The following is a 52,868-nucleotide window of genomic DNA, read 5'->3' as shown; positions in this document are numbered from 1 at the left end:
TTGAATTAATTGGAATATTTAAGATTAGTAATTAAGTTCAATTTTATCTGTTTTGTACCTTATTTGTACCTCAACAATGCTAATATATTGATTTTCAGTGGTAATTACTTTTTGTATCGGAAAGTAACTTCATATTATTAAACCAACCAAAAACATATTATAAAACTACCTTAAGCCCCTATTTACAGGGGTTTGTTGTTTGGTGCAATATATAGATTATTTGCGATAATATGTATTTATTTTGCGCATATTTGTACCTTATTTGTACCTTAGTACTCGAGGTACAAGATTTAGAGGCAGTTAGCCTTTTATTTTTTGCGCTTAAATGCACTTAATTACACTTATTGAATCTTATAAACGCTTATGGCTACTAAAATTGAGGTAACAAGAATATGCGAATATTGTGGGGAGGAGTTTAAAGCTAAGACCACAGTAACCCGGTATTGTTCTCATAGATGTAACCAAAGAGCATATAAGAAAAAAGAAAGGGAGAAGAAGATCCTTTTATCCAATATGGAAACGGAGAGAGTTAAATCCGGATCTAATGCATCAATAAAGGATAAGGATATTTTAAACGTGAAGGAAGTGGCCAGTTTGTTACAATGCTCTGTTAGATCAGTTTACTCTCAAATTGCTAAGGGGAATATTAAGGCTATTAATTTAGGTGAACGATTAACCAGGATAAGAAGATCAGATATTGAGGATTTGTTTGAATGAAAAATATTTTGCTTTATAAACCTTGTGCACTTGTGGCACTTTTGGCACTTTCCTACAATAACAAAGGGTTGCGGTATGTTTTGAGTGGCATTTTGTTTGGCACTTTTGGCACTTTGCCTCTTGTTTCTGCCCTTTTTATGCGTTTGAGTAACAGTTTGAAGATCACTAACCACTTTTGAGTACTACAATAAATCAATTAACCTATGGCAATTAAAGTAAGTTTGTATGATAGGCCAATTAGTAAGGGAAGGCGAAGTCTTTATCTTGACATTTACCCTCCTATTATAAATCAGAAAACCGGAAAGCCAACCCGTAGGGAGTTTTTAAAGCTTTACATCTATGAGAAGCCGAAAACCCCAATAGACAAAACCCACAATAAAGAAACATTGTATTTAGCGGAGAGCATCCGACAAAAATGGGAGAATAGGTTGAATAAGCCTGAGATTTATAGCGAATATGAGAAGGAGCAGTTAAAAAAGAAGGAGTTAGGCAGTCGGTGTTTTGTGGAGTACTTCGAAGCCTTGAAAGATAAGCGTAAAAACGCTACCAAAGATAATTGGGGAGCCGCCTTTAATTACTTGAAGGACTTCACAGGGGGAAGCGTTAAATTTGCCGACCTAAACGAGAAGTATCTAGAGGAATTTAAAGAATACCTTTTAACAGTAAGAAGTAAAAGGAGTGAAAAAACCACTCTTTCCAATAACTCTGCTGCTTCTTATTTCAATAAGATAAAAGCAGCTTTAAGAGAGGCTTATAAAGAAGGTCTATTGCAAACAGACCTCAACTCAAAAATCAAGCCCATTAAGCAAGCGGAAACACGAAGGGAGCACTTAACCCTTGAAGAGCTAAATAAATTATATAAAACTCCTTGCAATAACCCCCTATTAAAGCGTGTAGCTTTGTTCTCAGCTCTTACAGGGTTGAGGTTCTCTGATATACAGAAAATGACTTGGAGCGAATTGGAGTATATTAAAGGGAACGGGTATTTTTTGAATTTCAATCAAAAGAAAACAAAAGGGGTTGAGGTTCATCCTATATCGGATCAAGCCTACCAACTAACTGAGGGAACAGATCATCCCGGAGATATGCCGCAGGAATCAAAAGTATTTGAAGGATTAGAATACTCAGCCTATCAAAATAAACATCTTCACCAATGGATCGGAGCAGCCGGAATTACTAAAGAAATAACCTTCCATTGTTTCCGGCATACATTTGCAACCCTCCAACTTTCTAACGGATCGGATATTTATACAGTTTCAAAGATGTTAGGCCATAAAGACCTTAAAACAACTCAGGTTTACGCAAAAATCGTAGACGAGGCCAAACGTGAAGCAGCAAATAGAATTAAACTCGACTTTTAAACTCCTTAAAAAATGAATTTACCTCAACTCAAAGAATGTGTGATTATTCATTATGGTTGTAGTGCGTTTGGAAGCCCCGAACATAATATTTTTTGGATTGGAGCAATTTACCATGATCCCGGGAAGCGTTATTTTTTTCACCACTTCCAAAAATTTAAGGAAGCTGAGATTATTGAGTTATTTCATAACCTTATTCAAAGCAACAAGGAGAAAACCTTTATTCATTGGTCTATGAATAGCCCTAAATTTGGTTTTCCGGCAATTGCTGACAGATACCAGGAGCTAACAGGCCAAAGTATCAACGTTTACCCTGAAAAGGAAATAGACCTCTCTGAATACTTAAAAGAGAAATATGGTGTAGACTATATTGAGAGAGAAAATGGAAGGCTTAATAACCTGGCCAAACATAATGGGTTTACAGGGTTTCAAAGTGATATTGAAGTAATTAATCAGCATGATTCTGCGAATCGATTGGAGCTTATATTTTCAATCGTACAGGCAGAAACACAAGGGAAGTTAAAAGTGTTAACCGCAGAACCTCAATCTAAAAAAACGAAGTATGAATCTAAGTTTTATGGGCTTGCTTATATTTTTGATTGTATAGTAACAGGTAAAGAGATTATTTGGAACGGTAAAAAAGAATTAGAATACATTGGAAGCAAAACCTATCAAACAACCGGAAACACCTTTTATAAGGCTGTGTCAAGGAAGCTCAATAATATTGATTTAAATTCCTTTGATTCAATAAATAAAGTATGCGGAACTAACAGACTAAAACCCGTTGACTGGAGAGAGTTGGTGTTAGATATTGCTATAAATAAGGATGAGGTAGAGAGCTATTTAAAAAGCAAAGGCCTATTAGAGTAAAATAAAAGGGCATATAAAGGGTGCGCCCCGTTAGTGCCCCCTATATGCCCTAAGTTACTTGCATGCATAATAATAAATCTAAATATTATGCATAACGTAGTATTAAGCCCGATCGATCCGGAGCAGCTAATAAATAGCATAGCGGAAAGGGTATCGAAAAACATCTTGAAAGACCTGGAAGGGATAACCTCAACTTCTGAGCCTTCCGATCAGATTTTAACGGCTGAGGAGGCGGCCAAATTCCTAAACCTTCAACTACCTACAATTTATAGTAAAGTAAGCCGGGGAGAGCTTCCCGTAATGAAGAACGGAAAGCGTTTGTACTTCTCTAAAGCGGATCTCATTGCACATCTAAAAGGAAGCCGAAGTAAATCCTTCTCAGAGATTGAAAAGGATGCTGAGAGCTATTTCATTAACAAAAAAAAGGGTTGAACAATGGAGAGAAGCCAAATGAACAACCCGGAGCGTCAAGAGCAGGGTAAATATACAAAATTAGAGGTAATAAGTGCGTTAATCGGGGGGCATCATGTATTCGAGATTTACTACCAAAATCGAAGGTTAATAGGAACATTCCCGGATGGTATTTGGGGAAATAAGAAAGCCATGATAAGAGAGGCTAAAAAGTTAATTGACCAAGCCCACCAAGTTGAACCCTTTAAAACCCTCTAAAATGAGTAGCATCAAGAAATTAAACCCAACATACGAGCCTTTAACCCAACCTGAAACATTTAAAAACCACTTAAAAGACCTGAGAAAGGAGAACTCCTTCCCGGTGGAAGCCTTCCCCGATCATGTGCAGCGGATCATTAACGAGACAAACCAAAGCCTTAACTTTCCTATTGACTTTATAGGAGCCTCCCTCCTTTTTGCTACCTCTGTAAGTATCGGGAATAGCTACAAAGCTATTTTCAAAGAAGGGTGGGAAGAAAAGGCGGTTTTATATATGGCGATTGTTGGAGCTCCAGGAACGAATAAGAGCCACCCTTTCACCTTTGCCCTCAAACCTATTGAGGAGAAGGACAGGCAAAGCCATAAGGACTACGAGAGGCAAAAAGCGGAATTTGATGCTCTCCAAAACCTCAGCAAAAAAGAACTCAAAGAGCAAGAGTTAGAAGAACCTATTAAGCCAATTTGGGAGCAGCATTTAGTTACGGACTTCACCCCGGAGGCTTTAACCGATATACACCGATTCAATAATAAGGGGTTAGGGGTTTACGCTGATGAGTTGGCAAGTTGGTTTAATAACTTCAATCGTTACAACAAAGGGAGCGAGGAGCAGTTTTGGCTAACCTCCTGGAGTTGCAAACCTATCCGAATTAACCGCAAAACAGTTGATCCGGTTTACATAGCCTCCCCCTTTATATCCGTAGCCGGAACGATCCAACCGGGAGTATTAAACGACCTTGCCGAGAACAGAACCCGAAACGGCTTTTTAGATCGAATCTTATTTGCTATCCCTGACCAAATTAAAAAAGAGAGTTGGAGCGATAAGGATTTAAAAGCTGAGGTTCCGGAGGTATGGAGTAGGATATTAAACACCTTGTTACAATCTCATGTAAGTATTGACGAGAGCGGAGCACCTGCCCCCAGCGTGCTGAGGTTCTCAAAAGAGGCAAAGCAAAGGGTGATGGATTGGCAAGAGCGAAACACTGATTTAATCAACGAGGAAGAGAGCGAAGCACTCCAGGGGATATACTCGAAATTGGAGGTTTACGCTATCCGTTTGAGCTTGTGCCTCGAGTTATTGCATTATTCCTGTAAGCAAGGGAGTAACCAAACAATAAGCCTTGAAACAGTAGAGAAGGCCTTGAAGTTAGTGGAGTACTTCCGTAATACTGCAATAAAGGCTTATAAGGTGATCTCCAATGAAGATCCAGTAAGTAATTTAGACCGGACTAAAGCAGCACTTTACGAGGCTCTCCCCTCTATTTTTGATACCGCTCAGGGGGTTGAGGTTGCAGATTGCTATAAGATCCCGGAGAGATCGTTTAAAAGGCTATTGAAAAATAAGGAGCTCTTTGTACGGGTGAGCCACGGCAAATACGAAAAGTTGCTATAAATCACCTTTATCCCTAACAAACCAACCAACTTTTTAAGGCAAAATGCCAAAAGTGCCAAACAAAATGCCACTTAAAACACCCTCTCAACCCTTGTAAATAGTGGATAGTGTCAAAAGTGCCACAAGTGCACAGGGTTTACGGAAAAAATAAAAACACCATGATTTCAGATTATCGTTATCAATTAGAACAAGGTAGTAAAAAGTATAATTGCCCGGCCTGTAATAAAAGGAGGTTAGTAAGATATATAGACCTTGAAACAAAGGAGTACTTACCGGAGATTTATGGCCGTTGTGATCGTGAGGCAAGTTGCGGTTATCACTCCAACCCTTACCAGGATGGATACGCAAAAGCGATATGGAAGCAAGAGCAGGGGGATAATGTAAACTTCACTCCTTCCCCTCCCGTAATGGTTAAAAAGCCAATAGAGAGGCCTGTAATAGCTTATATACCTGTTGAGGTATTGGAGAGCACCTTAAAAGAAATAGGGAGCTCCATTTTTATTCAAAACCTGTTGCAAAACGTTTCCTTTCCTTTTGAGGTTGAGGATATAGAAAAGGTAATTTCACTGTATTATTTGGGAGGAGTAGCAGAAACGGGAGCGGCTACCTTCCCCTTTATAGATGAGAAGAACAAGATTAGAGCCATACAGGAAAAAATATTTGATAAGCAGAACCACACCAACAAGAGAATAAAATACCATACTGCCTGGATTCATTCCCGGTTAACTTTCCACACCTATAAAAACAAACCTCTCCCGGAATGGTTAAAAGCTTATAATAAGAACGAAACAAAGGTTTCCTGCCTATTTGGAGAGCATTTATTAAGTAGATATCCTCATAATCCCGTTGCATTGGTAGAAGCTCCCAAAACGGCTATTTATGGAGCTTTATATTTTGGTTTCCCTGAGAGTGATCAGGATCTCATATGGTTAGCTGTTTTTAATCTCAGTAGTCTGAATTTAAGGAAATGCAAGGTATTAGAAAATAGAGAGGTTTATTTATTTCCGGATCTCTCCGAAGAAGGGAAAGCCTTTAGGATGTGGAGTGATAAGGCTGAGGTATTAGAGAAGCAAATTCCCGGATCCCGTTTTTATACTTCCGACTTGTTAGAACGTTTGGCCAGTGAACAAGACCGGGAAGAGGGTAACGACTTAGCCGACTATCTAATAAAACAGGATTGGCGATTATTCAGAAAGCAAGAAGAAGCTAAGCTCCCAGAACCTCAACCCTTAATTTCAGATGAGATAGACGAAGCTTTATTGGATATGATAGATGAAGAACCTTTGGAGAGGTATAATCACATCTTAAATGAAGATTGGAGTAATACGATCAATGAATTAGAGAGCTTCTATTCTAAAATTGACCTACCTCAGCATCCAATAAAACTAAATGCTTATAGCACTATTCAAGATTGTGAGAACTTTATTAATACTCATTTGAAAATAGTTAAATCTCACAATGGAGAAAGGCTGTTTTCTCCTTACCTAAATAGACTACAAGAATTAAGGGGAAGGCTTTAACACCATCCCCTTTTTTGATTTTGTTTAGAGCTTTACAAGATCAGTATCTTTCCCCTCATAAATAGTATAGTAGGTATATTCATCTTCTCCTTCATACCATCTATAACGAGATTGATTAAAGCGAAACATTTTTAAAGCCTCATGAATTTGTTCCTGAATCTCCTTTTTATTCCTGTTGGCAGCAAAAACACCCCCTGTAAAGTTTATGTATTTACTTTTAGATCCATTTGAGAACACTTCTATATCATTTTCCCACATCTTATTTGAAGCAATCTCAGTGTATTCCTTTCTTAATCTTGGGAACTCACGAGATTGAATTTTAACTACTTTTGATTTAAGAGTTTTGGCAAGTTCTTGTATTTCCGGGTTTTCAGAATCCTCCCCCTCATTTATCATATCACCCCAGGCGCCAAACATTGCAATTTCAATTTGAAGAGCTTCTATTGTTCCTTTATAAGGGGAAAAATCAAAGCCATCACTAAGAGATTCAATTTCTTTTTCAAGTTGATCTTTTTGGTTATTCAACTCAGATATACTATTTAAACTATCTGCCTCTTTTATCAACTCACTAGCTTCTGAATAATGAAGACTTTCTTCATCTATGTTGTTGAGTTTTGAAATAGCTTCTTTATAATTCCCTTCCGCAATCATGTTTTTAGAATCGTCTAAGTAATCCTTTGCCATTTCCTCTTCATCGTGAAAGGCTATTGAAATAGAGAATATCACTAAATAGGATAGGAAAGAGAATAATACCACCTTTAATCTAGTGGGTTTCTTAACAAAAGGGATTACCCAAGAAGGTTTTATTAGTCCAACGAATAAACCCAAAATGGGCAATAAAATAAGGAAACCGAGAAATGTAGCCATAATGATTAGTATTTAATAAAAAGGCTTGGGGGAAGGTTTATCAAATAAAGTCAAGGTGAATTTAGATTAAAAAATCATTGAAGCAAAATAATTCCTACAATAAAATAAAGGGGTATGGGGTTAAATCATGAGAATCAGAAGTGTAGAACATCGCACCTACCTCAGAATTTTACTACACGCTACTTTTAAGGGGGAGCTTAAAACAAAAAAGGGCTGATAAGTGATAACACCTCAGCCCTGCTTAATATGATCTCAATTGTTGATTTATGGGGTTGATATTGGATTAGAAACCATTTGTTCTATGATACATTTCTTCCTGTTTATTTGGTTTTGTAAAGATTGGTTGATGTAATCGGTTAAGCTGATTTCGGGATTAAACTGGGGTTGGTTACTCTTTTGATTCATTTGAATTAATTGGAATATTTAAGATTAGTAATTAAGTTCAATTTTATCTGTTTTGTACCTTATTTGTACCTCAACAATGCTAATATATTGATTTTCAGTGGTAATTACTTTTTGTATCGGAAAGTAATTCGTGATTTAACGACATATATTGGAATCACCTTAAGAATCACGTCATATTTTAAAATTTTGCCGCTTAACAATTCGCTGTTCAAGCAAGGCTTCCAGCCCCATTTGTACACAAATAGAGGCCATGGCTCCTGTTTTAGCATTTGATAATGGCATCGTATTGTTTTTAATACTATCTCTGAAATCTATCAAGGCTTGCTTGCTGGGATCCTGATGATCAAAACTAACCGGAATACCCTTGCCTTGTTCCCAATTAATAGTGGCGCCCGAGACACCATCGACATCTCCATACTCCTTTTCAATACTTATTTCCGGGTAAAACCATGCGTTGGTATAATCTAAAATAAAGGCTCCCTTATCTCCCATGATCTTAATACCGTAATCGCCCATGGCGTTACTGGTCAGGCAGGTGAATGTTGCCCTGACTCCATCGGGATAATCATAAATCATATGGACATTATCAAAGGTTTCCCTTCCATCTTTCCAGTAATCGATACCTCCTGTCCCCATTACCTTTTCCGGCATGCCACCCAGGACCCAATTCGCAAAATCAAGCTGATGTGAACACAGTTCAGCTAAAAGTCCTCCGGAATATTCCCTATACATTCGCCAATTGATCATACGTTCCCATTTAAGGTCGGGCACCGGTCGCCTCCAATTACCGTTTCGATTCCACTGGCACTCAATGGCAGTGATCTTGCCAATGGCTCCTTCGTGAATCTTAGTTACAATATGATTATAGAGCCTTGAACTATGGTACTGGTGGCCTACCTGGAATACTTTATCAGAAGATGTTGCTACATCTACAAGCTGCCCGATACCCTCGTATCCTTTTGCCATTGTCTTTTCTCCATATACGTGTTTCCCCGCTTTAAGAGCGTCAGAAATTATTTGTGAATGGGTGCTAAAAGGAGTGGCTACCAAAACCGCATCGATATCCTTATCATCCAACAATTTTCGATAATCCGTATATCCTTTTGCTTTGCCGTCAACCTTTGCCAGGGCCGCTTTAAGCCTGAAGGGTATAATATCACAGCATGCCACCACCCTCACATTCGGTATTTCATTCAAAAACGGAATGAGACCTCCCCCACGATCACCGGTACCTATCACCCCGACATTCACTGTTTCCAGGGTGTTATGAATACCAAATCCCAGAATGGCCGGAGCACTGCACAAAGCTGTGGTACTCACCAGTCCTTTCACAATAAACTCGCGTCTTTCCATAGTTCTTTTAAAGTATTGGTTCCCATCCGGGCTGGTATTCCCTCTTCCAGCTTTGCATAGCTTTTTCACTATTTAATACGCTCCCGGTTTGGGTATCTATTTCTAAGGTGTGTCCGGCATCCTGAGCCATATTACCCAAATGACAGATCATCGTGGAAATACTGGCATCCCTGATATCTGAATTTAAGGAAGCATCCCTCCTTATCCCATTGAAAAAATTTGCAATATGATCAACATCAAGACCTCCAATGCCTTGTGTATTGACAGTTTCACTATCATTTTCTTCCATTTCTGCTTTGAGCATATTGCCGTCAAGATCATACAATTTGTAGAAATTCCTGCTTAATTCAATAACCCCCTTACTGCCATAAATCGTGACTCCCCGACCGGGTCTTTCCGGTTTCATTAAACCACGACTATGAGAGGTCCATGTAATATATCTCCCATCTGAGAAGCCATAGGTGACCTGTTGATTATCCGGGAATTCCCAGTCATCATCATAGGTGAATTTTCCTCCGTATGAAGTTACAGTTTCAGGGAGATCGACCCCCAGGGCCCAGCGGCAAATATCAATTTCATGGGTCCCGTTATTGTGTATTTCGCCTGTTCCCCAGCTTCTGAACCAGTGCCAGTTGTAAGGATGAATATTGTCGCGGTACTTTTCTCTCGGTGCCGGACCCTGCCACAAGTCCCAATCCAGTGATACAGGTACATCAATAAACTTACCTTTGCCTATTGACCCGCGGTTGTTGGAATAATAGCCCTCTCCTTTAAACACCCTTCCAATAACCCCGTTTCTAATATCTTTAATGGCCATCATAGAGGTTTTTGCAGACCGCTGCTGGTTGCCCATTTGCACTTTTTTGCCATACCGGTTACAAGCATTTACCAAAAGGTCATTCTCATGGGGATTATGGCTGCAGGGCTTTTCTACATAAACGTGCTTCCCTGCCTGCATAGCCATAATGGCCATAGGCGCATGCCAGTGCTCGGGGGTTGCAATAAAAACCGCATCCACATCTTTGTCTTCTAACACTTTTCTAAAGTCCTTCTCTACCTTAGGCACATAACCAATTTTTTCCAGACACCAGGAATTGTGTTTTTCCAGGATGTCATCATCAACATCACAGCTGTATAAGACCCTGGCTTTAGGATCCTGGTGAATGGCCAGCACATGGGCCTTGGCACGACTTCTTACGCCTATGACCGCACAATTTATAAAGTCATTTGCTCCCAGAATTGACAAGGTAGAACAGGAAGGAAATACCAGGCCTCCCAATGAGACTGCGGCAGCACTTGTTGTAGTTTTTTTTATAAAATTGCGTCTGTTAATCATCGTTGAGCTCTTTATCAAGGGATTTGATTTTGATATTTTTGAAACTTACCCGGTTACCATGATCCTGTAATAATACAGGGCCCGCAGGGATCTCACCGAAGCCTGGCCATATATTGTATTTGCTTTCCGAAACCAATTTTCTGAAGGTAGCACTGCCTCTTTCATATTCCAACACCTTCATCCCATTAAGCCAATGTTCTACATGGTTATCTTTTGAAACAATGTGGGCTGTATTCCATTGACCAACAGGATTGACCAATTTGGCCGTATCAGCCGGGATAAGGTCATAGAGGGAAGCAAGGGTTCTGCTTCCTTCATGATTCCCCAATGTTGCATCCGGATGAAGGGCATCATCAAGTATCTGATATTCGAGTCCTATAGACGATCCCGGGCCTTTGTTCAGATCTGTATTTACATAGTATTTAATTCCGCTATTGGCTCCTTCGGTTATTTTAAAATCTACCATTAGCTCAAAATTTCCGTATACACCGGTAGTCACAATATCTCCACCTGCTGCAGATTCAGCTCCATCTGAAGCCAAAACTACCAAGGCACCGTCTTCTATAATCCATCCTTTTTCCGGAAATTTTTCAGAGCGCGCTCCGCGCCATCCTTCCGTAGTTTTTCCATCCCACAACAATTGCCAGCCATTCTTTGATTCATCATGCATTATATGATTCGCTGTGATCAAGGGAGGCAGAGGCATATCTTTCGAATATTTCTCCAAACTGTCTGTCAGTATCTTAATGTTACGCCATACGATCTCAGTTCCTTCCTCCTGCTCCTTCCCTATGCTGTGTACCTGGAGGCCTATAAAACCCTTTCTGGTCTTATCGTCGATCAAATGGGCGACAGGAATCCCGTTCACCCAGGTTTTCAAAGTATCGCCATAGGCTTCAATCCGGTAATGGTTCCAATCATTTTGTATAAAAGCCTTTTGCGCCCTCAGGTCTTCTTTAAGAGTATAAAGCCAACCTCTTCTTCCCTCATCATAAATGCCTCCACTCCAGGCTCGTTCTGAAGGATCGATTTCTATCTGGTATCCGTGAACCCTTCCATTTTTGTAATGTGGAATACTGTTGCTTCTTATCTGTATCCCCGAGTTCATAGACGAATCTACTTTGTATTCTAATTCCAGGATAAAATCATCATACATCTTATTGGTGGTTAGAAAAGAATTAGGGGTGTCATGAACTGTAGTCCCGACTATGGCGCCTTCCCTAACCGAGTAGGAGGCGTTCCCCCCCTTCTGGTTCCAGCCCTCCAAAGTACCCTCAAACAGGTTTACCCATGGCGTCTGATCTTCTGGCGATTTAGCACAAGAAAAGCAGAAAAAAAGCGCATAAATTGTATATTTAATTTTATTCATTAGATAGGTCTTTTTTAATATTTAAGGAAATACACTATTTGCCGAACCCTGCTTATCTCTAAAAAGCACATCCATACCATACCAGAAAATGTAAAGAAAGCACAGTAGAGGCAGTAAAAATGAAAAATTGATTTCCGGAACGCCCAGAATTCTTGTATCATCTACCGCAGTTCCTCCTATATCAATAAATACAGCCTGTAGTTTGGGCAGTAAAGCTCCACCAACAATAGACATGATCAGCCCTGCAGAGCCCACTTTAGATTGCTCTTCTGTAAGATCTCCCAGAGCAATTCCATAAATCGTAGGAAACATGGGTGACATCCAGAATGAAACAGCTACAAGGCAATACAACCCTAACGACCCGTGAATTAAAATTGCACCCAATAAGCTGATCATACCAAAAACTGCGAAAATTTGCAGCAATTTTCCAGAATGGATATACCTTAAAAGGTAGGTGCCAACTGCCCGGCCAAGAGTAAATAAGACAAATGCTCCCATTTGGTAATACCCTGCTGTTACACTATCCATCCCAATGGCCTCAGCATATTGGTAAATGTAGGTCCAACACATGATCAGGCATCCCACATGACAAATTTGCGAGATAACTCCAAGAACATATTTACGGTTGTTTTTTAATACAAGCAAGGTGTTTTTAATTCCAGGCATGCCATCACGATCCCTGGCCTGAGGCATTTTACTTAAGAGAAATACCATAAAAATGCCGATTAATACTAATCCCAGGATCACATATGGATCTCGTATGACCAATAGATCTGATGTTCGAATCATCATTTTTGCAGATTCATCCATGGCGCTGAAATCTGTAATATCATCAGACTGTAATTTTTTTAAAACAAATTGCTGAGCAACAAATAACCCCACAATTAAACCCAGCGGATTAAAAGCCTGGGCAAGATTTAAACGTTGTGTGGCAGTTTCTTTAGCCCCCATAGCCAAGGCATAGGGATTCGCAGCAGTTTCCAGAAAAGCGAGCCCAAAAGTGAGAATGTAAAGCCCCAGGCAAAAGAACCAAAACTGTTGAGTAACGGCTGCCGGATAAAACAAAATGGCACCTGTGGCATACAAGCCTAAACCGATAAGGATTCCTACCTTATAAGAATATCTCCTCATAAAAATTGCTGCGGGAAGCGCCATGCAGAAATACCCTCCATAGAAAGCCATTTGCACCCAGGCTGCTTCAGAATTTGATAATTCCAATACTTTTTTAAAAGCCTGCACCATTGGGTCAGTCACGGCATTTGCAAAGCCCCATAAGGCGAATAAACTGGTAAGAAGAATAAAAGGAATCAGTACTTCTTTGGATACCACTGGAATGGCTTTAGGTTTGGTTGGGTTCATATTAAAATATTTAAATAAAAATCAATGTCATTTTTCTATGTAATGATTACAATCTCATCGGTTCTTCTTCCGGGAGAACTGATTTTAACAGTCTATCTCCAAAGCAGGAATAAATTTGGTTCTTTACTTATTCAACCGGGAGCCTTTCCTTCGCCGTTTTTTAGGTTTAAAAACCGTATAACAGGGTTATGTCTTTCCGCTGGCAGCTTTAAAAATAACGGCGGAATTTCTTGCCTCCAGGTAATAATGACACCCGCATTCAACAAAGGCCGATTGTCCTTTGCTTAACACCAACAGTGCACCATTTTTCTCTCTCATAGCTACGTCACCTTCCATGACAAGTAAGATTTCACTGGAGGTGGAGGTCGTGCAATAAATTTCGGAGGATAGAATTTGAATCTGACTCAATTGAAAGTCAGGGACATCACAAGCATATATGCGCTCCATCCCATCTTCCTTTAACGTTCCCCTTATAATTTGAGGTTCTATTTCCTGAAATTTGGTATGTTTTAACAACTGCCGGACATCAATATGCTTCGAGGTTAACCCACCTCTGAGAACATTATCTGAATTTGCCATCAATTCAACATTCTGCCCTTCAAGATAAGCGTGAGGGACTCCTGTCGGTTGGTAAATGCCTTCTCCTGGCTTGAGCTCGACCAAATTGAAAAAGTAAATCGAATAAATCCCTTTATCAAAATCTCCGTTTTCTTCAAACTGTATAAAAGCCTTTGCCGCCCAATAGTCAGCAGAAGTCTTTGACAATATGCCCTCCCGGTAAAGGGGTAAAATGCGTTCAATAATAGGTTTAAGGATTCGTTTTCGCTCCTTAAAATCCTGGTTCATCACCTTGTTATACAACCCTTTGATTCCATCGGACTGAAGAGCTGGTATCAGCTCATGAAATTCAGGCACTTCCCTTAGCCGTCCCAAAAGCTTTTCTTCAGATAAAAACCCGTGAAGCAACCAGAACTCACTAAGGGCTACCATTATCTCGGGTTTGTGATTCTGATCTTTAAAATTTCTTTCCGGATGATCAATGGGGATACCCTGGAGGTTTTCAAGAAGATACTCCTTCTTTGCACTTTCTTTAGAAGGATGAACCTGTATCGATAACATATTCTTCACATCCAGCACCTTAAAGAGAAAGCTCAATCCACTTGCCTTAACGCCACCTGATTTGAAGGTATTCAGAAAATTTCTGAGCGAAGTTTTACCCTTGGGTAATACAATATCTGCCTGCCCCCTTTCATGGGTACCCAACCAGTATTCAGCGTAAGGTTTTCCATTTTTTTCCAACCCTAATAATTCGGGAATAAATTGCGTTCCACCCCAGGAATAAGACTGGGTTTTCCCTTCAAGCGGATAGGTTTTCACGTTCGAAATCATATCTAAATCAGGCGGTCATTTATATTACTTATCCTGTTCAACCAAATCAGGATCGGCGGAGTTAAAGCCGGCTTTAAATGCTTTGGTAAGGGCTTTTAGATGCTCAACCTTAAGAATCATATTAGGTGCTTCATTGATTTCTTCTTCAGGGTCCCGGCTCACATTAAACAATTGCACTCCTTCCGTGCTATGTTCCGGTAATATACCGGGGTAATCTGCCGGAGAATATTGTTCTTTCTGGGCAATGATCGTAGAACCATCAGGGCCCCTCGGATCTTTCCAATCATCGGCCGATTCAGGAATAAAACCGGTAGGGTTCTCAAGAATTAACTTAAAATCACCTTCTCTTACAGAAATGATTTTGTCATTATGCATACTGAAAACAGGGCCGTGAAGGGTATCAGCGCCTTGTAAGACAGATGTTATATCCTGACCATCCACCATTAAATCAGGAGCTTTTGTCTGGGTTAATGCACATATGGTTGGTAAAATATCCGGGGCCCAAAGAGGAATTGAAACTTTTGCATTTTTCGGTAGAACCTTAGGATATCTTATTAGGAACGGGACACGTATGCCCCCTTCCCAATTGGTTGCTTTCATTCCTTTGAGTCCGCCAGTACTTCCTCCGTACCAAGGACCATTATCTGACATGAAAATAACCACGGTGTTGTCAAGAATATTGAGGTTTTTAAGTGTTTTCATTATCTCCCCTGTTGACCAATCCAACTCGTTTATCACATCCTCATAAAGGTTGTTTTTTCCTCCGGGGGTGTAAAATGAATCTGAAACAGCAAGGGGTTTATGAGGCATGGCATGAGACAGGTACAAAAAGAAGTTAGTGTCTTTATTTCGCTTAATAAATTCAATTGACCTTTCTGTATAATCCCTGGTAATTGTTCTTTGATCTACCGGATAGTGCAATGTGTCTTCATTACTCATGATTTGAACCGGTCTCATATCATTGGAATAAAGAATACCATAATACTCGTCAAAACCCTGCCTGTTTGGAAAAAATTGAGGCTTATGGCCAAGGTGCCATTTTCCAATAGCCTTTGTTTTATAACCTGATTGACCTAAGATCTCAGCTATGGTTTTAGCCTCAGGATTTAACCCAATGGTATCTACCCCAGCATGAGCATCGGGAGTTGGATTTTTAATCAATCCATGCCTTAGCGGAAACATTCCGGTAAGGATAGAAGCTCTGGAAGGTGCACAATAAGGGGTAGTAACATAAAATGCCGTGCTTATTACTCCTTCTGCACCAATATTATCAATATTTGTAGTGGTGTAAGGAGACTGTTCATAAACAGAAATATCTCCGTAACCCAAATCATCAGCAAGAATGATCAACACATTGGGCCTGGAAAGTTGGCCCGTACTTGTTTCAGAGTCGTTGCAGCCATATTGAAGAAGCACAACCAATACGACCAAGAATGCTTTTATAATATGCATAACGGGTCTTTTAGTATTATTTCTTTTTGTTAACCGGCATTTCCGCCGAAAGCGGGATTTCCTTGCGAAGCATTTGTCCTGCGAGGCCAGTTAGGAACAGGTAATGATCTGATGCAACATCATCATTACCGACAAATTTGACACCTTCACCCGCGGGAGGAGTATTTTCAATGGGAATAATAGCTGTACCTTCATCCACCTCATCGAACATAGCAACATAAAGCATTTCACCACCGGCAAGAATGGCATTGTAGATCAGGTCCCAATAAAACTTTCCACCTTCTCTTGGTATAGCACCATAACGTGAATGACGGGTGAGCCCCTTATTTCTGTTTGCCAGATTCTTCCAGCTAAATCCGGGATAAACTAAGGGAACATAATCTACCTTGTTTTCACGACACCACCGAAGGTCTTCAATGACATGATCCCTGTATCTGATCTCATCCTGGTGTAATAAGGGAGTAAAGCGTTGAACCATCCAGGGAAGCACAATATCGGCAGAGCGAATAATATCATGCAAATAAGGGTCGGGCAGGCAGTCTTTATTTAAGGTTCTGAAATAGGTGGGTACTCCCAGTAAAACTGAACATCCCCCATATTCGGGATCATTTTTCAAAAAATCAATTAAACGATTAATGCCTATAGACCGGATATCATAAGGACGGTCAGGAAAGCCCAACCCCCAAATGGCTACAAGGGGTTTGCCATTATGGTGAAGGTAATTTTCACTTTGAGTTACTCTGAGATGATCTACTAATTTTTTCCAGTCTTCAATAATACTGGAACAATCATCTACTCCAGGTTGTAATCCTGAAAGATCGTACATGACTGACAAGGCACGATTATGCTGTTCTGCTGCCTTAAGTGCATTAGAAAGGATCACATCCTGGGAGTTATCACGGTTAGCATGATTTTTAGTTACATTAAAAAATCGCTGCATGAACACCCCATCCACTCCATATTGTTTCATCCATTTAAAATGTAACTGGGTGGTGCTTTTGTCCAGGGAACTGAAGACCCTGGCCTTTGAGCCATCGTCAAAGGTGAACTCGGTTTTATAGGTGTCTTCATACTGAGCTACCTCAGGCCAGAAATCAATAGTATTGTGGTCTTTATCGAATTTCCCGTCGGCTCCATAATGATTCCATCTTCCGGTCCCATCCTTGGGTGTTCTGAACCATCCCTGGTACCCGGCCATTACCAGCCCTTTATAACTTGAAAACTTACTGTTTTCAAGATGTTTGTTCTGTGAGATAACCAGGTTGCATAAAAGCATACCGGTTAGCACAAGGTTAGAGTGCTTCATAGCTATTGGAGGTAAAAAGTTCGACATTTTTTTCAGGGCCCATTTCAAATTGCAGGGTACCTCCTTCCAGAATATCTGTATGCTCAAAGAATGGAGTTTCCAACTTTTCACCATTCAGATAGACTGATTGTACATATTTATTAGAAGTACTGTTATTATTGGCCAGGATAGTAAAGGTTTTACCATTATTGAGTTGAATTTCAACAGCATCAAAAATGGGACGCCCAATAGAGTACATGGAGCTTCCAGGATTAAACGAATAGAAACCCAAGGCATTGAGTATGTACCATGCAGACATCTGACCACAATCTTCATTGCCCGACAATCCGTTAGGATCATTGAAGTAAAGACTGTTCAGTATACTATCAGTGAGTTGTTGGGTTTTCCACGACTGTCCAACAAAATTGTATAAATGACTAATATGGTGACTAGGCTCATTGCCATGTGCATACTGCCCGATCAGACCGGTAATATCAGATGACTTTTCATCTCCTTTTATTTCAGAATCTGTGGAAAATAACTCATCAAGTTTCTCGGTGAATTTTTCTTTACCTCCCATAGTTTCAACCAGCCCCTCCACATCATGGGGTACGAACCAGGTCCATTGCCATGCATTTCCTTCCACATAATCATCTTTGCGATGCCGGGAAAATTTAGGATCAAAAGGCTCCTTAAAAGTACCGTCATTATTTACACCTCTCATAAACCCTGTTTCTTTATCAAAATATTGCTTATAAGCCATCGATCGCTTCATAAATTCATGGTATATCTCTTCCTTACCAAGAGCATTGGCCAACTGTGCTATGCACCAGTCGTTAAAAGCATACTCTAAGGCTTTAGATACTGACTCATTTTCCAGGTCTGCCGGTATGAATCCCAGGGTTTCATTATAATATTTGGCTTTGGGAACTAACTTATTCTTTACATTTTCAGAAGGAAATGCTATAGAGGTGGTATCATAAGAAGCAGCGTGTACCATGGCATTTAAGGCCTTTTCTGCATCAAAATCACGATTGCCTTTGGCGTAAGCATCTGCGATCACAGATACAGCATGGTAGCCAATCATAGTTCCTGTATAATTCCCAGACAATTCCCATTTGGGTAAAATTCCACCATTTTCATATTTATCGAGGAGAGACCGAATAAAGGCAGCATTTTTTTCCGGTTCCAATATATTTTGCAAAGGGTGATACCCTCTAAAGGTATCCCAAAGTGAAAAAACTGTATAAATATCACCGGTTGCTGATTTTTGAATTTCCCGGTTCATCCCTCGATACCTTCCATCAACATCATTAAAAACATAAGGGCTCAGGTAGGTATGGTAGAGTGAGGTATAAAAAATAGCCTTCTGATCGGCAGAGCCGCCTTTAACCTTGATCTTGTTCAGTACGTCATCCCATTGTTTTTGGGCCCTGTTTCGAATCCGATGGAAATCCCAATCTGGCACCTCCTCTATCAAATTTTTCTTTGCACCTTCATAATCAACTGAGGATATTCCTACCTTAACCAATAAAGGAGTAGACTGTTCTTGTTCAAAGCGGATTACAGCCTGGGTGTTCTGGCCATTGACCTGTGAGTTGGCCTCAGATTTAACCCCATCAACGTACAGGGTGGTTGTGACGGGACGATCGAACTTTGCATAAAAAAAGACATCATGGTTTTGTGCCCAGCCTTTTGTTTTCTTATGCCCTACAATTTCCGTTTCACTTATAACCTTTATTTCATTAATCGTATTCTCATGTCCGTGGATGGTATGGGCCAAATCAATAATTATACCCGGATCATGGCCCTCGCGGTAATTATATTTATGAAACCCTACTCTTTTGGATGCCGTTAACTCTACTTCGATATTATAATCTTCCAGTTCCACCGTATAATAACCGGGTACAGCATTTTCGGTATCATGATTAAACCGGCTGCGATATCCTGTTTCCGGATTCTCCGGGGAGCCCGGCTCAATATGCGCTTCTCCGGTAAATGGCATAAAAAGTACATCTCCCATATCTCCAATTCCTGTGCCACTTAAATGAGTATGGCTGAAACCGAGAATAGATGTATCTGTATAGTGATAGCCACCACAGGCATCCCAGCCCAAGGTCCTGGTGTCCGGGCTTAACTGTACCATTCCATTAGGAGTGGTTGCTCCCGGAAAAGTATGTCCGTGCCCTGAAGTCCCTATAAAAGGATTTACAAAATTGGTGACTGGAACTTCGGCCTTGGAAACCATGTCATTTCCTTGAGCTCTATTACAACCACTCAAGTATATAGAGGTGACTATTATAATTCCTGAAAGAATAATTTTCATAAAACTAGGTTTGTAGTAGATTGATATTGTACAATGAGGAATTTCTCAAAATTCCTCAACCACTAATAATTCAGGGATTAATTGCTAATAAAGCCATCCCCCGTAGCGGATTTTATTTTAGCGGATTGATCAACGTTGGGGCATGGTTACTCCATATTCTCCTTCTTGGTGGAACCAATTCGCAGCCTGACCAGTAAGCCACAGATAATGATCTGTTCGAAGAGTTTCATCTAGCCCGATAAACTTACCCCCATCATTCCCATTCATAGGCACATTATTTTCCAGCGAAACTTTAAAAATGGCTGTACCCTCATCAATTTCATCGAACATAGCTACATACAGACTTTCTGCACCCGCAAGCTTGGCTCCGGCTACTTGTTTCCACAGAAATTCACCCCCATGCCGTGGAATCTGATCATAGAGCAACGGATCTTTTCTAAGGTTTCCCCATGAAAATCCGGGAAAAATCACTGGTACATAATCCACATCATTACTATTAGTCCAGCTGATGTCCTGGAGTATATTATTCGAATCAAAGCTTTCCATCTTATAACGCCCAACGGCCCATGGCATGATGATATCAACTTTTCTTATAAGGGTATGCAACCCGGGATCATTTTCTGTATCATTCCCCATAGTTCTCCAGTAATAAGGCACGCCCAGCATAATCGAAACTTTATTAGTCGGACCTTTCAGACGCGTAACGAGCTGATCCACATCAGCTATTGAATAATCACGACCATCATTAAAACCTACTCCCCAAACCGACATTAAAGGTTTCCCGTTATGCCGCAAGTAGGTTGGATGCTTCAGGTTGTTAAACAGGTCAAATTCATTGACAATTGTATTCCAGTCTTGTTCGACATAAGCTACTCTGTCACTGGAACTTCCACTGAGGTCATACATGACACTTATAGCTCTGTCATATTTCTTTGCTGCAATAAGAGCACTTTCCAGCACTTTATTAAAGTGCCTTCTACCCTTTTCATTTGAAGGGTGAATCTCAGCAACAAATCGCTGCATATGTACCCCGTCAATACCGTGATCTTTCATCCATTTAAAATGGAGATCTATCGATTCAATGTCGTAAGGACTATATAAATAGGCAGGACTTCCGTCGGAATAGCTAAAGGGAGTGATATATGACTTGTCATATTCTGTCATGTCTGGCCACATATCAATACTGGAACAACCCGGATAAAATCCACAATCGTTCTTATAGTGATACCAGCCACGATTACTTTCATCACCCTCTGCTGCAAACCAACCCTGGTATCCGGCCATGACGAGATTTGTATATGAGGTATAAAGACACCCCGTTTCATCATAAACCTTTTCCTCTACAGGGTCTGGCGTTACAGAAGTCAGGTCTTCTTCCACTGGGTCCGAATCATTTGAACATGAAACTACCAACAAAAGAGCGGTACTTAATACAGATGCTATGCTGGAGATAATTTTCATAATTAATTTTTAAGGGCTGAATTTTTAATGCTTCCAGACTCCCCGAACAGGGAGCCTGGAAATGCATCATAGGTAACTATTCAACTTTAATTGGTTAAGCTATAGCTGAATATTTTCAGCAGGCGCATAATTAAATCTTGCATTTGGTGCATCGTATAAGGCTCCAATTCGAAAAAAGTAACTTTTTCCTGTTTTCAGATCAATTTCATTATCAGCATTAATACTCAAGGTGTAAACCGTAGAAGGATCACTCACCGCATTAATTTCTTGTTCTGCTTTTGTAAGCCTCATGGGTTCGCCAACATTGCCGTCGGCCCCGGCATATAATCCGACTTTTTTCACCTGATTAACACCGGTTTGATCTAAGCTGAAAGTTGCGGTAATAATATTTCCGGATTTCGAGATACTTGGATTGATGATTCTGATATAAGGTGTTACCAGGAGTTCCAATTCTTTACTGCCACTAATGTTAGTGACGATCGTATCTATAGGGTGAAAATTAGTCTTGATAGGATAAATATTATAATCAGCAGAAAACAACTTACTATCTCTAAAAGTTCCATCCACCTTGTAATTCATGAATTGTGGAGAAACATTCTCCCATCCATGTTCTCTTAACTCTAATTCGCCCCCGCGAATAATATCTTGTTGAACAAGTTCTCCTGTGGCCTCATCGATTATGCTACCATACAATTCTGCATCAGGCCCCTGCAATTCATCTAATTCACAAGCCGTACTCAACCCGGCAAAGACCATTAGCAATAACAAATAGGTGTATTTCTTCATAATTGTCATTTTTAGTTTTTTATTTTTCATCAATTAAGGGTTCTGAATCAAACCATTAAGTCCGGTTCCAGGAATCTTTCTGTAATAATTAGTTACATCAAAAGTCTGCGGATCATTACCACGAATTCTATTTCTCAAAAAGATATATTCATAAGGACCATCTCCTCTCAAATCAAGAACCGGGAATAAAGCATGTTTTCTGGTATTATTAAAGGTCGTATGGTACGATCTCCTCCTCATTAAATCCCATATCCTTTTATTCTCGAAGGCCAACTCGACAGTTCGTTCTCTCATAACATTTTCAACAGTTAAAGGAATATCGGTCTGATGAAATGCTCTTTTACGGGTGGCATTCAAAGCTTCAGTAGCTTTGGCAGCATCTCCTAATCCACTCTCTACGACAGCTTCAGCATAGTTTAATAATACCTCGGCGAAACGGAACTCTGCAAAATCTGTAGTACCGCGATTCCAACCGGGAATCACAGGGTCATTACTCAATAATTTTTTAAAACCAAAACCTGTTTTGGTCATGTTTCCCCCGTAAGGATTAAAACCGGAATGGGTCTCCGGATTATCTGTTCCGTAGGTATAATAGGTCGTTCCATTTACATCTATGCTGGCATTGGTCTCTACCCTGGCAACCCCATCCGGTTGAATGTACCCTGCCTGATAAATAATTTTCACACCTTTCCAATCAGAAAATGGTAAAATAACCGTGGCTCTTAAACGTGCATCTTTATCAGCAAAAAGCGCTTCAGGATCACTGTAATGAATATATTCTCTTGAAGCATCGAATCCGTTGTAATTATCGACATTGCCATCAACAGTCGTTATAATAGGGGCATCTTGCCCGGGGTTACTGTAGCTCTCAAAAAGATCAACAAACTCCAGGGTTGGACAAAATCTTCCAGGGTGTGGCCAACCATTTCTTGTTTGTGCCGGATTAAACCAGATATCGTAATTATTACCATAACTGTCTCCGGGGATAGTTCGGCCTTTAATCAAAATAGCTTCCTCAGGTGCAATGTTAGGATTGGCAAACATAGCCCGGAAATTTGTTGCAGCTTCCTCTGCACTAGCCGGGTTTGGCTTATAAAGTGAATACGGTCCATTGTCCATTAGTTCTGCAGAGGCGTCGATACAGGCTTGATAGTACCTGTTCGCTTCTCCAGCGGGAATACCTACTAAATTCTGGTTCACAGCATCTCCTGTAAGGTCAACATTATCACCAAACTTAGCTATGGATGCGGCATGCAGTGCCGCTCTAGATTTCAGCGCTAAAGCAGCCCATTTTGAGGCTCTTCTACCATTAGAGTTCCCCAGAGAATTAATGGCTACATCACTCTCTTCAAGGATGAAATCCCAGGTTTGTACTTCTGTATTTCTTGGAACTATTAATGAAGAAGGGTCTCCATCATACTCCTGAGCCTCCAAAAGGATAGGAACTCCTCCATACCTTTTTGCTAAGCCGAAATAAGTAAATGCTCTAATAAAAGCGGCTTCGCCACGATATAGCGCCTTTTGATCTTCGGAAATATTAAGGGTGGGTATTATTTCTATAAACAAATTGACATCCCGGATTAATCTAAAAGCAGGGTCCCACCAATTCAAGTAACTATCATTAATAAAGCTATTTCGTTCACTGTGATGTGCTAAACTAGTTAGCATAGCATTATTAAAACCTCCATTATTAGGGCCTCCCTGATTGTAATTAAATCCTTCTTTAGGGAAATAGGTGAGGTCCTCAATTGGTAATCGATCATACAAGTCGGCAAGATATAGTTGAGTACCTGCAGGATCTGCAAACAGGTCATTTGCCGTAATTTTATCGGTAGGTTCCAGATCCAGGCTATCACTACATGCAAAACATGTAATAAGGAAGGAACAGTACACTATAGTTTTTAACGTTTTCATATACTCCTATTGATTAAAAGTTGATATTAAATCCGAAATTAAATGTCTGGGTAAGCGGATAGGTAAATCCGGCAGAATACGCTCCTTCAATTTTTTCCGGATCAAATGGTTTTACGAAATCATCGGCCCAGGTGTAGAGGTTAAACCCATTCAAATAAAATCTGATTTTGGTGATACCCAGTACTCTTTCCAGGCTTTCAAGGGTTAAATCATACCCCAATTCAATTGACTTTAATCGTAAGTAAGAAGCATCTCTTCTCCAAACTGAACTTTCATTATACATTGCACCAACATCGCCAATGGTTCGGCTTGCAGGCCATTTACCCGGAACCCATTCACTGTTTATATCATAGGGATCTTCTTTTGTCCATCGATCATAGAAATAAGCGGGTGTGTTGCCGCGAAAGGCAAACATTTCAGCGTAAACCTCTCTAAATCGCACCGTATATTTGGCTGCTCCCTGAAAGAGGACATTTATATAAAAGTTCTTATAGGAGGCATTCAAATTTAAACCGTAAAACATTTTAGGTCTTCCTGCGAAGAATAGTGGCTGAACGTCTTGACCATCAATAATTCCATCATTATTCCAGTCGGCATATCTGAAATCTCCGGGTAATTCACGAAGTACATTACTCCTGTCACCATTTTGCATAGGCGCATTAATCAATTCCTGTTCATTTTGAAATTGACCTATATAATCATACCCCCAGGCAATATCATTCCAACGATCTCCTTGTTGATTTCTCCAACGATCCATACTATTGGTAAAAGCCTCTCCCTCTACATAATCTCTTTTTGTCCGCGCATAAGAGAAATTCGCTGTAATATCATATTTGAAATCCTGACCTAAACCACTGCGATATCCTAAAGTAAGATCCAGCCCTTGGGTAATTTCACTGTTCAGGTTTTCTTCAGCAAGGGCACCACCATATGTATTAGGTAAGGCTACACTGGGTCTGGCAGGCATTCCTTCCAAATCTCTTTGAAAAACATCAATAGTAAAATTCAGCCTACTTCGAAAAAGTCCTAAATCCAATCCAAAATTTGTAGTGGTAGCTTCCATCCAGGTCAGATTGTTATTTGGCGGCGGAGGCGTACTAATTCCTTCTGTAAGCTCACCGTCTACAAACTCATAAGACCCTCCACTACCCAAAGAATATCCGGGAACGTACTGAAAAGGCCCGCCTTCCGGCATCCCGGCAATACCATATGAAGCCCGGAGTTTAAGGTTAGATATCCAATCGATATTGTCTTTTATAAAAGATTCTTCAGAGATTCTCCAACCTGCAGAAGCACTAGGATAAAAACCCCATCTGGTGTCTGGAGAATATCGGTATGATCCCATATATCTGGCCGCCACCTGCAACAGATACTTACCCTTGTAGCCATACGTTAAATTCCCGATATAGGAAAGGTCTGCACTTTGAGATTCCAGTCCATCACTTTCCTGATTCTGAGCATCTGCAAAACGAAGTTGGTCTTTTGTGTAGAAGTCAGCATAGTACCTCTTAATGGTTGAAAATCTATCAGAAAATGAATTTTTCTCAACTATGAACTGGGCCTCAACGGCATGATCATTAAAAAAGGTATTATTATAATTTATATACCCTTGAAAAGTTAATCCATCACCGTTTCTGTTCGTGTTATTAATATTGGCTGTACCATCCCTTTGTTTTATCGGAATATATTCACCCGTTGCTTCATCGTAGTTGTACAGCAAATAGGTTGGATAGACACTTTTATTCTGATAATTCACTAAATCATATGCTCCAACCCCTTTAAAGCTCAATCCTTCCAAAAAAGGTGCTTTATATTCCAGGGAAAAGGTCGTTGTCAGGTTACGATTCTGATTCTCATTGTATCCTGTAACATCCCTTTCCATAAAAGCTACCGGATTTAATCCGGAGGAAACAGGAGCCAGGAATTCAGGATTATTATTGGCATAAGGGTCTTCAATGGGTAAGGAAACCCGAGATCCTTTAAAAATATTAAAGAAGTTTGTTCCGGGTTCCCAATTTCGATCCCATCGTCCTCCGATCAATAACGAACCGGTTACATTTTTCACTAATTCAGTGGTTATATTAGATCGGAAGGTATAACGTTCATATCCCATATCGTCACTCTTAAGTAATCCATCCTCTGTAACGTAGCCAAAACTCAGAAAGTAATTGGTTTTATCATTACCTCCTGCAGCCGTTAAATTATGCTGCGCAGTCATGGCATTATCTTTGATCGTCAGATCATTCCAATTGGTACTCTCGTAGCCAGGACCTCCTTCTTTCCAACGCTCAATTTCTTCAGGAGAGTAGTATGGTACACCAGCCCCTCCAGGGATGAATAATTGGGTGTCATTCCACATTTGTGTATACTGAGCCGCATTGGCCATTTCGGGTACATCGGTTGGCCTTATTGTACCAACCAGCGAGGTATATGTAAAAGAAGCTTTTTCTTTATTTCCCTTTTTGGTAGTTACTAATATTACCCCATTAGCAGCTCCTAATCCATAAATAGCCGCAGAGGCATCTTTCAGGATAGATATACTCTCTATATCATCCGGATTTAATTGCTGAAAATCTGCAGATCCCCCTCTTCTTATGCCATCAATAACATAGATTGGCTCACCAAAACCCCGAATATTGATGGCGTTGGCAAATGAACCGGGTTGCCCGGAAAGTTGACGAATTTGAACTCCGGCAATTTTTCCTGTCAACTGTTGTGCAACACTGGGGTTCACGGTGGTCTGGATCTCCTCGTTACTGATAACACCAACAGAAGCTGTAAGGCTTTCCTTTTTTTGCTGGCCATATCCTACTACTACAACATCTTCTAATGCAGTAGCGTTTTCCTCTAAAATGATTTCAAGATTTGAGGAGACTCCTACAGGTGTTTTTTGAGTCTCAAATCCTACATAACTAAATACGATTACAGGATCCAAAATTTCAGGAGGAATTCGCAGTGTGAAATTTCCATCAAAATCACTGGAAGTTCCAATTGATGTATTTTCCAGCATGACTGTAACACCAGCCAATGGTACATCAGATTGATCCGTTACCGTCCCGGTTATTATCCGCTCCTGAGCATACATGGCTGTTGCAGATAGCATAAGAAAGCATAACAAGGAAAATTTTAACCAGATCGATGACATACTCTTTAAAAGTTGAAGTTTGTTTCTCATCATTAAAGTTGGTTTTCAGTTAGGTTTAGTAAACTCATACTATTCGAAAATAAAATTTGAATAATGACTGATTTCAGAAATATGCCTACGAGCATTTGCATGAACAGATCAGTCAGGATTTTTTTATTTATAGAATTCTATTCTTGAAAACGAATGTATGCGGAGAGGCTTAATTAAGAAGTAATTAACAATTAATAAAAAATTAATTTTTACATAATTTTTAAAAAAGACTGGTAAAAAAAGGTGTTTTTAATGGTTTTGGTAAAATTTAAGGCCATAAAATATGTTATTATTAAAAAATAAAGAAGTTGGGATATTCGATTTGATTTAGATTTTCCAAATGATTTATTCCACTTAAAGCTTCAAATAAATTCTATTTTATGCCCAAACCTCACCCACCAATACAGACTGATGACCTCATGCCTGTAACACACTCGTCAACCAGATTAAAAGTTTACAGGATACATAACCAGGATTTGGATTTGGCCCAAGAAAGATTACATAATACAGAACAGCTATTGCTAAATATTTAATATTTTTTTACATATTTAATAACATTATCTTAATAAATTAAGAAAAAACTGTATTTTTTACATGCGGTAATTGGATTAAGAAAAATTAAACGAGAACCATAAATAACTAAGACACTTATATACTGTCATTAGACCTCATTATTCAATGTAAAACATTAAAAAATATTGAAGATTGCCCCCTGATATGAAAACTATTTACTGCCTTTTTATATTCTTAGTATTTTTTATTCAAGGCTTTGGCCAGGATAATGAGTATCGCGGATTGTATTTTTCATCTCATGAAGTTAACCAGGATCTCAGAACTTCCTTAAATATTACTCCGGAAAAGCCCATTTCACTTAAAAAACCTTTTATCCTTGAGTTTGAAGCCTCTTTTCGTGATGGAGATGGTTATTATGGTAATATCGTTAAAATTGCCGATGATGAGGATTTAAATATAGACCTGGTAACTCATCTCCATCAGGATAATTCAAATTTCTGGCTGGTTGTCAATGATGGAATTTTATTTCAGTATCAATGGAAAGACATTCCAAATAGTGGTTTATTTAAATGGCTGAAATTTAAATTGGAAATTCATCCGGAGTCTAAACAAATTACTCTTTCCATTAATGGAAAGAAAATGCAAACAACCTCTGATCACATTCCTGATAACACTGACATTAATATTGTGTTCGGAAAGAGCAACCTGGTTAAACATCTCACTACAGATGTTTGTCCGATGAGTCTTCGAAATGTAATGATCAAGAATCATAAGGGTGACGTTCTAAGTTCCTGGCCCCTTGGTAAGCACACCCGAACCAATAAGGTATTTGATCTGATCGGGAATAAGGTGGCTGAGGCTCAAAATCCTAAATGGCTTTTAGATCAACATTTATATTGGCAAAATGAAGAAGAGCTCTCCTTTAATAACCTGCTGGGTACAGTGGCTAGTGCTGATGGAAAATTTATTTATTTCGTTGATAAAAAGGCCGTATACAGGTACTACACAGTTTCCAAGGAAATTGACACCCTTCATTATAAAGGCAGTCCATTTGAATGCCAAGCAAATACTTTTATTTATAATCCATTTAAAAACGAGATTTGGTCCTACACCTTTGACCATGGTGAAATAAGTACTTTTGATTTTGAGACGCTGACATGGTCTTTACAAACCTCTGAATGTTTAGAAACTTCATTTTGGCATCATAATAAGATGATCTCTCCCCTTGACAGCACACTAATCACTTTCGGCGGCTATGGTCATTATACCTATAAAAGTTTGCTGAAATCAAAGTCAAGGTCAGCTGCATGGAATGATTACGACTTGAAAGATGAGCTTAGCCCCAGATACCTAAGTTCAAGTGGTATTTTAAACAAGGATCAATTTCTAATTTTTGGAGGCTATGGAAGTCGAACCGGTGATCAAATGGTGAACAGCCATAATTTTTATGACCTTCATGCTGTAAATTTTGATGATTATAGAGTAACGAAAATTTGGAGTAATCAAGCGCCTGAAAACACACCTTATCTACCTGTCAACAAAATGATTGTAGACACAGTAACCAACGCTTTCTATACTCTTGTTTTTGATAATTCCAAATTTGATAGTAGTCTAAGATTGGCTCGTTTTGGAATAAATGAATTCGATAAGACTGTCTACCATGATTCAATCTCCTTTAAATTTATTGATACAAAATCTTTTGCCAGTATTTTTTTAAATAATGATTCGAACAAGCTTTATACAGTTACCCAATTTAATAACCAAATAAACCTAAATTCGCTATCATATCCTCCGTTAAAAGAAACTGATGTAATTATTGAAGAAAAAGGTATAAATGGTTTAAATGGCATAATAATAAAAGTTCTCATAGCATTAGGGCTTTTATCGCTACTTTTAGGATTATTCCTTTATTTCCTAAAGAGAAAGCGCCTTAAAACCAGCATATCGACTATTCTTCCGCAAGAAGCGAAAAATAATGTCTCCCATGAAACTTTAAAAACCCAAAAGCACTCTTCAATTTTACTTTTTGGGGGCTTTCAGGTATACGCTCACAGCGGGGAGGATATCACAGCATCTTTTCCTCCCAAGCTAAGGCAACTTCTTGCCTTAATCCTCCTATTTGATGTCAAGAACAATCGAGGGATAAGGTCTAAAAAGATTATTTCTCTATTATGGCCCGATAAACATGAAAGTAGCGCAAGAAATAACCTGAATGTCAATATAAGTAAATTGCGTTTACTGCTGGAAAATTTAAAAGATGTGGAATTAGTAAATGATAATACCTACTGGAAAATTAATATCGGTGAAGAAGCATTTTGTGATCATATTTTTAGCCAGGAAGTATTGAGCTCTCTACCCTACCCCGATTTGTCAAGAGACCATATACACCTCTTCTTAAACACTTTAAATTCTGGCGAAGTATGCCCGGACATTCAGGAAGGTTGGATGGAAAGTCTGCGAGCCGAGATCACCAACACCATAATAGATAAGCTGCAGACATATGCCAAAACACAGGATACACCGCATATTCTCATTCGAATCTCTGAAACCATTCTAAAATTTGACAACCTCAATGAAGAGGCAATAAGTATGAAGTGCCGATTACTTCACAGTGCAGGAAAAAAAGGTTTAGCCAGGAAATGTTACCAGGAATTCTGTGATAACTACAAAGAAATTTTAGGCACTAAATTTCATTTGAGTTTTGATGAGACCATTGCAATGTCTATGCACGAAACCTTTTAAAAGGTTAGAAACAAATTCAGCATCTGCATTATTCCACATATTCCTTTAATCATTAAACTTTTACCTTATCGTGAAAAACACCTTATCAATGGTGGGTTTTGGTAATTTTCCAGAACAGATAAGAGCATTTACAACCAGTCTCATATTGGCTGTAGTTATGAGCAGTGCTATGAATCAGGCATATTCTCTGGGGCTTTACCGCCAATGACTCTTCCACAAAAAAGTACCTATTACATATTTTTAAAGACCTCCTTCATTTCATTCGGAGTGATAAAGTCCGGGGCCTGGACTTTATGTCGAAAGACGTCAGTTCTTTTGCTTTCACCTATTACGCCCGGTACCAATAACGGTTACTAATTCTTTTTCCCATACCTCAAGAATCTCGAGCAATGGTTACTGCTAAACCTTTTAGCCGCGCTTATATTTTTATAATGTACAAGTGTCATCTAATGATTTAATTATTGTTTTAGCCTATCGTATTATAGGATAAAAGGTATAGGATCATTTTGGATATCTGACAATTATTTGTAGGTTATTCATTATGAACCTACAAAAATTATCTTTTTTTATTACGGTTTTATTTATTTTTACCGCCTGCCAACAACAGCGAACAAATACCGGTGAAAAGGAGGATGTATTGACTACCGTTCCGGATGAGCCTGCTTTTGAGTTCAGAAAGGACCTGGATGCAATCCGCAAAGACGGCGTGCTACACGCGATCACCATCTACAATTCTTTCAGTTATTTTTTATACCGGGGAAAGCCAATGGGCTTTGAATATGAGTTGTTATCACGGTTGGCTAAAGACCTTGGCCTGGAATTGAAAATCACGGTAGCCGAAGATATCGATGACCTTTTCAAGATGTTAAACAATGGGGAGGGCGATCTTATTGCTTTTGGTTTAACCATTACGGAACCCCGAAAGGAATTGGTGAGCTTTACCGAAAGTCATTACAATACCTATCAGACCCTGGTACAGCGAAAACCGGAAAACTGGCGTTCCTTGCCTCCTTATAAGGTAGAAAAACAACTGATCTCCAACACCCTGGAGCTGATCAATGATACGGTTTGGACCCGGGAGAACTCTTCGTATGCCGAGCGGCTTAAAAACCTGGAAAATGAAATGGGGGCTGATATAAAAATTCAGTATGTACCAGGAAACCTTACCACGGATGAGATCATTAAGATGGTGGCCGATGGGGAGATCGACAGAACGGTAGCAGACTACAATATCGCCGCGATCAATAAAACCTACAACCCCAACCTTCATATTGAAACCAGGATCTCCTTTGCCCAACGAATTGCCTGGGCGGTAAGAAAGAACTCCCCTGATCTCCTGGAGGCGGTCAATAATTGGATAGAAGAAGAAAAGCAAACGGACGACTACTACGTGATCTATAATAAATACTTCAAAAATAAGAAGTCCTACACCCGGAGAATTCGCAGTGATTTCTACAGTAAAAATGGAAATAAGATAAGTAAGTACGATGACCTGATAAAAGATTATGCCGCTGATATTAATTGGGACTGGCGGTTTTTATGCTCCCAGGTCTACCAGGAATCACGTTTTAATCCCAAGGCAGAATCATGGGCAGGTGCCGGCGGATTAATCCAACTCATGCCCACTACAGCCGAAGCCCTGGAGGTGGAAGATGTTTTTAACCCTGAAGAGAACCTGGAAGGAGGGGTTACCTACCTCAAAAGAATACGCAACCGTTTTGATGCTGTTAAAGATTCCATTCAAAAAATAAAATTCACTCTGGCAGCATTCAATTCAGGACCGGGTCATGTTTTTGATGCTATGCGGTTAGCAGAAAAACACGGGAAGAATCCACACATCTGGGATGATCATGTGGAAGAATTCATGTTAAAGTTATCTGAGAAGCAATATTATCTCGATCCTGTGGTTGACCATGGTTTTGTGAGAGGATCACAACCCTATACGTATGTGAAAGATATTTTTATGCGATATGATCACTACAAAAAATTTATATCGAAGTAAAAACAATTCAATACTTACCACTTAAACGGCTTCCACCCTACCCCAAATTCGATCCAATCGGCGCCGGGCCCGTTTCGGGTTTTCAGGCCGACCTGAGCAAAAAAGTTTTTGGAGATCTCATACTGCAAGGCCGGACGGATAAATAACATGTCTTTACCACGATCATTGGTAAGGTAGGTACCCAGTTGTACCCTGATATCGAATTTCCAGAACATAAAATCGTACCCGGCGTGAACCCCAACCAGGTAGCGGTCGGCGCTATCGGGATAATACTCGGCCAGGGAATTGTCATAGAACAGGTCCATCCCCACCGTTAAGCCATGCATCTGATTAAAATATTTCCGATAATCAACCACCCCGGAAAAGGTCCCGTATCTAAGATCAGTCCCCTGATCTTCGTAATTCTGTACACTTCCAACGGCAAGGTAAAGGTCGATGGAGTTATTTTGATCTGCTTCTGCAGATGGCGGACGCTTCGGCCGCAGGTATCTGGCAGAAACCACATTGGTGGTATACGGATCGGTATCCAACGCTTTTTGCTCCTGGTTAAAATGATACCGCATTCCTATATTAAATCCGAAAAGGTTGAGTCCGTAGTTCGGGGTATAGCTCCTCCCGTTACTGTAGTGGGTAAAATCTACCCCATACAAGAGATCCAGCTCCCGGTTTAATTTATAAGCCCCTCCAAAATTCAAATTAAAGAAAACGGCAAACCGTGCACCAATGGCATCATTAAGCGGATTCTCATCTGCATTAAAAGGGTTCAGGTTATAGGTGAGCCCCAGCGCCGGACTGATCTCTAAAACATTACGTCGATAGGGTTTGCTTAGAAAGAAATTGACAAACCCATAGAGAGCATTAGGGTTCCCGAACACCTCAGGATCGCCGATACTGGCAGAATAAAACCCAAAACCGTAGGCTGCGAAGCCTGTATCTTCCGACCATCGATTGACTTTGGAAGGGTGCCAGGCAAAACGCACATCAACCGCCTCATACCCGTAATTCACCTTTTCATTAAGATCCTGGCCCGAGTACAAGTGAGCCCCCGAATAACCTTTGATGGAGATACTTTTAAATCGTCCTTCCTGTGCCCTGACAACAGAGAACACTGTCAATACAATCATAAAAAACAGCAGGAAACTTCGTGTCATAGATCTTATCATCAAAATTAATTACGCGTATCATAAACCGCACGCATAATAGATAAGTAGCCATGAAAGGGAGCTGAGATAATCTCCCGAAGATCGGTATCTTAAATTTAGGAAATATATGCGACAATCAGGTTAATTCTATGCCCACTCCTATTTTTTCCAACAGATACGGATTGTGGTCAATCACAAGCACATCGTTCTGTTTACTGAGTTCTTTCAACAGCTCGAACAGAAGATCTATGTCAGCATAATGCAGCCCAACGCTTGGCTCATCGATCACATACAATACATCTTGCGCTCCTTCCTCTAACCAATTCAATAAGAGCAGACGTTGCTTCTCGCCGCCTGAAAGGCTTTGTACACGCTGATCAAGGGTAAGATGGCCCAACCCAATGGCTATGAGCTTCTGAAGTAGTTGAAGCCCTTTTTGAGCTGACTTTTTCTCTGCTAACCACCCCTCCAGTTCAGTGATCGTCATCCCCAATACCTCAGCTATATTCTTACCAGCAACTTCCACTTCCAGAATATGGGGCTGATATCGCTTTCCGTTACAAGTTTCACAGGTTTCTATAACATTGGCCGCTATATCCAGAGAGGTTTCGGTTAAACCACTGCCATTACAGGTAAGACAATGACTCGTTTTTGTTTTATAAGAAAAGTCACGGGGCTTAAGCTGAGACGCTTTAGCAAAGGGTTTACTGATATCCTTGAGCAGACCAAGGTAATCTACCAGTAAGGTGGTGGTGTAGGATCGCAGTTTATTCCTTTCAAAATAATGGGCTCCCTTATAGGCTTTCGGAAATACGATACTTTTACAGTTTACCGGCCTGTCTTTCCTGACAGATGGAATTATCAGATCTTTTACCAAGGTCGTTTTACCTACCCCCGATCTTCCATAAACAGCTGTAATTCCTCCTATAGGAACCTGCAGCTTTTGTTTTTTCAGGTTAAACCTGGATAGCTCAGAAATACTAATAGATTCTTTCCCTGGTTCGAGGGTGATCGGTTTGGAAGGTGCCTTTAGATAAGGGTGACATTCAGCCCTTTGAAAATAGTCTTTCGGAGTTCCACTGAACATAATTTGACTTCCCTGTTTCCCTGCCTGGGGTCCAACCTCAACAAGATGGTCGGCCGTTCTGATAATTTCCTTATGATGCTCAATAACGATCACCGTATTCCCCTTATCCCGTAACCGACTGAGAATTTTGATAAGGTCCGGAATATTTTTCCCTGATAATCCGGCAGACGGCTCATCTAACAGATAGGTAATTCCTTTTAACGGACTATTTAATTGCCTGATCAACTTAACTCTTTGGTTTTCTCCGCCTGAGAGGGTTAATAACTTCCTGTTTAGCTGAAGATGATCTATGTGTAATTGTTCGGCTCTTTCAACGGTTTCTGCCAGGTGAGGTTTAATTCTTGAAATAAGCTTATCGTCTGCTTCTTCCTGAAACTCCGATGAGAGCCAATCTTTCAATCCTTTGAAATCCATTACCTTAATATCGTGTATAGACCTCCCTCCTATTTTATACTTCAAACGATCCGGTTGGAGACCACTGCCTGTGCAGTGATGGCAGCGTGCAGGAGATAACAAGGCTTTCAGTTGATCAATGTTCTTATTTTTTCGTGTCTTTACATATTCCTCTTTCAGGTAATTAGAAAGTCCTTCCCATGTCATTTGAACTTCCTGAGATCCTTTGCGGGTTTTGGTCTTAAACTCCCAGGTGGTTGTCCATACCCTCTCTCCGGTGCCGTAAAACAAAATCTCCTTTTGCACTGTTGTCAGGTCCTGGAAAGGAGTTTCCAGGTCAAACCCATAGTCCTTTCCCAACTCTTGAACGATAGCCATATATTGACTTCCCGGGTGGCCGTAATAGGCAAGGGCCTTATTGTGATCAAAGAGGCCTTCAGAAATACTTTTTTCAGGATTCACTACTATTCTGTCAGTATCAGGCAGTAGCTCTTCCCTTAAGCCGTCACACACAGGGCATTTCCCCAGTTCGTGATTATTAGAAAAATGGCTGGCCGAAAGCTCCCGGCCTACGTACTGTGCCTTCCTGGAAAAGGCGAAACGCAGGATTCTGTCGATCCCGATCTGTTGTGCAACATCTGTACGACCGGAATAATTGCCTTCCTCACGGGTTACACAGATCGTGGGAGTTAACCCCTGAATATCACCAACATCAAACTGAAAATTTACGCCCGTCCTGGACTGCTGGTAGGAAGAAAACTGTTTGGTCATTTCCTGCATACCGTAGCCGTGAAGAGTGTCTATGACCAAAGAAGATTTACCCGATCCTGAAATTCCGGTCACCACCGACAACTGTTTTTTAGGAAAGGCTATATCGACATTTTTCAAGTGATGCGTTTGAGCACCTGTAACCACGATCTTGTCTCTTTGTTCAATGGGGTGCTCCGGCCACTCAAATTTCTCCCGTAACGTTGTATTGTCTACCCAGTAATCACAGGAACCCCTGAAAAGATCATGATTTTCGAAACAAAGGATACCTGCCGTTTGTTTCATGAACAGATGAAGGGCATCTAGCAGCGCTCTCACATTTTGCTGATGCAATCCTATACTTGGTTCTTCCAGCATTAGCAAGGTATCTTCAGATCGCTTTGCAAAATGCTTTGTAAGCTTTACCCGTTGGGCCTCTCCTCCTGAAAGGGTGTTAGAGGGTTGCCCGAGTTTTAAGTAACCTAGCCCAAGGCGGAGCATTAAAGAAAGGATATCGATAATTCTTTTTTCACCTGAGAAGAAATCCAAAGCTTCCTCCACACTGAGATCATAGATGTCTGCAATATTCTTTTGCTTCCATGTTACTTTTAAAACCTCCTCCTTAAAGCGTTTTCCGTTACATTTCGGACAAATCTGGTTAACCGACCCCATGACATTCATAGATAAGGTGATTACTCCTGCTCCTTCACAGGTGTCACATCTGCCGGTTTTATTGTTAAAAGAAAAAGCTCCTTTTGCCAGTTCTGCTGATCTGGCTTCGGAGGTAGCAGCGAACAGGTCTCTGATCTTATCGGCCAGGCCGGTATAGGTAGCAGGGTTGCTCCTGGGGGTTTTTCCGATAGGCTGGTCGGTTACTGTAACTGTCTTCAAACCATTCCGGGAACAGTACTCTGAAACAACCTCCATTGCTCGAGGCGTCTTCCTGCTTATTACAGTTAATCCGCTTGGCGTAGGTTGAAAGGCATCCAGTGAACCGGTATTAATCTTCCCGGCAGAGATGGGTTCCTTTTTTAGTTCTGATAGGGTCGGACTCTTTATGTTCTTTGCATTTAAGAACTCCTTCAGAGGTCCGTTAAAGACTACCTTTCCCCCATGTACTCCCGCAGCCGGACCCAATTCAATGATCCAATCGGCTGAACGAATAAAGTTCAGGTCGTGCTCTACCACCATAACCGTATTTCCCTGAGCAATGAGTCGTTTAAAAATATGCACCAGATAGTCCTGATATACCTTCGAAAGACCTATGGAAGGCTCATCAAATACATAAAGAATTCCCTGGAGGTTACTGTTCAGCTGCCTGATGATCCGCAGACGTTGTGCATCGCCTGCCGAAATCTCATGACTGGGAGTCCCTAAACGGTATTCACCCATACCAAGTTGTATAATATCAAAAAGTTGTATACAGATCTTATCGACCAACAATAGTTCACCGGCATCAAGATCCAGGTTTGTTAAACTGTTGTACAGATCATCTATAGGCATCACCATCCAATGGTGAAAATTAAATCCCTTCCATTTAAACCTGAGATGTTCAGCCTTGATCCTGCCTCCTTTACATTCCCGGCATTGGCGGGAGCTTACAAACTTTAAGATGTTCGGATTACGATCTCGTTTTAGTATATCATTCATAATAGGAAGCATGCCCCTATAGTACCCTTCCTCCCGGGGTTTGGCCTTCAAACCTTTCCATTTAAGTCGCGACTCAATACTATGCTTTCCGTAAAACACCTTGATCCGGTCGCTACCGTTAAGGATGACATCCTTTTGATCCCGGGAAAGATTATTCCATGGCACATCAACACTAAAACCATGAGCCTTACACACCTTATTCAATTCATCAACAGTTACCTGGCTATATACGATATACCCATTGGGTAAGGTGGTGGCAATAGCCCCTTCTCGAAGTGTTTTATTTGGCCCGGTAACTAATTTTTCAAGATCGATATACTCCTCCTTACCAATACCCCGACAACATTCGCAGGCCCCTCTGGGATGGTTAAAGGAAAAAAGAGATTTGCTTAGTTTTTGTGAGGTAGCATATCGAGCAAAAAGGATCCTGAAGATCGCTGACAGATCTGAGAGGGTGCCGAAGGTAGCATTCACAGAACGGAATCTTTTTGATTGCTCCACCCTGACTACAGGAGGTAAATTCCTGATCTCATCTACCCCGGCAGCGGGAATTATTTGGGCATTTTGCTGAATGTATGATGATACGCTCTCTAAAAAGTAACGATAGCCCTCATTAGCAATAACATCCATCGCCAGGGATGACTTTCCTGAACCTGACAAACCGGTAATCACTATGAGTTGATCTTCGGGGATTTCAAGGGTAATACTCTTCAGGTTGTTTTGACGGGCATTAATAATATGCATGGAGGCAGACAGCTTGGAAATATTTGAACGCTAAAGATACTAAGATTATAGCTGCTACATTATGATAACAACCTTTACCCCCTCCTGTAATATTTCGGGTTATAGACAAAAAAAAGCCTGCCGGACTGTAACTAGATCCATGCAGGCTATTGAGGTTCCCCCAAACCTACTTCTTATATACTTTTCAATCGTGTGGATATTCAGAATCCACCACAGGTATAAACTTTCTAAAAAAAGAAACTGCCTGGTCATCATCTGAACTTCCGAGCATGTCTCTTGGTAAAAGATCATTTATCGAACGCTACAAGTCATAATCATAAAGGTTAGCTCCTATTCGTAAATGATAACTTTAAACTTATAGACTATTTTAAATATTTCCTATACCCATTTTTGGGTATATTTCAATTAAAACCTATCTTTCATGTAGATTTTATTCCATAAATAATGGACTCTAAAGAAATTATCAGGTATTGGGAATCCCAATATTCCTCTGAAAAGGTCGAAAAAGGACACTTCAACCTCGAACCTTTTATACATGGCTTCTTATCGGCTTTCAGCCCCGGACATTCATATCATTACATTTTGAATTTTAAAAGAATGGACCTCCGGTTTGTATCCCACAGTGTTGAGGATTTTACGGGAAAACCGAGTAGCGAAGTTACCATAGAAGATATTTTATCCACAGCCCATCCGGATCAGGTAACCTCTATAAAATTAAAAGAACAAGTGATCCATGATTTTTACGTGAATTTTCTTGAACCTGATCAGGTCAAAACATACAAGCTGCTCTATTTATACAAATTGCTAGACCCTAAAGGACAGGTAAAAGTTATGTTGCATCAGGCCCTGGTGCTTAACACTGATGAGCATGGGAATATTGAGAATGTGTTGAGCTCACATACAGATGTCACCTATTTAGGAATTCAGCCTACCCCTTCAGTTTCATTTTTCAGTCTTGACGGAAAGACCTCTTATTATAATATAAGTACTGAAAAAGGGACATTTGACCTTAATGCACAAAACCATTCCGGTATACTGGAAACACTGACGCCAAGGGAAAAGGAGGTAGTCAGTTTATTAGCAAATGGATTAAGTTCAAAAGAAATTGCTTCAAAACTGAATCTATCGGTACATACCATTCAAAAGCATCGCAAAAATATACTTCAAAAGACAGGCTGTTCCAACACCTCAGAACTGATCAGGAATTGCATTTTAGAAGGGCTGGCATTGTAAAACCGTTTTAGCTCTCTTGTTTTTCTATCAAAATAGCTCCCCCTCTTTTTATTTTAAAGCTCAGCTAGCCTTGGGTTGCAACACAGGTATATCAAAAAAATACCCCGGGAATTTTCTGTCAATTCCCGGGGCATAAATTGAGATATGTTTAAGGTTAGGTATTTTTAATTTGCTTCTTAATAGCGGCCTGGGCAGCAGCGATTCTGGCGATCGGTACTCGGAATGGAGAACAACTCACATAATCGATACCAAGGGTGTTACAGAATTCAACAGATTCAGGATCACCTCCATGCTCACCACAGATTCCAATTTTCAAAGAGGGTTTTACCTCTCTTCCACGTCCTACACCTATGCGCATCAGGGTTCCTACTCCTTTCTGGTCGATGGTTTCGAACGGATCAGCATTCAATATACCTTGTTTCAGGTAAATAGGTAAGAACTTACCGGCATCATCTCTGGAATAACCAAAGGTCATTTGAGTCAGGTCGTTGGTACCGAAGGAAAAGAATTCGGCTTCTGTAGCAATTCTGTCGGCAATAAGTGCAGCCCGTGGAACCTCGATCATAGTTCCTATCTTAAAGGAAATACGTTCTTTACGTTCTCTGAATACCTGCTCTGCAGTTTCCTGTATTACCTGTTTCTGCAAAGTAAACTCTTTCAAGGTGCCCACCAGAGGTACCATGATCTCAGGTCTGGCGATGACTCCTCTGGCCTGAACATTTAAAGCCGCTTCCAGGATAGCCCTGGTTTGCATTTCGGTGATCTCAGGATAGGTGATTCCTAAACGACAACCTCTGTGACCCAGCATTGGGTTGAACTCTTCCAATTCAGCCACCTTGGTTTTTACGGCTTCCAGAGAAATATGAAGATCATCTGCTAATTCCTTTTGAGTGGTTAACTGGTGAGGCACAAACTCGTGTAAAGGCGGATCCAGCAATCTGATGGTTACTCCGAACCCGTCCATGGCCTCAAAGATGCCTTCAAAATCTGAGCGTTGCATGGGCAACAATACATCAAGAGCTCTTCTACGCCCCTTGGTAGTGGAGGCCAGGATCATCTCTCTCATCGCCTTGATGCGGTCTACCTCGAAGAACATATGTTCTGTTCGCGTTAAACCGATACCCTGGGCGCCGAAGTTTCGGGCTGCCAGTGCATCCTTAGGAGTATCTGCATTGGTTCTGATCCTAAGAGTTCGGAACTTATCGCTGAGTTTCATCAGGTCGGCAAATTCTCCTGTCAGTTCGGGCTCTTTGGTGGCTACCTTCCCTTCAAAGATATTCCCGGTACTACCGTTTAATGAGATCCAATCGCCCTCGTGGTACTCTCTGCCCTCTATGGTCAGGGTTCTTTCTTTATAATTGATCTTTAGAGCCCCTGCTCCTGAAATACAACATTTACCCATACCTCTGGCAACAACCGCAGCGTGAGAGGTCATTCCGCCCCGTGCTGTCAGAATACCATTGGCAAGGTGCATTCCTTCCAGGTCTTCCGGTGAAGTTTCCAAACGAACCAGGATCGCATTTTTAAATTTTTCCACCTCATCAGAATGGAATACGATCTGCCCGGTGGCAGCTCCCGGAGACGCCGGTAAGCCCTGGGCGATCACTTTTGCTTTCTTAATGGCCTTAGTATCAAAAACAGGGTGTAATAACTCATCGAGCTTCACCGGATCAACACGAAGTATGGCTTCCTGCTGACTGATCAGCCCTTCCTTAAGCATATCCATGGCGATCTTCACCATAGCAGCCCCGGTACGTTTACCATTCCTGGTTTGAAGGATCCATAACTTGCCATTTTGAATCGTAAACTCCATATCCTGCATATTACGGTAATGGGTTTCCAGCATTCTTTGGTATTCGAACAATTCCTTATAGATCTCAGGCATGATCTCCTCGAGAGAAGGGTATTTATTTCTGCGCTCCTCTTCAGTGATCCTGGCAAGTTCTGCCCAACGTTCAGACCCCAGTTTTGTGATCTGCTGCGGCGTACGAACACCGGCCACTACATCTTCTCCCTGGGCATTTATCAGATATTCTCCGTTAAAAACATTCTCCCCGGTACCTGCATCCCTGGTAAAGCAAACCCCGGTTCCGGAGTTTTCACCCATATTACCAAAAACCATGGCCTGTACGTTCACTGCAGTACCCCAATTGGCCGGATATCCGTGCATGGTTCTGTAGTATACCGCACGATCACCATTCCAGCTGTCAAAAACAGCCATCACGGCTCCCCATAACTGCTCCCATGGGTCCTCGGGTAGCGTATTTCCGGTTTTCAGCTTTATGGCCTCCTTAAACCTTTGAACCAATAACTTCAGGTCTTCGGTGGTAAAGTCGGTATCCAGCTCGATCTCACGTTCTTCTTTCAGTTCTTCCATAATGGCTTCGAACGGATCGATCTCTTCCTTAGAGCCGGGCTTCATGCCCATCACAACACCACCATACATTTGAACAAAGCGGCGGTACGAATCCCAGGCGAAGCGTTCATTATTGGTGCGTGCGGCCACTGCTTCTACGCTGCGATCATTTAATCCAAGGTTGAGAACGGTATCCATCATACCGGGCATAGACACCCTGGCACCGGAGCGTACAGAAAGTAAAAGAGGATTCTCATCAGAACCGAATTCGGCCCCCATGATACCCCCGATATTGTCAACGGAGCTCAGCACCTCCTCTTTAATGAGTTGTACGGTTTCTTCTTTTCCTAATGTATTATACTCGGTACAAACCTCTGTGGTTATGGTAAACCCCGGAGGTACCGGAACACCTATTCTGCTCATTTCGGCAAGGTTGGCACCCTTACCTCCTAAAAGATTCCGAAATTTGGCATCTCCATCAGCCTTGCGGTCTCCGAAATTGAAAACTCTTTTTTTAATTGTTGTTTGAACTTCCATAACTATGTTATTTTTCAGTAATGAATTCTTAAGTCTTTTTCATTGTAATTATTACCATAAAGATCATACAGTCTTACACTGATTTCTATGACCTTTATCATGTTAGAAAGTTTTTAGAAGATAATTGAGAACTCGTCTTCTTGGTAGGTGTTTAAATAGCTTCCAATTCTCAAGAATTGTTTTGAACAAATTGTATTAAGGAAAGTGTTTGGTTAAATTGCCTTAGATGAAGTTGCCAAAGAAAAAGACAGGCGTTTACCTTTTACAGCTCGGGGTATTGATTACCCTGGTCGGCCTGGTAACCGGCCGGTATTTCTTTATTTTTTTAATACTGCCTTTGGGGTGGTTCTGGAGAAATAAGAATACTAAATAAGTAAGATGGCCAGCTTAATTTCTGCGGCCGCGTTTCCAAAGAAAATAAAGGATAATGATCAATAAGGGTATGGCCACGTAAATGATCATTTCTGTGGCAGAACCGGGATCAAGAGGATCATTATTGTGAGGCTTGGGCACCTCCTCGGGGATTTGTATTAACATGATCATTTAAACTGAGAATCTCTTTAGAATATCATTTTTAACCTGGACGTACCAGGGTCGGGGAAAATCCTGGTGATAAGCATAAGTATACCTATTTGTAAAACTCATATTTTCAGGTTTTATGTCATTTAATACCAGTGCTAGGTTTTTAAGTTTGTCTTCAACGGATAACTCTGAAATATTATCCAATAATTCTTTACCGGTATACCCTGCACGAACAACGAAAACCGTTTGTTCAGCATGCTCGGCCATAAGCATAGTATCATTAACCAGCATGGTGGGAGCAGTATCAACAATGATGATATCATACAATTCTTTAAGCTCGCTAAAAAGTCCGTGCAATCGATCGTAGGTAAACAAGAGGTCCGGCTTTATATTAGACTCTCCGGGATACATAATATCCGGACTGTCGTCTTCCGCAAAATGATAAATGGCGTCTTGAAGGGATATACTTCCCTCCAGAAAATCTGACATCCCCTCTCCCGGGATGACCTTGGTGTACTCATGTAAGGCGGGTTTTCTTATATCTGCTCCCAGCAATAAAACTTTTTTATTTGCTGCTTTATAGGCCTTTGCCAAGTGGTACGCAATAAAAGTTTTTCCTTCTCCTAAGATGGAGGATGTTACATAAATAATTTTACCTTCAGGTTTTGATAATTCGAAATCTAAATTGGATCGCAATATTCTTACACTCTCGAAAAGTACCGGAGAATCTTCAGGGTTCTTTAAAGTGATTATTTCACCCATCAGTTTTAATTGAGGGGTTACAATTCGTAGTAGGTCCTTCTTACTCTGAACTGAATTATCAAGCATATCTTTTGGCAGAAAGATGGCCAAAGGAAATAAGAGTCCGAAGATGAATGCAGCTACGTATACAATATTCTTTTTAGGAAATACCACCACATCCGGATTTGGCACAGCCCTGTCTATAATTTCTGCATTTGGATATGCTGTTGACATGGCAATGTTAGCCTCTTCTCTTTTTTGCAACAGATATAAGTAAATCGATTCTTTGGTTTTTTGTTGTCTTTCAATGTCCCTGCTTTTACGCTCCTGACCGGGCATATCAGCAATTTGAGTATTGATTGAACTCAATTGGCCTTCTATGTTACGTTGTTGAATGAGAAGAGTACTTCTTAAATTCCGGAGACTTTGCCTCAGAGAGGTCATTAATCCATCCAAGCGTTCATCAATTTGAACAACAATAGGATTTCGTTCTCCTGAAGTTTTTAAAATCCTTCTTCTTTCGAAAACCATTTTATTATACTCCGAGGTGATCGAAGAAATACTCATGTCATCCAGTCCTATATTTATGGGTACAACCTCATATGCACCAGTTTCATCCTGAGAATTTTCTAACTGATCAATCATATAATTCACGTTGCTGAGTTTGGTTGCAATTCTGATTAATTCAGTTTGAGCCCCAACTTCAGCCTGCATATAAAGGCCCGATTCAGCTGCTACATCAGTCAAGGTATTACCCACCTTAAAATCTTCCTTCTCTATATCGATATTATTAAGGTCTATTGAGATCCTGGCAATTCTTTCATTAATAAAATTAAAGGTAGATTCGGCCAATTCCATTTTACTGTCGATAGAACGTTGATTATAAATTTCCACTAATTTATTGATCAAATCTGCTGCTCTTTGTGCAATAGGGTCAGTAATGGAAATCATGATCATATTCGAACGATTTTCACGATCGTTAAAGGACTGAACCATTAATTTGTTTCGATAATTTGAGGCAACTACAGAAATAGGGGTAATTACCACCATCAACTTGGTTTCACGATATTTCTTGAGATTGAAATTATCTGATGGTAATAACATAATCTCCCCATAGGATGTAAAAATCGACTCTCCAAATCCTTTTTTAGAGGTAACACCATACTCATCGGTAAATCGGAATTCCGTATCAGAAATTAAACTCACTTCGAAATACTCATAAATATAATCTGCTAAAGAATCATGATGCCGGTAATTAATATTTATTGGGCTCCTGTTATATAGTTGAGAATTCTTAATGTTTCCTTCCTCATATACTTTTATATTTAGATCCAATTCATCAACCACCTCCTGCATCAAGGATCTGGACTTGAGAATTTTAGTTTCATCAAGATGCAGCTTATCTCCTCCATACACCAAACCAAGTTCCCCGAGTATGGCCTCCTCAGGAGTGGGGTTATTGGATAAGCTTATTAATCTAATAAGAGAGTTTGAGGCATATTCCCGTGTAGTATATCTCAAGTATAAAAATGCCATGATCAGAAAAGCCAATACACTTAAAGCAAACCATTTCCACCTTGAAATATAAAGCTTGATGGTTCTTGAAAAATCCGGCTCATTATCCACGGCTTTATTGGTAATTGATTGATCTTTCATCAGGACCTCGTAATTATTAGCACCGTCGAAGTTACGATCAAGGATAGAAGGGAAACAAAAATCGTTGCTCTGGCATCCAGCTCAGAAGTCTTGATCGCTGAACTATTAGGTTCAACATATACCACATCATTCTGAGTTAAAAAATAAACCGGTGAGTTGATGAATTCTTTAGTGGTAAGGTTAACCCGGGTAAAAGTTTTAACCCCATCAAAATCTCTGATCACCAAAACATTATCTCTCCGAGCTTTAATATCAAGATCTCCGGCCATACTTAGTGCTTCAAGAAGGGTTATACGCTCTGTAACAATATTAAAGCTCCCTGGACGCTTCACATGCCCCATAACAGTTACCTGGAAATTTTTGATGCGAACATTGATTACGGGCTCTTTTAAAAAGCCCTGAAGCTTTTCTACAAAAATAGCTTTCACCTCACTGGTGGTTAGCCCTTTAACGTGAAGCTTTCCTAAAATCGGAAACTCAATATTTCCTTCCTTATCTACTACGTAATCAACCTCCTGGTAATTGACTCCCTCCCCTTTTGTAAGATTGAAGGGTTTGGTGGCTTCCTGGTTAAAGCTTGAGATGTGAATACTTAAAAGGTCATCAACTTTAATTCTCGGTTCAAAGGAGCGGGTTTCAACGATGGTTTCAAATTCCCGAGCATTCTGAAAATAAGCCACATCTTTTCTGGTTGCACAGGATGTACAAAAAATTATCAATATAAATAGGAGTAATCTTGTTAAACTCTTATTTGAATGAAAAGTTGTGCTCATAATATTATTTAAGTAAATATCACATCCCCTTATAAGGATTAAAATTCAAAGACTGTAAAATGGTATAATTCGCAGATTTCTCATCAGAGTCTTTGTCAAGTCGAACGAAATCGGAATTGTTGGAGATATATTCTGGAACGATCTGCTTGAGTTTTCGTACGATCATATTCTTATCATTATACAAGTTTAGAATACACAAGGCTTCGATTTTGGCCTTTAACTTATGATAATCCAACTCTTTGGTTTTACTGATCAATATTTTTTCGTGGAAAGTTGGCAGGGTATCCTCGCCATTTGCCAGCAGTTCCTCATAAAGTTTTTCTCCGGGACGAAGTCCTGTAATTTCAATGTCAATATCTTCAGGATACTTAAGGCCTGACAATTTGATCATATTCTTCGCCAGATCAAATATCTTCACACATTCACCCATATCAAAAAGGAAGATCTCTCCACCTTTTGCCATGCTTCCGGCCTGTAGTACTAATTGAGAAGCCTCAGGAATAGTCATAAAATAGCGGGTCACATCACGGTGGGTAACTGTTAATGGCCCTCCAAGTTCCAGTTGTTTACGGAATAACGGGATGACCGAACCATTAGATCCCAACACATTACCAAAACGGGTGGTAACAAATTTGGTACTATGCGATTCTCTTTGAAGAGCACTGATAAAGATCTCTGCCACACGCTTGGTAGCTCCCATAACATTCGTGGGATTCACTGCCTTGTCTGTAGAGACCAATACAAATTTATCTACCTTATATTTCACTGCTGCATTGGCAAGAATCCGGGTTCCTGCTACGTTGATCTTTACCGCTTCATAAGGATTTTCCTCCATGAGCGGTACATGTTTATAGGCTGCAGCATGAAATATAACATCGGGTCTGTAATGAGCAAGAATGGCATTTATACCATGATTATCTCTCACATCACATACAATAGCCTTAAAATTATTTCTTCCTGCCCGTTTAAATTCTTGTTGTAAGTTGTACAAGGCAGATTCCGCAATATCCAAACATATGAGCTTATCTATATTGAAATGAAGTAGCTGTCGTGAAAGTTCACTTCCAATAGAACCGGCTGCACCGGTAACGATAATTGTTTTCCCCCTAAAGTCATCGATCAGATTTGGATTCTCAATGACAATCGGACTGCGTTCCAGGAGATCCTCTAATCGAACTTGTTTGATCTGGTTTAAGCTGATCTGTCCATTGATCCATTCATCAACGGGTGGAATTATGCGTACTTTGGGAACCAATTCCACAATGTCGTTTATGCTTTTTCTCAAGCTGCTGTCGCTGGTATCTGGAATGGCAATGATCACCTCCGAGATTCCATAACGACTTACAAAGTTTTCATTAAAGGATTTCCTGGACATAATAGGAGCACCATTAATACTGCTGCCAACCTTCGACATATTATCATCAATAAAAGCAATAACCCTTATATTCTGTTTTAAAGAGTTTGTCAAGGCATTATAGGTCATTATCCCCGCATCGCCGGCCCCATATATCACAATTCTTTCGGTGAGCCTGAGATCACTCATTACATACTTATATGCCAACTTGAAAGTGAGTCTTGTAGCAGCAAGAGCTACAAAATTCATAAAGGCGTGGGTGATGATAATATATTTGGGAATCGTAAAATTATCTACCAGGTTAAAGCCCTTGTTGATCAACACAACACCTACCGTTAACAAGGTTATACATCCTGTAGCCAGGGTAACCTTGAAAAGGTCTCTTAAACCCGTATACCTGATAATTCCTTTATAGGATCCTGTCATCAAAAAGCTGGCTACAGCAATAACACCCACCACAGGCAATTGGATGATCAGTGACTTGAAATCAAAGTTCAGTGAGAAATCAAAACGCAAAAAATAAACGATGAAAAAGGTGAGCAATACCAGAGTGGTATCCATTACCAAAACCATCCATTTAGATGCGTATTTAGGTAAATGCAAGGAAAGGTAGTTATTTATCATTATTAAGTTCTTTTTCTATTATACCAACGATTCTCAATAGATCATTCTCCGTAAGGTCAGATCCGCTGGGTAAGCATAGGCCTCTGTTAAATAAGGTTTCTGAAACACCACTCAGATAAGCTGTTTCATCCTGGAATACAGGTTGTAAATGCATGGGTTTCCATAAGGGTCTGGACTCTATATTATTTTCTTGAAGACTTAACCTGATTCGCTCTCTGGTTTCATTGTTATTTAACAACACACAGGTCAGCCAACGATTTGAGAACGTGTCGGCCGGTTCTTTCAGAAATTCAATACTCCTGTATCCTGATAGCCTATCCCGATAAAATTCATAATTAGCTCTTCGGGCGATTACACGATCTTCAAGCACCTCCATCTGCCCTCTCCCTATGCCTGCGGTCACATTACTCATCCGATAATTATATCCCACTTGAGAATGCTGATAATGCGGTGCCTCATCACGGGCCTGGGTAGCCAGGAAAACCGCTTTCTGCTTTTCCTGGTCATTTCGACATACCAATGCCCCTCCTCCTGAAGTTGTAATTATTTTATTACCGTTAAAAGAAAGGATGGAGAACGTGCCGAAGGATCCACATTTTTCTCCTTTGAATGTACTGCCAAGCGCTTCAGCACTATCTTCTACTACCGGGATATCATATTCTTTTGCAAGGCTGTGAATTTTTTCCACTTGGTATGGCATACCATATAAGTGAACCGCCACAATAGCCTTGGGCTTTTTTCCTTTGTTTATAAAATCTTTGATGGCATTTTCCAGCAGATCCGGACACAGGTTCCATGTAGTATCTTCGCTGTCAATAAATACAGGATGTGCCCCAAGATAGGTAATAGGATTGGCACTGGCTGCAAAGGTAAAACTCTGGCAGAGTACATGATCACCCTGTTTAACGCCACATAACAATAAGGCTAAATGAATGGCTGCTGTTCCGGAAGATAAGGCAGCTACATGATTGCCATCTCCGAGGTATTGACCAAGATCTTTTTCAAAACCCTCAACATTGGGCCCTAGGGGGGCTATCCAATTGGACTTGAAAGCCTCATTCACGTAGTATTGTTCCCTTCCTCCCATATGAGGTGAAGACAACCATATTTTGGTATCAGTAGCTATCATATCGTTTCTTTTGATTTGAGCTATTAAACAAAAGGGGGATAAACGATCAGGCAGGATAGGGGAAGTTAAGCCGGGCCGGTTTTGTGAAATTTGATGAGTTAATATTGTATAGAATTAAGGCTCGATTTCTTAACGAATTCTAAAATTATTAAACAACAGGAGGTTCAAACATCATCATCGGCAAAAGGAGATAAAATTCGCTTAAGTACTGATATACAGTTGATAATATTATTATTACGATAACACTCCGAAAACACAAGGATTCCATTGAAAAGCCTCATATTTTTTCACAAACTTTTGTTTCACAGTATTTTAAGTCATTTTCAACTAATTTGTAGGAATTGATTTCCGTCTGTTTACCTGAACATATATCTTTATCAACCCTAAAATTTCCTGTAATGAGAAGTATTAAAAACATCTGTTGTATTGGTGCCGGATATGTAGGAGGGCCCACCATGTCGGTTATAGCCAACAAGTGCCCGGAGATCAACGTAACCGTGGTTGATATCAATGCCAACAGGATTGCCGCCTGGAATGATGAAGATCTGGATAAGCTGCCGGTTTATGAACCCGGATTAAAAGAGATCGTGGCTGAATCCCGTAACAAAAACCTGTTTTTTTCTACCGAGGTTGATAAAGCCATCGATGAGGCCGATATGATCTTTATTTCGGTAAATACCCCAACCAAAACCTATGGAAAAGGTAAGGGCGAGGCTGCTGACCTGAAATATATTGAACTCTGTGCCCGAAATATTGCCAGGGTGGCAAAATCAGATAAGATCGTGGTGGAGAAATCGACCCTGCCGGTAAGAACAGCCCAGGCCATCAAAGACATATTGCACAATACAGGAAATGGGGTAAAATACGAAGTGCTCTCCAACCCGGAATTCCTGGCAGAAGGTACCGCTATTGATGACCTTCTTAATGCCGACCGCGTATTGATCGGTGGCGATGATACCCCTTCAGGCAAGGAAGCCAAGAATATTCTCAGCGGCATTTACGAGCACTGGCTTCCCAAAGAAAGAGTACTACAAACCAACCTATGGTCTTCAGAACTTTCTAAACTCGTAGCCAATGCCTTTTTAGCACAACGTATCTCTTCTATCAACTCCATTTCGGCTCTTTGTGAAGTGACTGATGCCAATGTAGCCGAGGTAAGTAAAGCCATTGGGAAGGATTCCCGTATCGGACCAAAATTCCTGAATGCCTCTGTAGGCTTCGGAGGCTCCTGCTTTCAGAAAGACATCCTCAACCTGGTGTATATCTGTAAAACCTACGGACTCACCGAGGTGGCTGAGTATTGGGACCAGGTCATCAAGATCAATGATTACCAAAAGCGCAGGTTTGCCGAAAATATCATTACCACCCTCTACAATACCGTATCAGGTAAAAAGATAGCCTTCTACGGATGGGCCTTTAAGAAAGACACCAATGATACCCGGGAATCAGCGGCCATCTATGTAGCCGACACTCTATTGGAAGAACAGGCCGAGATCGTGGTATATGATCCAAAGGTGAGTGAAGAACAGGTGTACGCAGACCTCGACTATCTCAATACCCGTTCAGAGGAGGAGAACAGAAAACTGGTCACTGTAGTCAATGACCCGCTAAAGGCGGCAGAAGATGCTCATGCCGTAGCTATTCTTACCGAATGGGATGAGTTCAAAGCCCTTGACTGGGAACAGATCTACAACAGTATGTTCAAACCGGCCTTTGTCTTTGACGGCCGACGTATTCTCGATAAGCAAATAATGAATCAAACAGGCTTCGATTACTACCGTATCGGAGAAGGTAAATAACGCATGATCATTCCCTTTTTTATAAAGCCCGAATTAGTTTCGGGCTTTTTTATTTCTAAAATCCCTGATGATCAGAATGAAGATAATCATCAGTATATCAGCCCCGCTCTTTTTATAAACTAAAAATTATATTTATTACATATATTCTGGCAATCTGGTGTTTTTTCCGTTAAAAACTGTTAAAAAAAATCCGTTAAACGTCTAAAGCGTGCATTTGGGCGTATAACTACCGGGAACCAATTGAAAATGAGGTGTATAATCGACAATCGATGTTAAAAGATGTAGTTCATCGAAAATCAAATGCATTTCACGGATAATTCCCTGAATGATAATAGTTTAGCGAAACCAAATCTTAAAAACCCAGATTACCATGAAAAGACTGAATAAACTTCGGCCTATGTTGATTATTGTGCTTATTTCTCAGCTTTTTTTCGCCTGTGCTAACGACCAGGATGAATTTCTTGCCGATAATGTAGAAGAGGTAGTTGGTGATTTTATGGCTGCCACCATTTATTACGAGGTAGGTAGTGATAAATATGCGATTGTTTATACCAAGAATGGTGATAAAAAAACCTTCAACAACGGTAAAAAAGTAGGACAAACCCAGGAGGAAGCTCCGGATCCAATCGTAGCCCCTGAAAATGCCGAAAATGTAGAAATCATAGAAGGAGAAGCATGGACCGATGAAGAAGCTATGGTTGAAACCAGTAACCCTAACGCCCCTGTTAGTTCAGATTTAGCTTTTAGTGTAAACTATTGGCAAGACCTATACGATCAGGAATGGGTTGAAAATGATAATAGAATGGATAAAGATGATGCTTACTCAAAGTCATTAAGTAAGAATCTTGACCAGGAATATTATTACCTTGGATATTATATCGATGGGCTGGTGCAAATCTGGCAAGCTACAGGAGATAATGCCTATTTAGATACAGCATTAGACCTTATTAACAATACCGTTAACGATGCTGTTGATATGGGTAATGGTTACAAAGGTTGGCCTTCACAAGACGGAACACCAAAGGCTCTTTGGGATAGTTTTTACTGGCGTCATGTTGCTACCCTTGTGAGAGTTCTTCATGAATCACCGAACCTGAGGTCTACAAACCCTCAATATCAACAAGCCTATGTTGAGTTATTAAATTTCTCAGAAGTACACATTTGGGACAGATGGGAAGCCGCAGGTATTGGAAACTTCTACCGAAGCCGAACTCACATGGCATCGCATTGGGCAAGAATTGGAATGGAGTTGTATATGGTAACCGGAAAAGCGAAATATAGAGAAGTATTTGAAAACATTTCTTTCAAAGGTATGCCTAACAGACCTTCAAACCTAAGAGACCGAATTTATTTCAACCCAGATCAGACTGATGCATATGTTTGGGATTCTCAATGGGATGTTAATCAGGGAGGTGGAGTTCAGGATACTTCACATGCCGGGGCCATCATTAGCTTTATCGTCAATGCAGCTGATAACAATATGTACTGGAACTCAAATGATATCACGGCATTTACCAATACCCTGATGAAGGTGATCTGGCCGGCTGAAAATGGAAGTCAAATGGCTTATAATGTTGATGGAACCGAAGGTTTCCAAAGAGCTCACAAAGGGCACGAATGGCTTACCTTGGGTAGATACAGCAGAGAGGTTCAGGAAAGAATCTTTACAGACTACATTCCTAACACCCAATTTGAAAACGTTTATGTGTATGGAACTCAAGCTATGGGAGCTGCTGCTCTTAACGCAAAGATCTTAACTGACGGAGCTCCTGTATATCCGGAGCAATAAATCCAGGTTTATATTTAAATAATTCAAAAGGCGTAAAATATATTTTACGCCTTTTTTATATGATACATCAAAAGCCATTCAATAAAATCATATCGCCTGGACTGTTGGTTTGCTCCCATACCCGGCAGGCATTCGAAATCTTATCTTTTCAATGAAGGAATCGAGCAGTTTATTAATCTATAGACGAAGAATCTTCAACAAATAGCTTTTCCGAATTGCACTTTTGAGAAATAAATTCAAGAATATTTTCTGCTCTTTGGTCTATATCAAAATGAGCACTATGCATAAGGGCCGATTCTGACATTTTTTTCAAAAGCGCTTCATCATAGAGTAG

35 protein-coding genes (1 of these 35 only partly in view) are annotated in these 52,868 nt (G+C 40.4%); 13 read left to right on the top strand and 22 right to left on the bottom strand.

All coding sequences use genetic code 11. The features are described from left to right. Positions 1 to 363 precede the first annotated feature (363 nt). The 7 genes from E7Z59_RS13710 to E7Z59_RS13680 all read left to right on the top strand — a co-directional run bounded on the left by E7Z59_RS13710 (position 364) and on the right by E7Z59_RS13680 (position 6,524). Positions 364 to 717: a helix-turn-helix transcriptional regulator gene (locus E7Z59_RS13710; RefSeq protein WP_136336899.1), complete on the top strand. Its 354-nt coding sequence runs from the start codon at positions 364 to 366 to the stop codon at positions 715 to 717. Positions 718 to 920: 203 nt separating this feature from the next. Further along, entirely contained in the window at positions 921 to 2,078 is a 1,158-nt protein-coding gene (locus E7Z59_RS13705; protein WP_136336898.1) for a tyrosine-type recombinase/integrase, read from the top strand. A gap of 12 nt (positions 2,079 to 2,090) precedes the next feature. Then, positions 2,091 to 2,945 (top strand): hypothetical protein, encoded by an 855-nt coding sequence (locus E7Z59_RS13700; RefSeq protein WP_136336897.1) that lies wholly within the window; start codon positions 2,091 to 2,093, stop codon positions 2,943 to 2,945. Positions 2,946 to 3,032: 87 nt separating this feature from the next. Continuing rightward, positions 3,033 to 3,377, top strand: coding sequence for a helix-turn-helix domain-containing protein (locus E7Z59_RS13695; protein WP_136336896.1), 345 nt, complete (start codon positions 3,033 to 3,035; stop codon positions 3,375 to 3,377). A 3-nt stretch (positions 3,378 to 3,380) separates the two neighbouring features. Then, positions 3,381 to 3,614, top strand: a complete 234-nt coding sequence (locus tag E7Z59_RS13690) for a hypothetical protein (protein ID WP_136336895.1) — start codon at positions 3,381 to 3,383, stop codon at positions 3,612 to 3,614. Position 3,615: 1 nt separating this feature from the next. After that, positions 3,616 to 5,004 (top strand): DUF3987 domain-containing protein, encoded by a 1,389-nt coding sequence (locus E7Z59_RS13685; RefSeq protein ID WP_136336894.1) that lies wholly within the window; start codon positions 3,616 to 3,618, stop codon positions 5,002 to 5,004. A 107-nt stretch (positions 5,005 to 5,111) separates the two neighbouring features. Then, positions 5,112 to 6,524 carry a DUF6965 family protein gene (locus E7Z59_RS13680; RefSeq protein WP_199287199.1) on the top strand — a complete coding sequence of 471 codons (1,413 nt, stop codon included), beginning with the start codon at positions 5,112 to 5,114 and terminating at the stop codon, positions 6,522 to 6,524. 24 nt (positions 6,525 to 6,548) lie between these two features. On the opposite strand, the gene E7Z59_RS13675 is transcribed toward E7Z59_RS13680, so the two are convergent. The 13 genes from E7Z59_RS13675 to E7Z59_RS13615 form a co-directional block, all read right to left on the bottom strand. Beyond that, positions 6,549 to 7,391 carry a hypothetical protein gene (locus E7Z59_RS13675; RefSeq protein ID WP_136336893.1) on the bottom strand — a complete coding sequence of 281 codons (843 nt, stop codon included), beginning with the start codon at positions 7,389 to 7,391 and terminating at the stop codon, positions 6,549 to 6,551. Positions 7,392 to 7,967: 576 nt separating this feature from the next. Beyond that, positions 7,968 to 9,149, bottom strand: coding sequence for a Gfo/Idh/MocA family protein (locus E7Z59_RS13670; RefSeq protein ID WP_136336892.1), 1,182 nt, complete (start codon positions 9,147 to 9,149; stop codon positions 7,968 to 7,970). 7 nt (positions 9,150 to 9,156) lie between these two features. Beyond that, positions 9,157 to 10,485 (bottom strand): Gfo/Idh/MocA family protein, encoded by a 1,329-nt coding sequence (locus E7Z59_RS13665; RefSeq protein WP_136336891.1) that lies wholly within the window; start codon positions 10,483 to 10,485, stop codon positions 9,157 to 9,159. Further along, complete coding sequence (locus E7Z59_RS13660) at positions 10,478 to 11,854, bottom strand: 3-keto-disaccharide hydrolase (protein ID WP_136336890.1); 1,377 nt, start codon at positions 11,852 to 11,854, stop codon at positions 10,478 to 10,480. Before E7Z59_RS13660 ends, E7Z59_RS13665 begins: the two co-directional genes overlap by 8 nt. Positions 11,855 to 11,875: 21 nt before the next feature. Next, positions 11,876 to 13,213, bottom strand: coding sequence for an L-fucose:H+ symporter permease (fucP, locus tag E7Z59_RS13655; RefSeq protein WP_136336889.1), 1,338 nt, complete (start codon positions 13,211 to 13,213; stop codon positions 11,876 to 11,878). 186 nt (positions 13,214 to 13,399) lie between these two features. Next, a complete protein-coding gene (gene manA / locus E7Z59_RS13650) occupies positions 13,400 to 14,590 on the bottom strand; it encodes a mannose-6-phosphate isomerase, class I (RefSeq protein WP_168731309.1) in 1,191 nt (396 codons plus the stop codon). A gap of 36 nt (positions 14,591 to 14,626) precedes the next feature. Continuing rightward, complete coding sequence (locus tag E7Z59_RS13645) at positions 14,627 to 16,054, bottom strand: sulfatase-like hydrolase/transferase (protein WP_136336887.1); 1,428 nt, start codon at positions 16,052 to 16,054, stop codon at positions 14,627 to 14,629. Positions 16,055 to 16,070: 16 nt separating this feature from the next. After that, positions 16,071 to 17,360 carry a glycoside hydrolase family 71/99-like protein gene (locus E7Z59_RS13640; RefSeq protein ID WP_136336886.1) on the bottom strand — a complete coding sequence of 430 codons (1,290 nt, stop codon included), beginning with the start codon at positions 17,358 to 17,360 and terminating at the stop codon, positions 16,071 to 16,073. After that, a complete protein-coding gene (locus E7Z59_RS13635; RefSeq protein WP_136336885.1) occupies positions 17,347 to 19,665 on the bottom strand; it encodes a GH92 family glycosyl hydrolase in 2,319 nt (772 codons plus the stop codon). Before E7Z59_RS13635 ends, E7Z59_RS13640 begins: the two co-directional genes overlap by 14 nt. A gap of 129 nt (positions 19,666 to 19,794) precedes the next feature. Beyond that, positions 19,795 to 21,126 carry a glycoside hydrolase family 71/99-like protein gene (locus E7Z59_RS13630; RefSeq protein WP_136336884.1) on the bottom strand — a complete coding sequence of 444 codons (1,332 nt, stop codon included), beginning with the start codon at positions 21,124 to 21,126 and terminating at the stop codon, positions 19,795 to 19,797. A 99-nt stretch (positions 21,127 to 21,225) separates the two neighbouring features. Next, on the bottom strand, positions 21,226 to 21,942 hold the full coding sequence (locus tag E7Z59_RS13625; protein WP_136336883.1) for a DUF3823 domain-containing protein: 717 nt from the start codon (positions 21,940 to 21,942) through the stop codon (positions 21,226 to 21,228). Between the two features lie 3 nt (positions 21,943 to 21,945). After that, a complete protein-coding gene (locus E7Z59_RS13620; RefSeq protein WP_136336882.1) occupies positions 21,946 to 23,826 on the bottom strand; it encodes a RagB/SusD family nutrient uptake outer membrane protein in 1,881 nt (626 codons plus the stop codon). A gap of 13 nt (positions 23,827 to 23,839) precedes the next feature. Then, positions 23,840 to 27,004 carry a SusC/RagA family TonB-linked outer membrane protein gene (locus E7Z59_RS13615; RefSeq protein ID WP_136336881.1) on the bottom strand — a complete coding sequence of 1,055 codons (3,165 nt, stop codon included), beginning with the start codon at positions 27,002 to 27,004 and terminating at the stop codon, positions 23,840 to 23,842. 714 nt (positions 27,005 to 27,718) lie between these two features. Here E7Z59_RS13615 and E7Z59_RS13610 point away from each other — a divergent pair. Both E7Z59_RS13610 and E7Z59_RS13605 read left to right on the top strand, forming a co-directional pair. Next, positions 27,719 to 30,256 (top strand): AfsR/SARP family transcriptional regulator, encoded by a 2,538-nt coding sequence (locus E7Z59_RS13610; protein ID WP_136336880.1) that lies wholly within the window; start codon positions 27,719 to 27,721, stop codon positions 30,254 to 30,256. A gap of 541 nt (positions 30,257 to 30,797) precedes the next feature. Continuing rightward, entirely contained in the window at positions 30,798 to 32,258 is a 1,461-nt protein-coding gene (locus E7Z59_RS13605; RefSeq protein ID WP_136336879.1) for an MltF family protein, read from the top strand. A gap of 14 nt (positions 32,259 to 32,272) precedes the next feature. Here the strand turns inward: E7Z59_RS13605 and E7Z59_RS13600 are convergent, their stop codons facing one another. Further along, positions 32,273 to 33,409, bottom strand: a complete 1,137-nt coding sequence (locus E7Z59_RS13600) for an acyloxyacyl hydrolase (RefSeq protein WP_168731308.1) — start codon at positions 33,407 to 33,409, stop codon at positions 32,273 to 32,275. A 127-nt stretch (positions 33,410 to 33,536) separates the two neighbouring features. Then, entirely contained in the window at positions 33,537 to 38,021 is a 4,485-nt protein-coding gene (locus E7Z59_RS13595; RefSeq protein ID WP_136336877.1) for an excinuclease ABC subunit UvrA, read from the bottom strand. Between the two features lie 444 nt (positions 38,022 to 38,465). Here E7Z59_RS13595 and E7Z59_RS13590 point away from each other — a divergent pair, with 444 nt between their 5' ends. Then, positions 38,466 to 39,254, top strand: a complete 789-nt coding sequence (locus E7Z59_RS13590) for a response regulator transcription factor (protein WP_136336876.1) — start codon at positions 38,466 to 38,468, stop codon at positions 39,252 to 39,254. Between the two features lie 154 nt (positions 39,255 to 39,408). On the opposite strand, the gene ppdK is transcribed toward E7Z59_RS13590, so the two are convergent. Then, positions 39,409 to 42,147: a pyruvate, phosphate dikinase gene (gene ppdK, locus E7Z59_RS13585; RefSeq protein ID WP_136336875.1), complete on the bottom strand. Its 2,739-nt coding sequence runs from the start codon at positions 42,145 to 42,147 to the stop codon at positions 39,409 to 39,411. A gap of 226 nt (positions 42,148 to 42,373) precedes the next feature. On the opposite strand from ppdK, the gene E7Z59_RS15365 reads away from it, so the two are divergent. Continuing rightward, entirely contained in the window at positions 42,374 to 42,520 is a 147-nt protein-coding gene (locus E7Z59_RS15365) for a hypothetical protein (protein ID WP_211089740.1), read from the top strand. Between the two features lie 14 nt (positions 42,521 to 42,534). Here the strand turns inward: E7Z59_RS15365 and E7Z59_RS13580 are convergent, their stop codons facing one another. The 5 genes from E7Z59_RS13580 to E7Z59_RS13560 form a co-directional block, all read right to left on the bottom strand. Then, positions 42,535 to 42,684, bottom strand: a complete 150-nt coding sequence (locus E7Z59_RS13580; RefSeq protein ID WP_242015680.1) for an adenylosuccinate synthetase — start codon at positions 42,682 to 42,684, stop codon at positions 42,535 to 42,537. Positions 42,685 to 42,690: 6 nt separating this feature from the next. Further along, positions 42,691 to 45,066 (bottom strand): GumC family protein, encoded by a 2,376-nt coding sequence (locus tag E7Z59_RS13575; protein ID WP_136336873.1) that lies wholly within the window; start codon positions 45,064 to 45,066, stop codon positions 42,691 to 42,693. Then, positions 45,066 to 45,746, bottom strand: a complete 681-nt coding sequence (locus tag E7Z59_RS13570; RefSeq protein ID WP_242015681.1) for a polysaccharide biosynthesis/export family protein — start codon at positions 45,744 to 45,746, stop codon at positions 45,066 to 45,068. The genes E7Z59_RS13575 and E7Z59_RS13570 overlap by 1 nt, the downstream gene beginning before the upstream one ends. Before the next feature lie 112 nt (positions 45,747 to 45,858). Next, on the bottom strand, positions 45,859 to 47,817 hold the full coding sequence (locus tag E7Z59_RS13565; RefSeq protein ID WP_136336871.1) for a polysaccharide biosynthesis protein: 1,959 nt from the start codon (positions 47,815 to 47,817) through the stop codon (positions 45,859 to 45,861). Then, complete coding sequence (locus E7Z59_RS13560) at positions 47,807 to 48,946, bottom strand: DegT/DnrJ/EryC1/StrS family aminotransferase (RefSeq protein WP_136336870.1); 1,140 nt, start codon at positions 48,944 to 48,946, stop codon at positions 47,807 to 47,809. Before E7Z59_RS13560 ends, E7Z59_RS13565 begins: the two co-directional genes overlap by 11 nt. 398 nt (positions 48,947 to 49,344) lie before the next feature. Between E7Z59_RS13560 and E7Z59_RS13555 the strand changes: the two genes are divergently transcribed. Both E7Z59_RS13555 and E7Z59_RS13550 read left to right on the top strand, forming a co-directional pair. Further along, the gene (locus E7Z59_RS13555; RefSeq protein WP_136336869.1) at positions 49,345 to 50,745 is read left to right on the top strand and encodes a nucleotide sugar dehydrogenase; all 1,401 of its coding nucleotides are present in this window, start codon (positions 49,345 to 49,347) and stop codon (positions 50,743 to 50,745) included. 370 nt (positions 50,746 to 51,115) lie between these two features. Continuing rightward, the gene (locus E7Z59_RS13550; protein ID WP_136336868.1) at positions 51,116 to 52,534 is read left to right on the top strand and encodes a hypothetical protein; all 1,419 of its coding nucleotides are present in this window, start codon (positions 51,116 to 51,118) and stop codon (positions 52,532 to 52,534) included. Positions 52,535 to 52,706: 172 nt separating this feature from the next. Here E7Z59_RS13550 and E7Z59_RS13545 read toward each other — a convergent pair whose 3' ends face one another. Next, positions 52,707 to 52,868, bottom strand: the 3' end of a protein-coding gene (locus tag E7Z59_RS13545) for a glycosyltransferase family 4 protein (protein WP_136336867.1). Its footprint extends 1,008 nt past the window's final position; only the last 162 of its 1,170 coding nucleotides appear in the window; its start codon lies beyond the right edge, outside the window; its stop codon occupies positions 52,707 to 52,709.

This window comes from Robertkochia marina (assembly GCF_004799345.1).
Taxonomy (GTDB): Bacteria; Bacteroidota; Bacteroidia; order Flavobacteriales; family Flavobacteriaceae; genus Robertkochia; species Robertkochia marina.
Note: the sequence above shows the minus strand (reverse complement) of the source record. Positions and strands in the feature narration are given on the sequence as shown.

Bases quoted from the DNA above. Each gene is read 5' to 3' on its own strand.
- E7Z59_RS13710 (WP_136336899.1), top strand. From the start codon at position 364: ATGGCTACTAAAATTGAGGTAACAAGAATATGCGAATATTGTGGGGAG.
- E7Z59_RS13705 (WP_136336898.1), top strand. From the start codon at position 921: ATGGCAATTAAAGTAAGTTTGTATGATAGGCCAATTAGTAAGGGAAGG.
- E7Z59_RS13700 (WP_136336897.1), top strand. From the start codon at position 2,091: ATGAATTTACCTCAACTCAAAGAATGTGTGATTATTCATTATGGTTGT.
- E7Z59_RS13695 (WP_136336896.1), top strand. From the start codon at position 3,033: ATGCATAACGTAGTATTAAGCCCGATCGATCCGGAGCAGCTAATAAAT.
- E7Z59_RS13690 (WP_136336895.1), top strand. From the start codon at position 3,381: ATGGAGAGAAGCCAAATGAACAACCCGGAGCGTCAAGAGCAGGGTAAA.
- E7Z59_RS13685 (WP_136336894.1), top strand. From the start codon at position 3,616: ATGAGTAGCATCAAGAAATTAAACCCAACATACGAGCCTTTAACCCAA.
- E7Z59_RS13675 (WP_136336893.1), bottom strand. From the start codon at position 7,391: ATGGCTACATTTCTCGGTTTCCTTATTTTATTGCCCATTTTGGGTTTA.
- E7Z59_RS13670 (WP_136336892.1), bottom strand. From the start codon at position 9,149: ATGGAAAGACGCGAGTTTATTGTGAAAGGACTGGTGAGTACCACAGCT.
- E7Z59_RS13665 (WP_136336891.1), bottom strand. From the start codon at position 10,485: ATGATTAACAGACGCAATTTTATAAAAAAAACTACAACAAGTGCTGCC.
- E7Z59_RS13660 (WP_136336890.1), bottom strand. From the start codon at position 11,854: ATGAATAAAATTAAATATACAATTTATGCGCTTTTTTTCTGCTTTTCT.
- fucP (WP_136336889.1), bottom strand. From the start codon at position 13,213: ATGAACCCAACCAAACCTAAAGCCATTCCAGTGGTATCCAAAGAAGTA.
- E7Z59_RS13645 (WP_136336887.1), bottom strand. From the start codon at position 16,054: ATGCATATTATAAAAGCATTCTTGGTCGTATTGGTTGTGCTTCTTCAA.
- E7Z59_RS13640 (WP_136336886.1), bottom strand. From the start codon at position 17,360: ATGAAGCACTCTAACCTTGTGCTAACCGGTATGCTTTTATGCAACCTG.
- E7Z59_RS13635 (WP_136336885.1), bottom strand. From the start codon at position 19,665: ATGAAAATTATTCTTTCAGGAATTATAATAGTCACCTCTATATACTTG.
- E7Z59_RS13630 (WP_136336884.1), bottom strand. From the start codon at position 21,126: ATGAAAATTATCTCCAGCATAGCATCTGTATTAAGTACCGCTCTTTTG.
- E7Z59_RS13625 (WP_136336883.1), bottom strand. From the start codon at position 21,942: ATGAAAAATAAAAAACTAAAAATGACAATTATGAAGAAATACACCTAT.
- E7Z59_RS13620 (WP_136336882.1), bottom strand. From the start codon at position 23,826: ATGAAAACGTTAAAAACTATAGTGTACTGTTCCTTCCTTATTACATGT.
- E7Z59_RS13615 (WP_136336881.1), bottom strand. From the start codon at position 27,004: ATGATGAGAAACAAACTTCAACTTTTAAAGAGTATGTCATCGATCTGG.
- E7Z59_RS13610 (WP_136336880.1), top strand. From the start codon at position 27,719: ATGAAAACTATTTACTGCCTTTTTATATTCTTAGTATTTTTTATTCAA.
- E7Z59_RS13605 (WP_136336879.1), top strand. From the start codon at position 30,798: ATGAACCTACAAAAATTATCTTTTTTTATTACGGTTTTATTTATTTTT.
- E7Z59_RS13600 (WP_168731308.1), bottom strand. From the start codon at position 33,409: ATGACACGAAGTTTCCTGCTGTTTTTTATGATTGTATTGACAGTGTTC.
- E7Z59_RS13595 (WP_136336877.1), bottom strand. From the start codon at position 38,021: ATGCATATTATTAATGCCCGTCAAAACAACCTGAAGAGTATTACCCTT.
- E7Z59_RS13590 (WP_136336876.1), top strand. From the start codon at position 38,466: ATGGACTCTAAAGAAATTATCAGGTATTGGGAATCCCAATATTCCTCT.
- ppdK (WP_136336875.1), bottom strand. From the start codon at position 42,147: ATGGAAGTTCAAACAACAATTAAAAAAAGAGTTTTCAATTTCGGAGAC.
- E7Z59_RS15365 (WP_211089740.1), top strand. From the start codon at position 42,374: ATGAAGTTGCCAAAGAAAAAGACAGGCGTTTACCTTTTACAGCTCGGG.
- E7Z59_RS13580 (WP_242015680.1), bottom strand. From the start codon at position 42,684: ATGTTAATACAAATCCCCGAGGAGGTGCCCAAGCCTCACAATAATGAT.
- E7Z59_RS13575 (WP_136336873.1), bottom strand. From the start codon at position 45,066: ATGAAAGATCAATCAATTACCAATAAAGCCGTGGATAATGAGCCGGAT.
- E7Z59_RS13565 (WP_136336871.1), bottom strand. From the start codon at position 47,817: ATGATAAATAACTACCTTTCCTTGCATTTACCTAAATACGCATCTAAA.
- E7Z59_RS13560 (WP_136336870.1), bottom strand. From the start codon at position 48,946: ATGATAGCTACTGATACCAAAATATGGTTGTCTTCACCTCATATGGGA.
- E7Z59_RS13555 (WP_136336869.1), top strand. From the start codon at position 49,345: ATGAGAAGTATTAAAAACATCTGTTGTATTGGTGCCGGATATGTAGGA.
- E7Z59_RS13550 (WP_136336868.1), top strand. From the start codon at position 51,116: ATGAAAAGACTGAATAAACTTCGGCCTATGTTGATTATTGTGCTTATT.